The sequence below is a fragment of the Streptomyces sp. NPDC050439 genome (assembly GCF_040655335.1).
In the GTDB taxonomy this organism is placed as follows: domain Bacteria; phylum Actinomycetota; class Actinomycetes; order Streptomycetales; family Streptomycetaceae; genus Streptomyces.
Window position 1 is genome coordinate 56,289 of record NZ_JBFAJT010000006.1, and the last position, 56,924, is coordinate 113,212.

Below are 56,924 nucleotides of genomic sequence, written 5' to 3' on the forward strand. Positions count from 1 at the left end.
GGCCCTGTTCAACGCCGTCATGGCGCTCAACCCGTTCGTGCTGGTCGCGATCGCCCTGGTCGCCCTCGGCGTCGCCTTCGCGGTGGCGTGGCAGAAGTCGGAGACCTTCCGGTCCATCGTGCTGGGCGTCTTCTCGGCGATCAAGGCCGGTGCGATGTGGCTGTGGACCAACGGCCTCAAGCCCGCGGTCGACGGCTTCATGACCGGCCTGCGCGCGGTGGGTTCGGCCGCCACGTGGCTGTGGACGACCGTGCTCAGCCCGGTCTTCTCCGCCATCGACACCGGCGCCCGCATCCTCGCCACGATCCTCACGATCGTCGTATTCGGGCCGATCTACCTCGCCGTCAAGCTCCTCGGCGCCGTCTTCAGCTGGCTGTGGGCCGTCGCCATCAAGCCCGCGCTCGGCTACATCAAGGCGGGCGCGATGGTCCTGTGGGCGGGCCTGAAGATCGCCTTCGGATGGATCATGGCGGGCCTGCGTGTCCTGGGCGGCATCTTCCGCTGGCTGTGGAACAACAGCGTGAAACCCGTGTGGGCCTACATCAAGGCGGGCGGCCAGGTGCTGTGGGCCGGCCTCAAGGTGATCTTCGGATTCCTGATGGCCGGGCTGCGCACGGTCGGAGGGGTCTTCAAGTGGCTGTACAACAACGGCGTGAAGCCCGCCATGAGCGGCATCAAGTCGGTGGTCTCGACCGTCTACAACTCCGGCATCAAGCCCGTGTTCGACCGGCTGAAGGACGCCACGCGCGCCGTGGGCAGCGCCTTTGACACGGCCCGCAAGGCCATCAAGGTCGCCTGGGACAAGGTGAAGGGCATCGCCAAGGCCCCGGTGAAGTTCATCGTGGACACCGTCTACAACGGCGGCATCGTCAAGGTCTGGAACAAGGTCGCCGACGCGTTCGGCGCCCCCACGTTGGACCCGGTGAAGTTTGCCTCCGGCGGCATTCTGCCCGGCTACACCCCGGGCCGGGACCCGCACAAGTTCTTCAGCCCCACCGGCGGCGCGCTCGAAATGAGCGGTGGCGAGTCGATCATGCGGCCGGAGTTCACCCGCGCGGTCGGCGCGGGGTTCGTCGGCACGATGAACCGCATCGCGAAGAACCGTGGCGCAACCGGCGTGCAGAAGGCTCTGGCGCCCGTGATGGGCGGCCAGCCGCAGCGGTTCGCCGACGGCGGCATCTTCGGCTGGGTCGGCAAGGGCCTGAACGCCGCGGCGGGCGTGGGCTCGGCCGCCTGGGACAAGGTCAAGGAGGGGGCCTCCTGGCTGAAGGACACCCTGGCCGCGAGCGCGCGGGCGGGCGTGAAGAACGTCGTCGACCCGCTGCTCAAGTCCTTCCCCGGCATGGACACCGGCATCGGCAAGATGCTCCGCAAGATCCCCACGAAGATCATCGATTCGCTGTTCGGGTACAGCGACAAGGCCGACAAGAAGGGAGCCAGCGGTGGCCTGATGGGCGGTGCGGGCGTCAAGCGCGGTCTGAAGTGGGCGCGCTCGCAAAACGGCCTGCCCTACCAGTGGGGCGGCAACGGCAACCCGAGCTGGGACTGCAGCGGCTTCATGTCGGCGATCGAGTCGGTGATCCGCGGTCAGAAGCCCCACAGGCGCTGGGCCACCGGCGCCTTCTCCGGTGCCACGGCACCGGGCGGCTGGGTGCTCAACAAGAAGGCCCCGTTCATGATCGGCATCACGAATTCCGGCGTCGGCCACACCGCCGGAACCATCAACGGTGTGAACGTGGAAAGCCGGGGCGGCGACGGCGTGGTGGTCGGCTCCCGGGCCCGCGGTGCGAAGGACTTCCTGTTCACCCACCGCTACGGTCTTTCGGCCAAGGGCTACAGCGAGGGCGGCAAGCCGAAGGCCGGTGAGATCGCCTGGGTCGGCGAGCGCGGCCCCGAGCTGGTGAAGTTCAAGGGCGGGGAGGAGGTCTTCAACCACCGCGACAGCCTGCGGATGGCCGAGGGCCTGGGTGCCCGCGGCTTCGCCAAGGGCACCAGCCCGGCCAAGGCCCGCAAGGACCTGCCCGGCGACCTGAAGAACTTCACCAAGTCCCTGACCGGCTCGGCGGCCACCATCGCCAAGGCGTCCAAGGAACTGGCCAAGGACCTCAAGGCGACCGGCGGGAGCGGCAAGGCACTGGCCTCACAGGTCACCAAGGTGTCCGCCCGGCTGCAGACGATGGCCAAGCAGCGCGACGCGGTCGACTCCAAGCTGGCCACGGCCAAGACCGCCAGCACCGACCAGAAGAAGAGCGCCGCCGACTTCATGGGCCTGTCCAACCTGGCCGAGTCCACGTCCGTCTCCGACGTTCTGTCAGGGCTCTCCGCCCGCCAGGGCACGGTGCGGTCCTTCCAGGGGCAGATCAAGAACCTGGCCAAGAAGGGCCTCAACCAGGGCATGATCCGCGAGTTGGGCGCCATGAACCCCGACAGCACGCTGGCCGGGATCCTGTCCGGGGCGTCCGCCTCGCAGATCAAGTCCCTGAATGCGATGGCCAAGTCGGGCGCGAAGCTCTCGACCAGCTACGGCCGCACGATGGCCGACGCGATGTACGACGCGGGCGGCGCCGCCTCCAAGGGGTTCTTGACCGGGCTCATGGCCCAGGAGAAGGACATCCAAAAGGCCATGGCCAAGCTCGGCGCGGGCGCGGTCAAGGCCATCCGCTCCAAGAAGGGCATCGACGCGCACTCTCCCTCGAGGAAGGGCGAGAAGGCGGGCGCCGACCTGGGCGCGGGCGTGATCGCCGGGATGGTCGCCTCCGGGCCGTCTATCGAGTCCGCAGCCGCCCGGCTCGGCGCGGCCGCGGTGCCCGCCGGCCTGGTGCCCGTCACCTCCGGGTCCTCCGGGCAGGCCGCCGCCAGTGGTCTGGACGGACGCCCCGTCTACCTGGTCGTCGAGGACGGCGTCGTCCTGCGGGCCTACGTGGACGACCGGGTTGACGGTGCGCTGGACGACGTGCGCCGTAGCAAGCGATCCGGAAGGAAGGGATGAACCGATGCCGATGATCGTGGACCCGGCGGCTTCGCCCGTCACCCCGCCCGAGACGGTCACCAGTCCCGAGGGCTGGCTGACCGCCGTCATCGACGGGCCGTGGGCGGGTGTCTACCTGGCGGTCGACTACACCGCCGGGGACACCCCGCTGGACTCCGCGGCCGACGTGCGCAAGGTGCACCTCACCCGCCAGGACCCCGGCGCCTCTCCTGTGGGAGTGCGCTCGGGTGACCTGGCGTGGGCCGTCGAGGGCATCGGGCAGGCCTACGACCACGAGGCGCCGCTGGGCGTGGCGGTGGCCTACACCGCCCGCCCGCTGTACGCCGACGGCAGCTGGGGGCCGGCCACCTCGCTGGGGCTGGTCGTGCCCGCCCCGCCTGCGGCGCAGAGCAAAGACCTGTGGCTGAAGTCCATCGAGTCCCCAGGCCTTTCGATGCGGGTGATGCTGCTGGCCGCGCAGGGCACCACCAGCGCGGCCCGCCAGGAGAGCGCGCTGCGCACCGGCAGCCCGTATATGGCCGTCGCCTACGACACCGCGGCCGCGCCCGCCGAGTCCGTCTCCGTGGACGTCCTGGCCGCCGACATCGAGCGCTTCCGCCAGCTCATCCGCTCCGGCGTGCTGCTCGCCCAGGTGCGGCCCGGCTACCACGTGCCCGACCGGTACTTCGTGCCCGGCGAGGTGTCGGAGAAGCCCACCGGCAAGCTCGGCGCGACCGGCGGTTACACCGTCACCTTCGACATCGTGCCGGTCGAGCGGCCGGCCACCGGCGGTCAGCCCATGTGCGCGCCCGGCTGGTCCTACGACCTGCTGGCCGACGCGTTCGCCACCTACGACGCGGTCACCGCCTCCTATCCCACCTATGCAGCGCTGGCCACCAACGGGGCGGTGACGTAGGTGCTGCCCATCTCAGCGGCCGCGCTCGCCGCGCTCGGGCAGGCCACCAAGCGCCCGGTGCGCGCGCAGTGGTCCAACGACGGCGGCCAGACCTGGACGCCCGCCACCTTCGGCGAGGGATCAGTGACCCCGGACCGTACCGCGGAGGTCCGCTACTCGGCGTCCGTCGAGCTGCTGGACGCACCCCGCGGGCGCTCCGGCATCAACTCCATCTCCACCGAGATCCGCCTCTTCCAGGGCATCGGCGTGCCCCGCCTCGGCACCGAGTGGATCCCCGCCGGCCGCTACATCATCGACCGCCTGCAACGCACCCGCCTGGGGGTGTCCCTGAACCTGCTCGGCCGCGAGGACGTCGTGCGCAGCGCCGACCTGCCCACGGCCCGCACCATCGGCCCCGACTCCGCCGAGCTGTGCGCACGCACCCTGATGTCCGAGGCGCTGCCCGCGGCACCGATCGCCTGGCGCGAGGGCGTCAAAGCGGCCACCCGACTGCCCGCGTTCGTCGTGGACGAGGACCGGTGGGCCGCCCTGTCCGGCGGCACCGACACCTCCGGCACCGCCACCGGCATCGCCGCCTCGCTGGGCGCCGAGCTGTACGCCGACGCCCACGGCATCATGACGTTCGCGCCGGTGCCCACGCTGGCCGATCCGATCGTGTGGCGCATCCCGCGCACCCTGGCCACCGCCGAGCCCTCCGAGGAAGAGACCTCCGAGGGCCTGGTGAACCTGTGGGTGGTCACCGGCGACAGCGGGTCTGGCGGGGCCACGATCGGCCCGGCCTACGCCTGGGACGCCGACCCCTCCAGCCTCACCTATGCCGGGCCCGACCCGGTCGGCGACCCGCTGGCCCCACAGCGCGAGGGACTGCCCTGGGTGCGGGTGCGCACCGGCCGCTACGCCTCCGCGCTCATCACCGGTCAGACCCAGGCCGACGACGTCGCCCAGGCCCGCCTCTCCGATTCGCTGGGCGTGCAGGCCTCGCTGTCGTTCACCGCCGTCTGCAACCCGGCCATGGAGCCCGGGGACGTCGTCGAGGTCGAGGTGAGCGACGGCGTGTGGGAGCGCCACCTGATCGACGCCAACCCCTACACGCTCGGCGGGGTGGCGATGACGTGCCGCACCCGCACCAGCGCCAGGAGGCTGTAATGGCCGATATCCGCGACCAGCTCGGCAAGGACCTGGACGCCGCCGACAAAGCGGCCGGCGGACTGCAGACGGTGTCCGCCGACGTCATCGACGTCACCGACCGGGGCACCGTCAACGTGCGGATGGGCGGCGCCGAACTGTACGACGTTGCTTGCACCGACGCCTACCGCAACCGCAAGGCCGGGGACGTCGTGGCCGTGCGCCGCGGCGTCGTGCCGGTCGTGCTCTGGCGCCTGGGCGAGGACCCCGCCGACGCAGATGAGGCCAGCATCACCGAGGTCGCCAAGGACGCCGCCCAGGACCTGATCGCCATCAGCTCCTACACCTGGGGCACCGGCGCGCCGGGCGCGGGATTCCAGGAGGTGAGTGCGCTGTGGACCAAGAAGGACGGCGCGGGTAAAGGCGTGCTGTACGCGCAGCTGGCCTCTCTGCCCGACACCTCGCCAGAAGCCCCCACCACTCGCGCCCCCAAGACCGTGAAGATCAGCGCCAACAGTTCGGGGACCTGGCGGCGCGGCCGCCCCGATGATTACGCCTCCGCCCCGACCCAGGGCGACTGGACGGGGCGCGGCGACCGCCGGGGCGGCTGGTTCTACGGCACGAAGATCGCCGACGCGTGTGCGGGCAAGTCCGTGAAGGCGATGACCGTGCGCTTCACCCGCAAGCGCGGCTCCGGGGTGAACGGCAAGGTCAAGATGCGGCTCTACCTGCACGACCACAACGGCGCCCCCTCCGGTCAACTCGACCTGGACGCGGGCCCCGAGACGCTGCTGTCCCTGTCAGTAGGCGCCAAGGGCACCGCCACCTTGCCCAGCAGCTGGCGCACACAGCTGGCCTCCGGCAGCGCCCGCGGGGTGGCCATCTACGGCCACGGCCGCGGCGACTACGCGGCCTTCACCGGCGGCCAGATCACCATCACGTTCAACGCCTCGTAAGGAGCGCCTTGTGGCCACCCTCGGATACGCCGACCTGCCCGTCCCCGGCGGCGGCCAGTCCCCGATCGTCCCCGCCGACATCGCCGCCCTGGCCGAGGCCATCGACCCGCACCTGAGGCACTCCGCGGCCGACCTGGCGGACCGGACGAACCGTTTCGCCGCCGCGCCCGCGCAGACCCTGGTGACCGCCGCCAACGGCACCGTGTGGCTCAAGACGTCCAGCGACACCGACACGTGGGTGACGATCTGGGAGCCACCGCCGGTCTGGGACCGCACCCTCAGCCTCAAGGCCGGTTTCCAGGAAGGGGACGTGGACATCGCCCTGATGGTCCTCGACGGCGGCCGCCGAGTCGAGCTCAAGGGCCGCATCGAACGCACCGACGGCACCCTTATCACCGACCCGAACGCCGTCAACCTCGGCGCCGTGCCTGCCGACCTGATCCCCGCCGAGCTGCGCACCTACGTGGGCGCCTGCTCCATGGGCGGCACCACCACCGACGCCGCCGGACGCATCGAGATCCTCGGCACCGAGACGACGTCCGCCTACGGCGTCGCCGGTGACCTCCTGTGGTGGTACCAGGGCACCGACGGCACCAACTGGGTCGACATCTCCGGCTACTACTGGAAGATCTGAGGGTCCCGCATGGCGCTCTACACCTTCGGCGGGAACCCTGCCGCCGTCCTGACCACCGTCACCGGCGACGCCGTGCCCGACTACCCGCTCATCGTGCGCGCCGCGGGCACGGGCGCCATCATCACCGCTCTGTACGAGGAGGACGGCACCACCCCCATCGCGCAGCTGCGCTCCAACCCGGCCGACAGCGACACCCCCGGTGCGATCCGCACGTTCAAGGCCGAGGGCTACAAGCAGATCGAGTACGAGTACAACGGCCCCTCCGGGCAGCCGGTGCGCTGGTACGAGGGCGCCCGCGAAGGCGTCGGCGACACCGAGGCCCTGGCCGAGAAGTACGACAAGACCGGCGGCACCCTGACCGGCAAAGCCGAGGTGTCCCTGAGCGCCTCCACCTCGGCAGCCCTGGCCGCACTGGTCAACGGCGACTCCGTGGACCGCTGGCACGTGCAGGCCGGTGGCCGTCAGGAATGGGGGCCCGGCAACGCGGCCCGTGACACCTTCCTCTACCGCTCGGCCGCCGGCGTCCTGGAGACTCCCGGCACGTTCGTGGCCGGGCAGGTCTCCCTCGTCGGCATGCGCATCTACAACCCGCGGCTGTGGGGCACCGGGGGGTCCGCGCTGCAGGCCGCCTTGAACGCGTGCCGGGATGCTGGCGGCGGCTGGGTCATCGTCCCGTCGGGAACCTGGGACGCCTCCACCCTGCCCCTGCGCATCTACGGCCAGACGCGGCTGACTCTCCTCGAGGGGGCCACCATCCGGCGCGCGGGCGCGGGCACCATGCTCCTGAACGGAGATGCGGCCCAGTCCTACGGCGGCTACACCGGGCACGGCAACATCATCATCGAGGGCGGTACCTGGGACGCGAGGGCGACCGCCTACCCGACGTCCGCGATGTGCATGAGCATCGGCCACGCCGAGAACATCACCATCCGCGACACCCTGATCAAGGACGTGTGCGGCTATCACGGCATCGAGATCAACGCCGTGAAGACCTGCCGCATCGAGCGCGTGCGCGGCCTGGGCTACCTCGACCCCGGAGGCAGGGACTTCAGCGAGTTCATCCAGCCCGATTTGGCCAAGGGCAGCGCCTATTTTGGCGGCTTCGGCCCCGCGGACGACACCGCGTGCGCGGACGTTGTCATCGCGGGGTGCACCGTCGGTCCCTCCGGCACTCCCGGCACTACGGCCTGGCCGCGCGGCGTGGGCTCCCACTCTGCCTCGCCAGGTAAGCCGCACACCGGCATCGTCGTCCGGGACCTGTACTGCGAGGGCCTGGCCCAGTGGGCAGTTGGCGCCTACACCTGGCAGGACTGCACCATCACCGGCCTCACGCTGAAGGACTGCGGCGCCGGGGTCAGGATCCGCACCCTGGACTCCGGGACCGCCTCGCACCGCACCCCGGCCGGCGGCGGCGCACCGACCATCGCGGGCAGCGAGCCCCTGCGCAACGTCACCATCGACGACGTGCAGATGGTCGGCGGCGGCGCCTACGACGCGGCGGTCCGCGTCGAGGGCGAGGACACCGGATACGTACAGGGCCTGCGCGTAGCGGGCGTCATCACCCGGGACATCGCCTCGCAGGCCGTCCGCCTGATCGACGTCGAGGACTACACCGTCGATCAGGTTCTGGCCCGCGGCTGCGGCGCCACCGCCGTCAGCACCCTAGGCACCCGCCGCGGCCGGATCCGCGCCAACGTCAACGGCGCCACCGGCGCCGGCATCACCGTGGACTCCCGCTCGACCCCGGCCGCTGCCGCGACCGATGTGACGCTGGAAGGCTGCTCGGTCACCGGCACCACCGCCAACGGCATCCACATCTGGGACGGCGCCGATGTCATCGTCGACGACTGTGACACCTACGCCCTGACCGGTTACGGGGTGCAGATCAGCACCGGCACCGTGCGCCCGGTCGTCCGCCACAGCCGCAGCAGGGACACCACCCTCGCGGGCCTGAACGTCACCAACACGGTCACCGGCCTGCGCAGGTACGGCAACACCTTCGGCTCGGTCGCCGACGCCTCGAGCGGCGCCGAGACCAGCCCGTTCGACTCCGGATTCGGTGCCATCGAGGACGCCATTCGACCGGCCGGCCGCTGGGAAACCACCAGCCGCATGCGGTGCGGCGGCGAATCCCAGCCCACCTCAGGCTGGCTGTACCTGATCCCGGTGTGGCTACCCAAGGGCACCCCGCTCTCGGCCATTAGCTTCACGTCCGGCAACACCGCCGGAGCGACGCTGACTAACCAGTGGTTCACGTTGCACAACGCCTCACGCGTGGCGCTGGCCCGTACCGCGGACGCCACCACCGCGGCGTGGGGGGCGAACACGGCCAAGACGCTGGCCATCGCGCAGACGACCGCCGGGGCGGCCAGCTCGTACACCACCACCTACACCGGGCTGCACTATTACGGCTTCATGATCGCCGCGACGACCACGCCGTCCCTGATCGGCGAGGGCCGCCTCATCACGGGCGGCACCTCCGCCCCGGGCCTGGGCGCCACCAACAGCGGCCAGACCACCCCGCCCACCGTCACCGCCGGCGCCTTCACCGCGGCCAGTTTCGCGGGCTCCGCGATCCTCGCCTACGGATACGCCGCCTGACCCTCCGCTCACCCGCACGCCCCGCCAATGGCCGGGGCGTTTCTCATGTCTGGAGACCTCATGGCGCCACCCCTGGCCCCGTCCACGTTCCTGGCCGCCCTGCGTGACGAGGGCCTGACCGTCGTCGAGGTCGGCGACTGGCGGAACCACAACCGCAACCACAAGGGGCCGTGGGGTCCCGTGCACGGCGTGATGATCCACCACACCGTGACCAAGGGCAGCGCGGCCACAGTGAAGATCTGCCGCGACGGGCACGCCTCCCTGCCCGGCCCGCTGTGCCACGGCGTCATCACCAAGGACGGCCGCGTTCACGTCGTCGGCTACGGCCGCGCCAACCACGCGGGCCTGGGCGACGACGACGTGCTGCAGGCCGTCATCGCCGAGCGCGCCCTGCCACCGGACAACGAGGCGAACACCGACGGCAACCGCCACTTCTACGGCTTCGAGTGCGAGAACCTCGGCAACGGCAAGGACCCCTGGCCCGAAGCCCAGCTGCTCGCCATAGAAATGGTCGGCGCCGCGCTGTGCCGGAAGCACGGCTGGACGGTCCGCTCGGTGATCCGTCACCTCGACTGGCAGCCCGGCAAGGTCGACCCGCGCGGCGTCGACTGGACGGCGATGCAGGCCCGCATCACCACGCGCCTCAAGTCCAAGCCCGGGTCCGGCTCCACGTCGTACACCGTCCGCGAGCACGACACCCTTTCGAAGATCGCCAAGACCAGGCTCGGCAGCGCCGCGCGCTGGGGCGAGATCGCCAAGCTCAACGGCATCAAGGACCCCTACGTCATCCACGCCGGTCAGAAGCTCAAGCTCCCCAAGAAGTGAGGACCACCATGCGCATCTCCAGCTTCGCCAAGTCGCTCGTTGCGGGACTGGCGGCCGGCGCCACGGCCGCAGTCACCGCCGTGCAGGACAGCACCCTCACCACCGGCGAGGGCGTCACGATCGTGCTCGCCGTCCTCGGCGCCTGGGGCATCACCTACGCCGTGCCCAACAAGCCGTCCGCCCCGGCGCCGTCCGAGCCGGTCGTCTGATGTGCCGGGCGGCCCGCCGCCTCCGCACGAGGCTGGGCCGCCGAGGTATCGCGCTCGCGCTGCTCGGCTCCGCGAAGGTGTGCTTCGGCCTCGGCTATGCCCTGCAACCCGACCCGAGCCCGCTCGGCCTCGGGCTGCTCACTCGCTTCGCGGACATCCGCTGCTGGTCCTCCGTCTGGATCATCTGCGGTCTGGTGACGTTCACCTGCGCCTGGCTCCGCGTCGGCCGCGACGGTCTGGGTTTCTTCGCCGCCCTCGTGCCGCCGTTCGTGTGGGGGGCGGCGTTCCTGTGGGGCGGCCTGACGGGCGAGTACCTCCGAGGACTGACCGTCGCCGCCTGGTACGGCATCGGCCACGTCGGGCTGATCCTGTTCCTGGCGACCCTGCCAGAACACTCCGTCCCCCACACTGCGCGACGGGAGCGTGGTAGATGAACGGCACATGGGGGGTCGCCGCAGGCATCATCGGCTCCATCCTCGGAGCGGCCGCCCTGCTCGGCGCTGGCCTGTTCGCGGCGCGCGCCACACGAGCTGCGGCCCGCACCACGGCAGAAGCCACCCGCGCTCAGGCGCAGGTGGCGGCGGAACCAGCCCAGCGGCAAGCCGACCTGACAGCCTTCAAGGAGATCCGCGATGAGCTGAAGACGAAGGTCGAGAAGCAGAACGAACGCATCGACGGGTTGTCCGGCCTGGTCCTCGCCTACTCATGGACCGTCGACCGGCTCATCCATCGAATGCGAGACCGAGGCATCACCCCAGACCCGAGCGATATTCACGACCGAGTACGCGAGCACATGCACACCGGATCATGACCTGGCCCCCTGCGCTGCCCTTGCGGTAGCGCAGGGGGCCTTTCGCCATGTCCAGGGAGGAGCGCCAGGAGTAGCGTGGACGCAACACCTTCTGGCGGGGGTCTACATGGACAAGAGCATCGGCGACCGCATTCGTATCTTCCGCGAATTCCGGGACGCCACTCAGGAGCAGCTGGCGGAACGCTCCGGCGTATCGGTGGACACGATCCGCAAGCTGGAGCAGGGAATCAGACAGTCCGCGCGCATCACGACTCTGCGCGCCCTCGCGCGAGCCCTGGATGTGCAGCTTGAGCGCCTGCTAGGACAGCCGACTGTGACCCCGCAACTCACCGCCGACGGCGGTTTGATCGCCCTGCGCGACGCCATCCAGGACATTGACGCCCTGCCCGGCGTCCCTCTCGATGGCGACCCCGAGGCCCCACCGACCGCAGACGCCTGGGTGTCCAGCATCGTCCACGCCACCGGCCAGTACTGGGCAGGCGACTACTCCGAGCTATCCAGCACCCTGCCCACGCTCCTGCGCGACGGCCGCGCCGTCGCCCGCGAGACGCCCACCGAGCGCGTATGGCAGCAACTCGCCCTCGCCTACCAGCTCGCCGCGTCCCTGGCGACGCAGGCCGGACACCCCGACTGGGCATTCGGTGCCGTCGAGAAGCAGCTGGCCGCTGCACAGCGTGCCTCCGACCCGCTCGCCGAAGGCATGGGCGTCTCGACTCTGTCGTGGGTCCTGCTGCGTCAGGGCCGCTGGGAGCAGGCACAGGCTGTCGCTGAGAAGAAGGCCGACGACCTGGAGCCGAGCTTCCGCCGCGGTACCTCCGAGCAGCTCGCGGTGTTCGGCAACCTCTTGGTTGCCGCCGCGACGCCGGCCGCCCGACGTGACCAGCACGACGAAGCGCTGCACCTGCTCACCACCGCAGAGTCGGCGGCCATCCGTTCCGGGCCCACCCGCGCCTACGGCAGTGCCTTCTCGGTCGCGGACGTGCGCACCCAGAAGGTCAACATCTCTTTGGCAGGTACCGAGAGCCACCCGGCCGAGGCTTTGCGTATGGCCGCCGAGGTGAACCTGGCAAGCATCAGCCGCCCCGTTCACTCCGCCTCCCACCGCGTCGACGTTGCTCAGGCCAAGTATCAGACCGGCGACCAGGAAGGCGCGCTCACGGATCTCCTGCAGATCGAGCAGGACCAGCCCGAGTGGATCAAGTTCCAGACACTGGCGGCCACCACCGTCGCCGAGATGCTGGAAGCTGAGCGGCGCCGCAACTCCCGCCTGCGGGGCCTTGCTTCACGGCTGGGAGTCGACCCGACGCTGTAGGACAACACGTCCTAGTTACGGGATAATCGCCTATCGGACTGGTGCTCTTTGTCACTGGGACGCGATCACGCGGCTTCGTAGCGTGATCCGTATGACGCGGCGTCGGCTCACCCCCGCCAGGCGAAGGCCGACGCCGCGACCATGCGGCCGCGACCCGGAGACGCCGATGTCCAAAACCTCAACGCCCCACCCCGTGCCCCTGCCCGACGTCTGTAGCCTTTCCGAGCCGCAGGTGCGCGGTAGGGCATGCGTGTGGTGTGCCGTGGCCCTTTCCAATGCGACGGCCGTGAACCTCGGCGAGCGGTCCGTAGACGCGCACGGCAGCTGCACTCACTGGTTCCCCCGAGCCTGCCGCTCCTGCGCCAAGACCAACGTCTACAAGGCGCTCCTTGACCACACGCAGAGCTGCGAGCAGTGCAACGACGCCCCTGCCCTCTGCGAGGGAGGCAGCGCACTGCGGGCGACCCTGAAGGTGGCACGGCGATGAGCGAGCGCACCATGATCCCCGGCATCTGCCACATCCGTAAGCAGGGAACGAACTTCCGCTGCACCCTCCCACCTCGGCACAGCGGCGGACACCACCACGCCTATCAACGCATCGACTGGCCGCGCCGCGGAGGCGAGACGCAGGCCAGCTGAGATTCCCGTACCGCGGCTATGTCGGAGACGCGGAACGGGAAGAGGGCGGCCCGCCCGAAGGTGAGCTCATGGGGGGCGGGCCGCCCGTACAGACCCCGCGGTGGGTGCGCTTGCTCATCACACAGCGCGCGCCAGCCGCGGGTCGCGGCTCGGCCGGCACCCGGCATCCGGTTGCTGGTCGAGCCGCTCGTGTCAGAAGAGGTCGCGGACCGATACGCCGAGCGCCTCGGCGATACGAAAGAGGGTGTCCGCGCTCGGAGACTGCTTACCCGCCTCGATCTTCACGAGCGACGGCCTGTCTAGGCCAGCGTTCAGCGCAACTGTCTCCTGCGTCATCCGCGCCTCCTGCCGCACGGCGCGGATACGAGCCCCCAGAGCCAGGCGGCGAATCAGGATCCAGTCGGGCGGGGGGTAGGCGGATGGCACCTCGCCAACCGTTGTGGCTGCATGATCGAATGTCTGTAGGTATACGCCTACATTGCTGAGTGAACTCCCGCCGCCAGCTTGGAGAGGCAGCGCGGCGGAGAGGGGCGGCGCCCACCCCCGGACGCCACCCACAGGCTCCCCCGGCGCCCAGCCCCCGCGCCGGGGGAGTCACCTCCGGAAGGAAAGATCGACATCTTTCGTGAGAGCAGCGTGAGAGCGTGGGGGCCAGCAGGACCCCAAACAGCGAGAAAGCCCAGCCGGGATACCTCCCGAGCTGGGCTTTCGTCGTAGACCGTGTGGGACTCGAACCCACAACCAATGGATTAAAAGTCCACTGCTCTGCCAATTGAGCTAACGGTCCGTGCGGACGCACCCCCCGAGCATAGCCGCAGAGGCCCGCCCATCCGATCGGGTATCACCTCCCGGGCCCGTCGCACGGTAACGACCTACCGGTCAGACCGACGTCCCTCCGCCACTCAGCACCACCACTTGCCGCTCACTGAGCGCCCCCGCATACGCCTGCACGTCGTCAACGGCACCATGCAGATACTCGCTCCCGCCGTCCGCCTGGGCGGCACGCCCGACCTGCAACCCTCCGGTGGCCGGGGGGCTGTGGTGGAACGGCGCCTTGGCCGACAGATGTCCGTCGACGTACAGCAGGACCTCGTCGGCACCGTCGTCGTACACCACCGCCAAGTGATGGGGCTGGCCGCTCGACGCCCAGTCGTTGTCCGCCGTCAGCTTCGTCGTCTCCGCTCCGGCCCGGTCCTCGTGGGCCAGCGTCAGTTCCCAGCTCTGCTGCTCCGGCGTGTAGCGCAGCGCGGCAACATCCGTCTGCTCGCCCGGAAGCGACAGAACCGTCATCGTGCGGCCCTCGGCCGCGGGATCCAACTGCACATGCGCAGCCAGCGAGAAGCTGTCGCCCGTGTCCACCACCGGACCGTCCGTCGCCGCGTGGTCCCCCTCACCGTCGAGCTTCAGCTGGCCCTCCCCCACCATCGGTGTCTCGCCGGGAACGCAATCCGGGTCGAGGCCGCAGTCGCTGTCATCGCGCTGGATCCGGGCGTCCCCGCCCAGCTTCATCGACTGCCGGCCGTCGTGCTCCGGGCTGGCTCCCGCGGCCGACTCGTCGAACTGCCAGTGCCCCTCCCGCACGGTCGCGCGCTTCCCGAGCGCCGCCGCCTCCGCCGGGACGACCACCCGGTCCCACACCTGTACGTCGGCGATCCGGCCGTCCCAGGACCGGCCGATCTGCAGGGCTCCGGAACCCCCGGGTGCCGAGGCGCTCTCCGCGGTGCCGACGAGGCGGCCGTTCACGTAGAGGAGCGCCGCACGCTCCACCGGGTCGTACACACCCGTCAGGTGCGCCCACTCCCCGCTCTCGGGCAGCCCGCCCTCCGCCCGGACCGACGTGCCACCACCGAGCGAGAAGGACCAGTTCCCTTCGGCATCCGCCCCGAGCGCGAACGCGGGCCCGTCATCTCCACCCTGGCTCACCGCCGTCATGTCCCGGCCCGCCTCCCCCGGACGCACCCACGCGCTGACCGCGAACGCCTCCCCGGCATCCACCGCCGGAGCGCCCGACGTGAGATGACCGCCGCCCGAACCGTCCAGCTCCACCGCCGACTTCACGTCCGTACGGGACGGCCCCTCGGCACCGAAGGTGACGGACCCGACCGCTTCGGCGGGTCTGCCGCCCGCTGAGGCGTCGGCCCGGACCGAACCCGCGGGGTCGGCGAGCTTCCACCCGGCGACGGGCGTACGGCCACTGGCCACCCGGAACTGGTAGTTGACGGGTTCGCTCGCGTTGCCCGCCCGGTCGATCGCCTGGACCGAAAGCTGCTGCAGGCCGGACGACTTCGGCATCCAGCGCAGTTCGACCGGGCCCCCCGGCTCCTTCGGCTCTGCCGTCTGCTGCTTCTCGGCGGCGAAGCGGTAGACGTACGACACGGTGTCGTCCGACGAGGAGTCGACCGTGAACGTGCCGTACGCGCCCACTCCGTCGTGCCAGGACTCCGTGTCGTCCGGGTACTCCGGTGACGACACGGACGGCTTCGCCGGCTCCTCGATGTCGTACACGAACCCACAGGTGCCGCGGTCGCCGTCGGAACTCCACGGACCCCACGCCGTGCCGTCGAAGGCCCGCACACGCCAGTCCACGTCGGTGGCCGCCGGCACGTCCTCCGGGACGCTCCACCGCACCTCGCTGCCGCTGCGGCGTGACGTCGTGGCGGCCGTGCGCACCTGTCTCTCCCCCGCCGCGTCCCGCCACGAGACCTCGAACTCCGCGGAGACCGGCTGGGCGTCAGGGTCACGGAGCACCGCGCTCAACTGCGGCCGGGTGCGTACGTACGGTCTCTCCGTCCCGCTCGCGCACTTCTTGCCCCCGGTCATGAGCTCGGACAGCGCCGGCTGATCCGGCGGCCTGTTATCCGCCGCCGCGGCCGCCCATGGCGTGGCGACGACGGCCGATGACGCGAGCGCGACGGCAACCGCGCTGTGTACGAAGGCATGACGAATCACGGGGTCCCCTCCCTCTGGGCCCGGCTCCCCACCGGACCACCGCTTCGATCAAGCCCGAAGGTAACAGCACGTACTGACATCGACACGGCCCGCAGAACCCGCGCACGACGAAGGGCCCGCACAGCAAGCTGTGCGGGCCCTTCGGTTCAACTGTTCAGCAGGCGTCAGCCGTTGCGCTTCCAGCGCGGCTTGTCGTCGCGGCGGCCGAAGGAGCCGGTGCCCGTGCCGGTGCCGGACGTGCCCGAGTTGCGGTTGTACGACGGGCGGTCGTGGCCGCCGGAGCGGAAGCCACCCGAGCCGCCCGCGGGGCGGTCGTCGCGGCGGTCGCGGTTGAACGGACGGTCGCTGCCACGGTGGCCGCCGGAGGGGCGGTCGTCGCGGCGGAAGCCGGAGCCACCACGGTCGTTGCGGTCACGGTTGAAGCCGCCGCCACCCTCACGACGGTCGCCCCCACGGAAGCCGCCGCCCGAGGGACGGTCGTTGCGGTCGCGGTTGAAGCCGCCACCCTCACGACGGTCGCCCCCACGGAAGCCACCACGGTCGCCGCCCGAGGGACGGTCGTCGCGGCGGAAGCCGGAGCCACCACGGTCGTTGCGGTCGCGGTTGAAGCCGCCGCCACCCTCACGACGGTCGCCGCCACGGAAGCCACCGCCCGAGGGACGGTCGTTGCGGTCGCGGTTGAAGCCGCCACCCTCACGTCGGTCGCCCCCACGGAAACCGCCACGGTCGCCACCTTCACGGCGGTCGCCGCCACGGAAGCCACCCGAGGAACGGTCGTCACGGCGCTCGAAGGAACGGCCACCGCGGTCGTCGCGGCGCTCACGCTCGTAGTTGCCGCGCTCGTCACGCTGCGGACGGCGCTCCTCGCGAGGCGCGACCGCGGGCTGCTCCGGGACGGAGACAGCGGCCTCGACCTCGGCCTCGGCGGCGGCGGTGGCCTCGGCGACCGCGGTCTCCGGGTCGTCGCCACGCTCGCGGGCGGCACGCGCGGTGAGACGCGAGGCCTCCTCGCGCAGCTCCGTCGCGCGACGGGTCGCGCGCTCCAGCTCCTTGGTGAGGTCCTTGACCTCACGCTCGGCCTGGGTCGCCGCGTTGCCCGCGGAGTCGGCCTGCACCTCGGTCATCGAACGGGCGCCGGTGATCTCGGCGACCTCCGGGTCGAAGGTGCCGCCGCCGTTGATGATGTGACGCGTGGCGTCGACGCCCGCGTCCTCCATCAGGCGGAAGATCTGGCGGCGCTGGTGCGGCAGCGAGAGGGAGACGACCGTGCCGCTGCGGCCGGCGCGGGCCGTACGGCCCGAGCGGTGCAGGTAGTCCTTGTGGTCGCCGGCCGGGTCCACGTTCAGGACCAGGTCGATGCCGTCGACGTGGATGCCGCGCGCGGCGACGTCGGTGGCGACGAGCGCGTTGACGTAGCCCTTCTTGAAGTCCTCAAGAACGCGCGTACGAGCGCCCTGCGTCATGCCGCCGTGCAGCGCGTCGGCCTTCACGCCGGACTCGCAGAGCTGCTCGGCGATGCGGTCCGCGCCCAGCTGGGTGCGGACGAAGATGATCGTGCGGCCCTTGCGCGAGGCGATGGCGGCCGTGACGGGCGCCTTGTCGCGCGGCTTCACGATCAGGATGTGGTGGGTCATGGTCGTGACGTTGCCCTGGGCGCTGTCGACCTCGTGCGTGACCGGGTTGTTCAGGTAGCGCTTGACCAGCGTGGAGATCTCGTTCTCCATCGTGGCCGAGAACAGCATGCGCTGGCCGCCGGACGGAACCTGGTCGAGCAGCTCGGTGACCTCGGGCAGGAAGCCCAGGTCGGACATCTGGTCGGCCTCGTCGAGCACCGCGATCTGGGTGTTCTCGAGCGAGCAGGCGCCACGGCTGATGATGTCGCGCAGACGGCCCGGGGTGGCGACGAGGATGTCGACGCCGCGCTCGAGCGCGTAGATCTGGTTGCCCATCGACGTACCGCCGCAGACGACCTTCATCTTCAGGCCGAGCACGTCGCCGTACGGCTGGAGCGCGTCCGCGACCTGCATCGCGAGCTCACGCGTCGGCGTGAGGATGACGCCGCGGGGCTTCTTCTTCTCGGTGCGGCCCTCGGAGGCCAGCGTCGCCAGCATCGGCAGGCCGAAGGAGAGGGTCTTGCCGGAGCCGGTGCGGCCACGGCCGAGGATGTCCTTGCCGGCCAGGGCGTCCGGGATGGTCGCGGCCTGGATCGGGAAGGGGGAGGTCACGCCGTTCTGGGCGAGCTTGCGGACGATGCCCTCGGGCAGTCCGAGGTCACCGAAGGTGGGGCCGGTCTCGGCCTCTTCGGCGGCTTCTTCGACCTCGGCGGCGGCCTCGGTCTCCACGACGACCTGCTCGGCGGCCTCCACGACGTCGGCGACGTCGGTGGCCTGGACCGTCTCGACGGCCTCGGTGACGGTCTGAGCCGTCAGCTCGTCGGTCGTCTCGTTCTCGGGCAGGACGGCGTGGTCAGAGTGAGAAATGGACATGCGAAATGCGAAACCTTCCGGAGTCTCGGCACGCGCCCGTCAACTCCGTGATTTCGCAATGGACCGCCTCGATGCGGTCAGCCACGGCAAGGGAGAGTACGCGCCACGCGGCGCTCTTCTTTTTCGGCGCCGGGCAAATGGGATCAAACGATCTACCACCATACGCACCCAACCCCCCCGAAGGCAAACCGCATCCTCCGGGGCACCTTGGATTCCACCCCTTACGGCCTGTCTCACCTGCGAGGAAGCGGGTTTCGGACAGCGGGAGACCCCGGCTCAAGCCACCCGAGACCAAGCCACCCCGACCCTCTACGCCGGACCCGCCTCCGGCGACGGCTCACGAGACCTGAGCCCCTCCGACCGCTCCCCCAGCTGAGCGTCCTGCTTCGGAGGCTCGTGCGCCGACGACGAGGGCTCCGGGGTGGGCTCGGGAGTCGGCGTGGGGGTCGGCTTCGGCGGGTCGGGCGTCGGCGTGGGGCGCGGCGCGTCGGGCTTGGTCCTGGTGGGCGAGGGGCGCCCGTCGCCCGTCGGCGGGGCGGGGTCGCCGCCGCCGGACGCGGAGGCAGAGGCCTGGGCGGCGTCGGAACCGGACCCGCCGCGCGCGCCCGAGCCCCCCTTGCCCTTGCTCTTCCCCTTGCCGCCCTTGCCGCGTTTGCCGCCCTTCGCGTCATCGCGGCCCTCGCCGCCACCGCCGGCGGAATCCGCGCCCGGCGTGGCACCTCCGCCGTCCGGGGCGGCCGCCGCGCTGCGCTCGCCGACGGACCGCGCGGGTCCCGGCTCACCGCCGTCGTCGTCGCCGATGCTCATGCAGCCCGCGGTCGCCATGACGGCCACCGCCGCCGCGGCCAACCGGACAGGAACGTACAACTGGCGCACGGCCTAGCACCTCCGAGGCGCTGAGAAGCGGGGACGTCCTACCCAACTCCCTTGCCCCGCAAGAGGACACGGACCGGCGGACGGACCTGCCGCCTTCCGTCAGCCGTAGCCCAGGGCGTGCAGGCGCTCGTCGTCGATCCCGAAGTGATGTGCGACTTCGTGCACGACGGTGATCTCGGTCTCCGCGACCACGTCCTCGCGCGACTCGCACATGCGCAGCGTCGGCCCCCGGTAAATGGTGATCCGGTCCGGCAGCACTCCCGCGTACCACTCGCCCCGGTCCGTCAGCGGCGTTCCCTCGTAGAGCCCGAGCAGCTCGGGGTCCTCGGCCGGTGGTTCGTCCTCCACGAACACCGCCACGTTGTCCATCAACCGCGTCAACTCGGGAGGAATCCGGTCGAGCGCCTCGGCGACCAGTTCCTCGAACTCTTCCCGCGTCATCTCCAGCACTCCCCCATTGTCGGCCACCGCCCCGCATGGCCGCCCCTCCCCATGGGCATACGGCCCCAATGGTCCGGCTTCGCGTCTTCCGTGCGCCCGCCGCCCTCGTACGCCACTACCGATCCCGCCACCCCCGCCCGGTGGGCGAGCTCGTCCACCCTCCGCATCCCTACGGCCGCGCACTGGGCCTGGTCGCGGTCGTCCTCTTCGGCGCCTGGCTCGGCCTGCTGATCGTCGGCAGCGTGCACGCGCCCGTGGGGCCCATGGACACGCGGATGACGCTGCGCCCCTCGCTCACCGGCGGCACGAAGATCGACGTCTCCCCGCTGGGCGCCCTCGAACTGCGCTCGCACGTCGCGCCCATCCGCCTGGACGTGGACGTGGACCGCCTGGACCCGGTCCGCTCCCAGGCCCTGGTCGACCACCCCGAGCGGATCGCGGGACTCCAGGACGAGGTGGCCAAGGACGTCGGGCACGGCACGCTCGACCTGGCCGTACGCTCCTGCGCCGCCGTCGTCGCGGGCGCCACGGCGCTGGGCCTCGCGGTCTACCGGCGCCCGCGCCGGGCCCTGGCGGCGGGCGGTCTCGCGCTGGCCCTGCTCGCCGCGTCGGGCGCGGCGGCGTACGCGACGTGGAACCCGAAGTCCGTCCTGGAGCCGAAGTTCTCCGGCCTCCTCAGCAGCGCGCCCTCGGTGGTCGGCAACGCGCGCAGCATCGTGAGCGAGTTCGACGTCTACCAGCAGGAGTTGGCGCGCCTGGTCACCAACGTGACGAAGCTGTACGACGCGACGTCGACGCTCCCCGCGTACCAGCCGGACCCGTCCACGATCCGCGTCCTGCACGTCTCGGACATCCACCTCAACCCGGCGAGCTGGAAGATCATCGCCTCGCTTGTGGAGCAGTACGACATCAACGTCATCGTCGACTCCGGCGACACCATGGACCACGGGAGCGCCGCCGAGAACGCCTTCCTGGACCCGATCGAGGATCTCGGCGCCCCGTACGTCTGGGTCCGCGGCAACCACGACTCGGCCACCACCCAGCGCTACCTCCAGCGCATGAAGAACGTGCACGTACTGGACGAGGGCAGGGCCGTGTCGGTCGCGGGCCTGCGGTTCGCCGGGACAGGCGATCCCCAGTACACGCCGGACCGCTCGGTGGCGGCGGAGGGCAAGCCCGTCGAGGAGATGGCGGGCATCCGCCTCGCCTCCGCCCTGCGCGACCAGCAGACGGCGGGCACCCCCGTGGACGTGGCCGTCGCGCACAACCCCGATGCCGCGCGGGAGACGGACGGCGAGGTGCCGCTCGTCCTGGCGGGCCACGTCCACCACTCGGAGATGGAGGTCATGGACGGCGGGACCCGGCTGCGCATCGAGGGGTCCACGGGAGGCAGCGGGCTCCGGGCGGTGGAGGGCAAGTACCCCGACCCGGTCGAGACGTCCGTCCTCTACCTGGACCGGGACACCCGGCGGCTGCAGGCCTGGGACGAGATCAAACTGGGCGGCCTCGGTCTGACGAAGGCGGAGGTCAGCCGCCATCTGCCGAAGGAGAACCAGCCCGGGGCGACACCGTCGCCGGCCCCTCCGGGGCGCTCCCCGGGGAGCGGTTCCCCCGCCCCCCGATAACCGTTTTGGCGATAGCTCCCCGCATCCCATATGCTTCTCACGTCCCCGACGCGCTGCAAAGCGCCCAGGTGGGCCCTTAGCCCTCATCGTCTAGTGGCCCAGGACGCCGCCCTTTCAAGGCGGTAGCACGGGTTCGAATCCCGTTGGGGGCACGCAACACCTTGTGCGAGACTAGTGCTCGCACAACGCTTGGTCCTGTGGAGCAGTTTGGAGTGCTCGCCACCCTGTCAAGGTGGAGGCCGCGGGTTCAAATCCCGTCAGGACCGCTTGCGATTCCACGCGGATCGCGTGGCTGGGTAGCTCAGTTGGTACGAGCGATCGCCTGAAAAGCGATAGGTCGCCGGTTCGATCCCGGCCCCAGCCACCTCTTCGAAGGCCCCGTCCGATGGACGGGGCCTTTCGCGTTCCCCCGTCCGGTCAGGCCGCCGGGGCCGCCGCGTGGGCCGCGGGCCTCTCCCGTCCGCCCGGGTGCCGGTGCCGCCAGACCCAGAACACCACGGACGCGAGGACCGCCCACCCCGCGAGGACCAGGAACGGGAACGCGTGCTGGTGGCCGCCGAAGTACACCGCCGTGTGCTGCGCGTTCACCGACGCGCCCGGCGGCAGCCACTGCCCGATGTGGCCGAGCACCGAGGGGAGCAGCGGCCAGGAGACCGCGCCGCCCGACGACGGATTGCCCAGGAGCACCATCAGGCCCCACGTCGGGATCATCGCCCAGCGCCCGAACAGCGTGTTGAACATCGTGTTGACCATCCCCGACGCGAACATCGTCAGCGCCAGGATCAGCCACGACTCGACGAACGGCAGGTTCACCGCCCCCAGCCACCAGTCCACCACCGCCGCGATCACGAAGCCGCCGAGCAGCGAGTAGAGGATGGTGAAGGCGATGCGCTCGGCCGGATTCAGGCCCCGGGCGTGCACGCTCAGCTGGATCGCCCCGACGAAGCCGATGATCACCGCGGCGAGCGAGATGTAGAAGATCGCGAGCCCTCGCGGGTCGCCCTCCTGGAGGGGCTTGATGTCCTTCACCGTGACCGGCACCCCCACCTCCTTGCCCACCTTCGGCGCCGCCTCGGCGAGCAGCTGGGCGACCGACGCCCCCGAGGCGCCGGAGACGTCGAACGTCACCTTGTCCCCGCCGCCCGGAGCCACCGCGAGGATCGCGAAGACCTTCTGCTCCGCCACGGCGTTGCGCGCCGCGGCGACGCTGTCGTACTCGTGCACCTCCAGGGAGGCGTTCAGCGCCTTCTCCATGCCGTCGAGGAACGCTTTGCCGCGCGTGGCCTCCTGGGCGCCGACCACCGCGGTGGGGATGTGGTGCGGGGTCGGCTTCGCCATGGAGTACGTGTACGAGCCCGCGAAGAGCCCCGCGGCCGCCGCCAGGATGAACACGAGGACGACCGCGGGCAGGAAGGGCGAGTCCTTGAACGCCGACCACCGCTCACGCCCGGTGGGAGCCCGTCCGTGGGCGCCGTGAGCGCCGTGGGCTCCATGCCGGTGTTCTTCGTGATCAAGCTGTTCGGCCATACGAATCAGGCTAAAACACCTGAAACGGACTCACCCCCGCTCGGCCTCAACCGGCCCACTCGTCCGCGCCCGAGTCCGCGCCCGCTTCCGCCACGCCCGCACCCCGAACCAGCCGCCCACCAGCGCCACCACGCCCACGAGCAGCACCGAGTCCGGTACGGCACGGCCCACGCCCCCGGCCCAGCGCTCCACGGCGAACGAATCGTCCACGTCCAGGAGACCCGGCAGCGCGGTGGTCCCGTCGTACGCCAGGAAGAGGGCGCCGAGGGCCACGAAGAACAGCCCCGACAGGAGCGAGGTCGTGTGCAGTTCGAAGCGCCCGATGCGGAAGGCACGCCCCCGCAGCCACCGCCGCCGCCCGAGGTCGAACCGCTCCCAGAGCAGGGCGAGCACGAACAGCGGCACCGCCATCCCCAGCGCGTAGACGGCGAGGAGCAGGCCCCCGTAGACAGGGCTCCCGCTCACCGCGGCCACAGTGAGGACGCTGCCGAGGATCGGGCCCGCGCAGAACCCCGCGAGTCCGTACACCGCGCCCAGCGCGTACACGGAGACCGCGGTCGTCGGCCGGATGCGCCCCGACAGCTCGGACATCTTCCGCGAGGCGAATCCCATGCCCACGACCTGGAGCACGCCGAGCGCGATGATCAGCCACCCGGCGACGAGCACCAGCTGGTCCCGGTGCCCGAAGAAGAATCGCCCGGCCACCGAGCCCGCCGCGCCCAGCGGCACGAGGGTCGTGGCGAGACCGGCGTAGAAGATGCCGGTGCGGGCGAGCAGCCGTGAGGTCGAGTCGATCGAGTACGCGAAGAAGGCGGGGAGGAGCAGCGCGCTGCAGGGGCTGATCAGGGCGAGGAGACCGCCCAGGAACGCCGCGAAGTACCCGACGTCGGCGGTCACTTGTCCGCCGACCCGGAGCCGGCACCCGCGCTCTTCGCCGCCTGCTCGATCGCCTGGTCGAAGACCTCGTCCGGCTGTGCGCCCGAGATGGGCCGCCCGTTGACCAGGAAGGACGGGGTCGACGTGGCCCCCAGGCCGTACGCCTCCTCCTGGTCCTTCTTCACCGCCGCCTTGGCCGCGGCGCTGCCCGCGTCGTCCGTGAAGCGGCCGATGTCCTTGACCCCGGCCTCCTTCGCGAGCTCCTTCAGGCGCTCGCCACCGAAGCCCTTCTCCTTGGCGTCCTCGGCGTACGCCGCCGCGTGGAACTGCCAGAAGCGGCCCTGCTGACCGGCGGCCCACGCGCCCCGCGCCGCCGACTCGGAGTCCGCGCCGAAGATGGGGAAGTTGCGCCACTCGATGCGCAGGGTGCCGTCCTCGACGTACTTCTTCACGAGGCCGGGCTCGGTGTCGCGGGCGAACTTGCCGCAGTAGCCGCACTTGAAGTCGGCGTACTCGATGAGCACGACCGGGGCGTCCTTGCGGCCCTGGGCGAGGGCGTCCTTGCCGTCGCGCCTGGCGAGCTTCGCCAGCTCCGGGTAGACCCCGGCCTGCGGGTCGGCGGAGACGTCCGCGGCGGGCTCCTCCTTCGCGGTGACGGAGGAGGGCTCGTCGGGCTTGGTGGCGCTGTAGGAGGCGGCGCCGAGGAGCAGGGCGGCGAGGGCCACGCCGGCTCCGATGGCGATGTTCTTCTTCTTGTTGTTGCCGCTCTTGCTGTTGCCGCTCTTGTTGTCGCTCTTGGGCATCAGGGAGTTCTCTCTGTTCCTGTACGTGGTGGAAGGGGCCCGGGACGAGGGCCTCTACACGCGCAGGATCGAGAGATCGACCGGGGAGGGCGGCGTCAGCGGCGGCGGCCCGCGCTCCGGCGTCAGCAGCGGCACGGTCTGCCCGACGCCCCACGCGCCGGACGTGGCATGGGCCTGATGCAGGGCGGGCAGCAGCTCGTACGCGGAGCTGGAGCGCGGCGGGGCCGCGGGGGCCTGACCGGCGTCCTGCCGGCCGCCCTTGCCGCAGCCGGGCACTCCGGCGGACGCCTCGGCCTGCACCGACACCTCGGGCTTCGCGGGCGTCGGCTCCGCGGCCACCCCAGGGCCGCAGAACGCCCCGAGCACGACCAGCAGCACCCCGAGCAAGGGGCACCACGAGAGACGCGTACGGGACGACATGCCCGGAATCGTACGTGCCCCGGCGCCCCGCCAGAGAAATCGGTTCGCCACCTCCGAGCGGCGGGTGAGATCCTGGACGCCGTTATGTCTACGCAGCCTGCCCTCACCCTCGACGCCCTCGCCCCGCGCCTGTCCGAGCTGTCGCTGCGCGACGAGCACCGGATCGGCCGCCGGCTCGAGGGTGCGCGCCGGATCCGCAAGCCCGATGCCCGAGCCGCCGTCCTCGCCGAGATCGCCGCGGACGTCGACAAGGCCGCGGCCCGGATGGCCGAGCGGGGCAGCCGTCTGCCCAAGATCACGTATCCCGAAGAGCTGCCGGTCAGCCAGAAGAAGGACGACATCGCCGAGGCGATCCGCGACCACCAGGTCGTGATCGTCGCGGGCGAGACCGGCTCCGGCAAGACCACGCAGATCCCCAAGATCTGCATGGAGCTCGGGCGCGGCCTCCGCGGCATGATCGGCCATACGCAGCCGCGCCGTATCGCCGCCCGCACGGTCGCCGAGCGCGTGGCCGACGAGCTGAACACCCCGCTCGGCGAGGCCGTCGGCTGGAAGGTCCGCTTCACCGACCAGGTCGGCGCGGACACGTACGTGAAGCTGATGACGGACGGCATCCTGCTGGCCGAGATCCAGACGGACCGCGAGCTGCGCGCGTACGACACGATCATCATCGACGAGGCCCACGAGCGGTCCCTCAACATCGACTTCCTGCTCGGCTATCTGGCACAACTCCTCCCCAAGCGCCCGGACCTGAAAGTCGTCATCACCTCGGCGACGATCGACCCGGAGCGGTTCTCCAGACACTTCGGGGACGCCCCGATCGTCGAGGTCAGCGGCCGTACGTATCCCGTCGAGGTGCGCTATCGCCCGCTCCTGGAGGAGGACGCGGAAGACAGCGACCGCGATCAGATCACCGCGATCACGGACGCCGTCGAGGAGCTTCAGGCCGAGGGCAAGGGCGACATCCTCGTCTTCCTCTCCGGAGAGCGCGAGATCCGGGACACCGCGGACGCCCTGAACAAGAAGAACTACCGCTTCACGGAAGTCCTCCCCCTCTACGCCCGCTTGTCGCACGCCGAGCAGCACCGCGTCTTCCAGCAGCACACGGGCCGCAGGATCGTTCTCGCGACGAACGTCGCCGAGACCTCCCTGACCGTTCCGGGCATCAAGTACGTCATCGACCCCGGCACGGCCCGCATCTCCCGCTACAGCCACCGCACGAAGGTGCAGCGCCTGCCCATCGAGGCGATCAGCCAGGCCAGCGCCAACCAGCGCAAGGGCCGCTGCGGCCGTACGTCCGACGGCATCTGCATCCGCCTCTACTCGGAGGACGACTTCGTCTCACGCCCCGAGTTCACGGACGCGGAGATCCTGCGCACCAACCTCGCCTCGGTCATCCTCCAGATGACGGCGGCAGGGCTCGGCGAGATCGAGAAGTTCCCCTTCATCGACCCGCCGGACCACCGCAACATCCGCGACGGCGTCCAGCTCCTCCAGGAACTCGGCGCCCTGGACCCGACGCAGAAGGACCCCAAGAAGCGCCTGACCGAGCAGGGCCGCAAACTCAGCCAGCTCCCCGTCGACCCGCGCCTGGCCCGCATGGTCCTGGAGGCCGACAAGAACGGCTGCGTGCGCGAGGTCATGGTGATCGCCGCCGCGCTGTCCATCCAGGACCCGCGCGAACGCCCCGCGGAGAAGCAGACGCAGGCCGACCAGCAGCACGCGCGCTTCAAGGACGAGACGTCCGACTTCCTGGCCTTCCTCAACCTGTGGCGGTACGTGCGCGAGCAGCAGAAGGAGCGCGGCTCGTCCTCCTTCCGCCGGATGTGCAAGTCGGAGTACCTCAACTTCCTGCGCATCCGCGAGTGGCAGGACATCTACACGCAGCTGCGTACGGTCGCCAAGCAGATGGGCATCCATCTGAACGAGGACGACGCACCCGAGCAGCACGTCCACATCTCGCTCCTGTCCGGCCTGCTCTCCCACATCGGGATGAAGGACGTGAAGGAGTCGAAGGAGAGCAAGGAGAAGGACCCCAAGCAGCGCGGCGGCGGCCGGGGCGAGTATCTGGGCGCCCGTGGCGCCAAGTTCGCGGTCTTCCCCGGCTCGGCCCTCTTCAAGAAGCCCCCGCGTTTCATCATGTCCGCCGAGCTGGTGGAGACGTCCCGCCTGTGGGCCCGCGTCAACGCGCGGATCGAGCCCGAGTGGGTCGAGCCGCTCGCGCGGCACCTCCTGAAGCGCACGTACAGCGAGCCGCACTGGGAGAAGGACCAGGCCGCGGTCATGGCGATCGAGAAGGTGACGCTGTACGGCGTCCCGCTCGTCACCGACCGCAAGGTGAACTACGGCCGCATCGACCCCGAGGTCTCCCGCGACCTGTTCATCCGCAACGCGCTCGTCGAGGGCGACTGGCGCACGCACCACAAGTTCTTCGCCGCCAACCGCCGCCTCCTGACCGAGGTGGAGGAGCTGGAGCACCGCGCCCGTCGCCGCGACATCCTCGTGGACGACGAGACGCTCTTCGACTTCTACGACCAGCGGGTGCCCGCGGACGTCGTGTCCGGCGCGCACTTCGACTCCTGGTGGAAGAAGAAGCAGCGGGAAGAGCCCGAACTGCTCGACTTCGAGCGGTCGATGCTGATCAACGAGCGCGCGGGCGACGTCTCGAAGGACGACTACCCGGACTCGTGGCGCCAGGGGCCGCTCAAGTTCAGGGTGACGTACCAGTTCGAGCCGGGCGCGGACGCGGACGGCGTCACGGTGCACGTTCCGCTCCAGGTCCTGAACCAGGTCACGGCCGACGGCTTCGACTGGCAGATCCCGGGCCTGCGCGAGGAGGTCGTGATCGAGCTGATCCGCTCCCTGCCCAAGCCCGTCCGCCGGCATTACGTGCCCGCGCCGAACTACGCGAAGGCGTTCCTGGACCGTGCCGTGCCGCTCCAGGAGCCGCTGCACGTCACGCTGGCCCGCGAGCTCCAGCGGACGGTCGGCGTTCCCGTGTCGCCGGACGACTTCGACCTCACCCGCGTACCGGACCACCTGAAGATCACCTTCCGGATCACCGACGAGCGGCGCAAGAAGCTCGCCGAGGACAAGGACCTGGAGGCGCTGAAGCTCCAGCTCCGCCCGAAGGCCCGCAAGGCGCTCTCCCAGGCGGCTGCGGCGACGGCGGAGCGGACGGGCGGCTCGGCGGTCGAACGCGCCGGCCTCACGGACTGGAGCATCGGCTCCCTCAGCCGCGTCTTCGAGACGCGACGGGCCGGCCAGCCGGTGAAGGCCTTCCCGGCCCTGGTGGACGACGGCGACACCGTCTCCGTACGCCTCTTCGACACCGAGGCCGAGCAGCAGCAGGCCATGTGGAAGGGCACGCGGCGCCTGATCCTGCGCAACATCCCGGTCAATCCGGCCAAGTTCGCCTCCGACAAGCTGACCAACGCCCAGAAGATCGCCCTGTCCGCGAACCCGCACGGCTCCATCCAGGCGCTCTTCGCGGACTGCGCGATGGCGGCGGCGGACAAGCTGATCGGTGACTTCGGCGGTCCCGCGTGGGACGAGGAGTCGTACCGCAAGCTGTACGAGAAGGTGCGTGCCGAGATCGTCGACACGACGGTCCGCACGGTCTCCCAGGTCCAGCAGGTCCTCGCCGCCTGGCAGGCCTGCGAGCGCCGCCTGAAGTCGACGAAGAGCCCGACGCTCCTGGCCAACCTCACGGACGTGCGGGCCCAGTTGGACGCCCTCGTCGGCCCCGGCTTCGTCACGGCCACGGGGATCCGCCGCCTGCCGGACCTGATGCGCTACATGACGGCCGCCGACCGCAGGCTCCAGCAGATGCCGACGAACGTGCAGCGGGACACCTCGCGCATGGAGAAGGTCCACGAGATGCAGGACGAGTACGCCTGGCTCCTGGAGCAACTGCCGCAGGGCCGCCCCGTGCCGAGGGAGGTCCTGGACATCCGCTGGATGCTGGAGGAGCTCCGGGTCAGCTATTTCGCGCACGCGCTCGGCACGGCGTACCCCGTCTCGGACAAGCGGATCGTGAAGGCGATCGACGCGGCCGCACCGTGACCGCCCGCGCACTCCGGGTGAGTTCGACCGCCGGGCCTGCGCTGCTGTAGAGTCCTGTCTCGCAGCGCAACGCACCAATCAGCGCCGCAAAGCAAGGTCCTGTGGAGCAGTTTGGAGTGCTCGCCACCCTGTCAAGGTGGAGGCCGCGGGTTCAAATCCCGTCAGGACCGCAGTAAAAGAAGGGCCGTACCCGCCAGCCGGGTGCGGCCCTTCTTGCATGCCACCGTGTTCCGGCATCTTGACTGCGTCACATTCCGCCGGTACCCAGACAGCAGGGAACAGGGGCGGGACCGGTTCCTCATCTGGAGGTGGCGTATGACGGCTTCAGCGGCGTCCGCACGGCACGAGACTCGCGCTCTCCTGCGGGCCCATCTCTCCGCGGCGACGAGCTATCGCCACCTGACCCGGCACTGCCCGATCTGCCACCGTCTTGAGCGGCTGGCCCTGGAGACCTCCTCCGGCGCCCAGAGCGGCTGTGAGGGCGGCTGCGAGCCGGGCGAGGATGAAAGTCCCCCGAACGCGTGACCAAAGCCGACCCGCGACCCACCCCGGTGGTGGGAGGGTGAGGAGCAGGGCGATCGGCCGGGTGCCTCGGGCAGGCAGCCGTCAGCACCCGTCAACTCCCCTGCGCCGTCCGGGATCCCCTCTAGCCCAATGGTGTCGCGGGCAACAAGGTTCCCGGCATGTGACGGGTGTCACCGAAGCAGTTTTTGAAACCCCCGAACTTACACCCCTCCTACAACCGGTCAATTTAATATGTGCAATTGCACCACCCGGACAGCGTCCGCCAGGCACCTCCCACAGCGCGCCCCCAGCACTCCTCAGAGACCAACAAGCCCGCTCACAGCGGCGCTCACCAGCACCTCCTGGGCGCACAAAAAAGATCGCGCTGGACCCGGCGGAGTTCAGCGCGATCGAAACGACTCACCCATGAGGCTCAGGCGTGGGACCCGTTGGGGCGGGACCCGCGTCGTGTGTTGCTAGGGGTCGGACGGTGCGGCCGAGTTGGGGGACCCGGCAGCGGGCGTACTTTTCGTCCTGGTACTGCGGTTTTGCGGTAAATCAGGCCTCGCTGCGCTGCTGCGGGATACCCGCGAGCAGTGCGCGGACCTCGGCCTCGCGGTAACGGCGATGCCCGCCGAGCGTGCGAATCGACGTGAGCTTGCCAGCCTTGGCCCAGCGCGTCACCGTCTTCGGGTCGACGCGGAACATCGTGGCAACCTCAGCCGGGGTCAGCAGCGGCTCGGCATCAGGGGTGCGAGCGGTCATGAGCGGCCTCCTCGGAGAACCGAACCTTCTCGGTTCATTCCTCTAAATTCTGCACCTTGACCCGCGTTGCCCGAAATGGCGGACGCGAGTCGAGTCGGTTATAGGACGAACGGCTTGTCCTCGGCACTACAACTACACCATCCGTCCAGCCACGTCGGCCAAACCGATGGAATTGCCCTCCCAGGTGTCTATCAGCGACGGAAGCCGATGGACCATGCCATAGCGGACAGTCACGCCACAGTGACGATCAGTCACAGAGCGATCAGGAGTCAACAGACCCCCCATAGCGTGCAATGCTGAGCATTCCGCCCTTACACGGACGGAAGGAGCCCTCCCCGGACTCCTTGTCCTATTTTGGCACGAGGGGGGGTGATGGGCGCAAGGGCCCCGTAAGTGCGGTCCGTCACGCTTGACACAAAAGCCCGGATCGGGACCTACGTCCCGTGTAGGCGCCACGTAGGAATCACCCACCGGCGCCCGAACGACGTTCAGTTCGAGAACTGGCGGTCCCTGACCGCCCTCCATCGCTCCATGAGCCTCGCATACGCCTCGCCGGCACCCTCGCCGTCGCCGTTGCGCAGTGCCTCGATTCCCTCCGCCACGTCAGCCGCCGAGTGGTCCTCGTCGAGCTGCTCCTCGGTCAGGGCGTGCACGAGCCCGCCGTAGTCGAGCTCCACCAGTGAGCGCGGATGGAACTCCTCGAGCCACCGGCCCACGTCCGTGAGCCCGTCGACGAGCGGTCCGTCGTCCAGGGTGTCCCGCAGCGTCCTGAGCCCGCGGGCCACCCGGCGCCGCGCCTGCACCATCGGCGTGCGGTAGCGCAGGACGGGCGCCGAGTCCGCCGTCCCCTTCTCGTACTCCCGCTCCTCGTCCGCGACGAGCACGAACCAGTTCAGCGGCACCTGCCACGTCGACGTACGGATCCAGGGGCGCGCGTCAGGGTTGCGGACGAGCCACTGCTCGTAGTCCGCGGCCGTCTGGCGGCGCACCACCGGCGGCAGGACCGCGTCAAGGACCGAGGCCGGCAATTGCCCCGGCAGCTCGCCCAGGGCCTGCCAGCCGCGCAGCCGGGTGCGCCAGGGGCAGACGCAGACCACTCCGTCGGACTCGACCACGAACGCGTCGCTGCTCTCGTGCACCGGGACGGGCACCGGCGGTGTCGGCAGCAAGTCCGCCAGGGAGCGCCTCAGTTCGTCCTGGTACGAGGGGCGGTCGGTGCGACGCGCGTAGCGGGACCAGTGGCCGCGCTCGGGCTCCGGGAAAGCGGCGAGGGGCTCATAGACGCGCAAGTAGGACGCGTACGGGACGACCAACGAAGACACCTTGGGCACGGCTGCTCCCTCCCCCGCACACCGGCTGGAAAACACTGCAAATCGTGCCATGGCCGAACTCCGCCGTACCGGTCGCTGCGCCGGGAGAGGGTGATCCTCGGCACTGCGCGGCCACCGGGTTCTTCCAGGCTCTAGTCTCATGCCCATCGGGCCCCGCCACCCGCACGGGCGCCCGCCCAACCGCCGCCACTTGACCGGGAGTCACCACAGTGACCGAAGCAGACAACGGCGTCCTGCACACCCTGTTCCACTCGGACCAGGGCGGCCATGAGCAAGTAGTGCTCTGCCAGGACCGTGCCAGCGGCCTCAAGGCCGTCATCGCCATCCACTCCACCGCCCTGGGCCCGGCCCTCGGCGGCACCCGCTTCTATCCATACGCGAGCGAGGAAGCGGCCGTCGCCGACGCGCTGAACCTCGCGCGCGGGATGTCGTACAAGAACGCCATGGCCGGTCTCGACCACGGCGGCGGCAAGGCCGTGATCATCGGTGACCCGGAGCAGATCAAGAGCGAGGAGCTCCTCCTCGCCTACGGCCGCTTCGTGGCCTCCCTGGGCGGTCGCTACGTCACGGCGTGCGACGTCGGCACGTACGTCAAGGACATGGACGTCGTCGCACGTGAGTGCCGCTGGACGACCGGCCGCTCCCCCGAGAACGGCGGCGCAGGCGACTCCTCCGTGCTCACCGCCTTCGGTGTCTTCCAGGGCATGCGGGCGAGCGCCCAGCACCTGTGGGGCGACCCGTCGCTGCGCGGCCGCACGGTCGGTGTCGCGGGCGTCGGCAAGGTCGGCCACCACCTCGTGGAGCACCTCCTGGAGGACGGCGCCGAGGTCGTGATCACCGATGTGCGCGAGGAGTCCGTGAACCGGATCACCCACAAGCACCCGTCGGTGACCGCGGTCGCCGACACCGACGCGCTGATCCGGTACGAGGGCCTCGACGTGTACGCCCCCTGCGCGCTGGGCGGCGCCCTGAACGACGAGTCCGTGCCGGTGCTCACCGCGACGGTGGTCTGCGGCGCGGCCAACAACCAGCTGGAGCACCCCGGCGTGGAGAAGGACCTCGCCGACCGCGGGATCCTCTACGCGCCCGACTACGTGGTCAACGCCGGCGGCGTGATCCAGGTCGCCGACGAGCTGCACGGCTTCGACTTCGACCGGTGCAAGGCGAAGGCGTCAAAGATCTTCGACACCACTCTTGCCATATTCGCTCGTGCGAAGGAAGACGGCATTCCGCCGGCCGCGGCGGCCGACAGGATCGCCGAACAGCGGATGGCGGAGGCCCGCGTCCGCTGACCTTTCGGGTGCCGTGAAAGGGCCCCGCCGACGTGCGCGAGAGACAAGACTCACCCCCGTCGGCGGGTCGCCCGGCAAGAAGAGGTTAAAATCGCAGTTGACCAGCGAGGACGGGGCTCCTCGTGGGTTGTGCGCCGAGGCGCGTCCTGCGGGCGACGTACCGTATGGCCGCAGGAGCAGGTACCGTGGAAGCCCTACGGACCGGCCTCTCCACGGAGAGCCCGTTCCTGATCATGAACGCGTGTCAAGACTCTGGGGTCACCAAGCCCCATATCCGAGGGGGTCGAGCCATGGGGCGCGGCCGGGCAAAGGCCAAGCAGACGAAGGTCGCCCGCCAGCTGAAGTACAGCAGCGGCGGGACTGACCTCTCGCGTCTGGCCAATGAGCTGGGCGCTTCGACTTCGCAACAGCCGCCGAATGGCGAGCCGTTCGAAGACGACGACGAGGAAGACGACCCGTACGCCCAGTACGCGGATCTGTATAACGACGACGAGGACGAGGACTCTTCCGACGAGTCAGGTCCTTCGTCGCAGCGCCGCGGCGCTTGACCTCGTTGCATTCGCAGCACCTGAAGTATTCGCAGTTCTCGTAGCAACTGCACCTCACCCGGTCCGGGGTGGTCACCACACCGGACCGGGTTTTGTGCTGCCCTCTCAGAACTTCTACTTCGCGTAGTCACCGATGAGCTCGGCGCCCGTGGTGTGCGCGCCGCGCTCGGTGATCTCACCGGCGATCCAGGCGTCCACGCCGCGGTCCGCGAGGGTCGTGAGGGCCGCGTCCGCGGACTCCTCGGGGACGATCGCCATCATGCCGACGCCCATGTTCAGCGTCTTCTCCAGCTCAAGGCGCTCGACCTGACCGGCCTTGCCGACGAGGTCGAAGACCGCGCCGGGCGTCCAGGTCTCACGGTCGACGATCGCGTGCAGACCGTCCGGGATGACCCGGCCCAGGTTGGCCGCGAGGCCGCCGCCCGTGATGTGGCTGAAGGCGTGGACGTCCGTGGTGCGGGTGAGCGCCAGGCAGTCCAGGGAGTAGATCTTGGTGGGCTCCAGGAGCTCCTCGCCGAGCGTGCGGCCGAACTCCTCGACCTGGCGGTCCAGGGACCAGCCGGCGCGGTCGAAGACCACATGCCGGACGAGCGAGTACCCGTTCGAGTGAAGGCCGGAGGACGCCATGGCGATGACGGCGTCACCCTTACGGATGCGATCGGGGCCGAGCACGCGGTCCGCCTCGACCGCGCCCGTGCCGGCGCCCGCGACATCGAAGTCGTCGGGGCCGAGCAGGCCCGGGTGCTCGGCGGTCTCGCCGCCGATGAGGGCGCAGCCCGCGAGCACACAGCCCTCGGCGATGCCCTTCACGATGGCCGCGACACGCTCGGGGTGGACCTTGCCGACGCAGATGTAGTCGGTCATGAAGAGCGGCTCGGCGCCGCACACCACGATGTCGTCCATGACCATGGCGACGAGGTCGTGCCCGATGGTGTCGTACACGCCGAGCTGGCGGGCCAGGTCGACCTTCGTGCCGACGCCGTCGGTGGCGGAGGCGAGCAGGGGGCGCTCGAAGCGCTTGAGGGCGGAGGCGTCGAAGAGTCCGGCGAAGCCGCCGATGCCGCCGAGGACCTCGGGGCGCTTCGTCTTCTTCACCCACTCCTTCATCAGCTCGACGGCGCGGTCGCCCGCTTCAATGTCGACGCCTGCGGAGGCGTAGCTGGCACCGGTGGTCTCAGGCATGGGGGATGAGAGCTTTCGTGTCGTTACTACGGGTGGCTTACGGGCGACGGATCGCGTCGGCCGCTGCCGTGGACGCCGGACCGGCGGCCAGCTCCGTCTCCAGGAGCTGCTTGCCGAGCAGCTCGGGGTCGGGGAGGTCCATCGGGTACACGCCGTCGAAGCAGGCGCGGCACAGGTTCGGCTTGTCGATGGTCGTGGCCTCGATCATGCCGTCGATGGAGATGTACGAGAGCGAGTCGGCGCCCATGGACTTGGCGATCTCGTCGATCGTCATGCCGTTGGCGATGAGCTCGGCGCGGGTCGCGAAGTCGATGCCGAAGAAGCAGGGCCACTTCACGGGCGGGGACGAGATCCGGATGTGGATCTCGGCGGCCCCGGCCTCGCGGAGCATCTTGACCAGGGCGCGCTGGGTGTTGCCGCGCACGATCGAGTCGTCGACGACGACCAGACGCTTGCCCTTGATGACTTCCTTGAGGGGGTTCAGCTTCAGACGGATGCCGAGCTGGCGGATCGTCTGCGAGGGCTGGATGAAGGTCCGGCCCACGTAGGCGTTCTTCACCAGGCCGACGCCGAAGGGGATGCCGGAGGCTTCCGCGTAACCGACCGCGGCGGGCGTTCCGGACTCCGGGGTCGCTATGACGAGGTCGGCCTCGACGGGAGCTTCCTCGGCGAGTTTCCGGCCCATCTCGACGCGCGAGAGGTAGACGTTCCGGCCGGCGATGTCGGTGTCGGGGCGCGCCAGATAGACGTACTCGAAGACACAGCCCTTGGGCTTCGCTTCCGCGAATCGGGACGTTCGCAGGCCGTTCTCGTCGATCGCGATGAACTCGCCCGGCTCGACCTCGCGGACGAAGCTGGCACCGCAGATGTCGAGCGCCGCGGACTCCGACGCCACGACCCAGCCGCGCTCCAGGCGGCCGAGGACCAGCGGGCGGATGCCCTGCGGGTCACGGGCCGCGTACAGCGTGTGCTCGTTCATGAAGACGAGGGAGAAGGCGCCCTGCACGTCCGGGAGGACCTTGGTGGCGGCTTCCTCGATGGTCATCGGCTTGCCGTCGTCGTCCACCTGGCCCGCGAGGAGAGCCGTCACCAGGTCGGTGTCGTTGGTCGCCGCGACCTGGGTCGCGCGGCCGTTCTCCTTGGGCAGGGCGGCCACGAGCTCGGCGAGCTGGGCCGTGTTGACGAGGTTGCCGTTGTGCCCGAGCGCGATGGAGCCGTGCGCGGTGGCACGGAACGTCGGCTGGGCGTTCTCCCATACGGAGGCTCCAGTGGTCGAGTAGCGGGCGTGACCGACCGCGATATGACCCTGGAGCGAACTGAGAGACGTTTCGTCGAAGACCTGGGAGACAAGGCCCATGTCCTTGAAGACAAGGATCTGGGAGCCGTTGCTGACCGCGATTCCCGCGGATTCCTGGCCTCGATGCTGGAGGGCGTACAGCCCGAAGTAAGTGAGCTTGGCGACCTCTTCACCCGGAGCCCAGACACCGAAGACGCCGCAAGCGTCCTGGGGGCCTTTCTCGCCGGGGAGCAGATCATGATTGAGTCGACCGTCACCACGTGGCACGACATCGAGTGTAGGCGAGATCGACCACTGGTCCGAATTGGGGATACGGGACCTGTACGGAGCGTGATTGCGGCCCAGGCGCACCCCCTGTGCGTACGGGGAGTACGAAGCCCGTGTGAACAGATGAGCCGGAGCGTTGACGGGGGTGGCCGGAGCCCGTGAAGCTCCTGGTCCATGCCCCCGCAGCCCCTCGGTGACCCGTCGGTCACCCTTGTGGAGCGCCGCCACGTCGACCTGGTCCGTGTCGCGAGCGCCATCTGTCGCTGCGCTGTCTGAACTCACCCTCCGTTTTCCGTGCCTGTTCAGGAGCGCAGCCATGCCCTCGTACGAAAAGTCCCCGCTGTCCCGACGTGCCTTCACCGGCGCCGTGGGAGCCGGTGCCGCCGCCGCGGTGGGGCTGCCCGCCGCCGCCGAGGCCCGGGAACGGCCCTTCCGTGCCGCCCCGCGCCCGAGCGGCCGGCGGCCGAACATCCTGTTCATCCTGGGCGACGACCTGGGCTGGGCCGACCTCTCGTCCTACGGGTCGCCACACATCGAGACGCCGAACCTGGACCGCCTGGCGCGCCAGGGCGTGCGGTTCACCGATGCCTACGCCGGGTCCGCGACCTGCTCGCCGACCCGCTTCAGCCTCTACACCGGGCGCTTCCCCGGCCGTACGGAGGGCGGGCTCGCGGAGCCGATCGCGGACAAGTCCGTGGGCCTGGAGCCGACGCATCCCACGCTGGCCTCGCTGCTGCGGGACGCCGGGTACGCGACCGCTCTCATCGGCAAGTGGCACGCGGGCTACCTGCCGGACTACTCGCCGACCAGGTCGGGCTGGGACGAGTTCTTCGGGAACTTCGGCGGCGCCCTGGAGTACTACTCGAAGCTCGGGCTCGGCGGTGAGTACGACCTCTACGAGGGCGACGCCGAGTACAAGGACCTGCGTTATTACACGCGCATCCTGACCGAGCGGGCGAGTGAGTACGTGCGGCGGGACCACGGCGACAAGCCCTGGCTGCTCAACCTGAACTTCACCACCCCGCACTGGCCCTGGATAACCGACGGCGACACCGAGACGAGCGCCGAGATCGTACGGAGGATCAAGGCGGGCGAGAAGGGCGCCCTCTGGCATCAGGACGGCGGGTCCGTCGAGAAGTACACGGAGATGGTGCAGGACCTGGACCGGTCGGTCGGCGAGGTCCTGAAGGCCCTGAAGAAGTCCGGTCGGGAGCGGGACACCCTGGTCTTCTTCGCCTCCGACAACGGCGGCGAGCGCTTCTCGTACAACTGGCCCCTGTCGGGCAACAAGGCCTCGCTTCAGGAGGGCGGCATCCGGGTGCCGAGCATCGTGCGGTGGCCCGCGCGGATCGACGGCGGTCAGGTCAGCCACGAGCCCGTGTTCACCCCGGACTGGACGGCGACGCTCCTGGAGATCGGCGGGGCCAGGCCGGACCGGGCGTACCCGCTGGACGGGACCAGCCTCGCGCCCTACCTCCTGAAGGGCGAGGAGCTCGCGGAGCGGGACCTGTTCTGGCGCGTGCGCGGGGAGCGGGCCCTGCGGCGCGGGGACTGGAAGTACTACCGGGGCAAGGGCGGCAAGGACCAGCTCTTCGACCTCGCGTCGGACCAGCGCGAGCAGGCCGACCTGGCGGCGCGCGAGCCGCGTCTCCTTGCCGAGCTGAAGGCGGCCTGGGAGAAGACGGACAAGGGGCTGCTGCCGTACCCGTCCGCCTGACACCGCTGCCCGGTCGCCTGAGACCGCAGTCCCGTCGCCTGACACCGCTGCCCGGGACGACCGCCGCCTGAACTGAGCCTTAAGCGCAGCTCAAGAAGCCTTCCCGGGGGTTCGCGGGGGCCCGAGTGATCGCTAGCGTGCCTGGCACGCACCCGAGTTGATCTTCGGCCCGCGCGCACCCCCACTCGGAAGGTCCCCATGAAACCGTCCCCGCGCCTCTGCCTCATGCCGGCCGCCGTGGCCGCCGCCCTCACCGCCGCGGCGGCCACGCCCGCGTCCGCCGCCGAGGAGCCGGAGCGGCGCGTCCAGGTCGCCATGGTGAACTTCACCGACAGCCGGATCCCGGACGCGGGCAAGCTGGAGACCGCCCTGAAGGACAACTACTTCGGCGCCGAAGGCTCCCTCACCTCGTACTACAACGAGGTCACCGGAGGCGCGACCACCTTCAAGGCCGCCGAGGGCGACGGCATCACCGGCCCGGTCGACATCGACCTCGCGGCCACCGGCTGCGACACCGGGAAGATCAACGACCTGACGCGGACGGCCCTGGCCGCGAAGGGAGTTCCCGAGGAGAGCTACGACCATCTCTCGCTCGTCTTCCCCTCTGAGAAGGCCGGCTGCGACTGGCTCGCCCTCGGGACCGTCGGCGGCGGCACCACCTGGATGCCGGTCGCCGCCGACGGCAAGATGTCGATGACGGCCCTGGTCCACGAGTTCGGCCACAACTTCGGCTACAGCCACCACATGCGCCTGCGCTGCCCCGACGGCGACCTCGGCGAGGCTTGCGAGGAGGACGGCACCAGCCACAAGACCCCGATGGGCGGCGGCGGTTGGGAGGCCGGGCTCACCTCGCCCGAGCTGCTGCACAACAAGTGGCTGACGGGCGGCGAGGTCGCGAAGGTCGGCAAGTCGGCGACTTACACGCTGCGTCCGCTGTACGGGGAGGGCAGCGGCGTCCGTGCGCTCGACATTCCGCTGGGCGAGGACCGTCTCGTCGTGGAGCTGCGGCACGAGTCCGGCACCGTCGACGGCGGCATCCAGGGGGTGCACGCCTACCGGGTACCGGCCAAGGACTACGCGAAGTCGGCGCTCGTCGACCCGACGCCGGACGCCGACGGCTCCGACAGCGGCGCCCCGGCCGACGCGGACGCGCTCAAGGCGGGCGCGACGCTGACAGACAAGGCCCGCGAGGTCGAGGTCGAAGTCGTGAAGGCGGGGGCCGAGACGGCGACGGTGCGGGTGAGCCTGGACGGCGTGGCCGCGCCGGAGGAGGCCGCCGCCACCCCCCGGCCCGTGGAGGCCGGCCCGGCCAACACCCCCAACGCGGCCCGCCCCGCCGGTGCTTCCACCGAACTCGCGGAGACCGGCGGAGACGCGGACACCACGCTCGCCTACTCGGTCGGCGGCGGCCTCATGCTCGCCCTCGGCGGCGCGTTCCTGCTGAAGTCCCGCGCCCGCCGCGTCGCCGTCACTTCTCCTTCGGGTCGGCGGCGTTCGCGCTGACGACCGTGCCGTCGGCGGCGGTGAGGGAGAGGCCGCCGTGGGTCAGCTCGTAGCTCACCTTGCCGTCGAACAGCTTGAGTAGCTTCTTCTCGGTGTCCCCGGCTGCTCCCTCGCACATCATCCGGGTGGTCCGGGGCGCGCCGAGCGTGATCTGGCCGTCCTTCACCTCGGCCTTGGCGGTCACGCTGTTGCAGCCGAGGTTGCCGCGGACCGTGCCGTCCTTGCCGAAGGTCAGATGGGCCTTGCCGTCCACTTCCTTCGGCAGGGACGCCGAGACCTTGCCGTCGCCGATGGCGTTCACGTTCCACTTCGTGCCCGTGAGCGGGGCGTCCGCCGCCGGCTTCGAGGTGAGGGCCACGCGGTCTCCCTTGTCGGTGGTGAGCGTCAGCTTGTCGCCGTCGACGGCGGCCTTCAGCTCCCCCTTGGCGAGGGCGGCCTTGAAGGCGTTCTCGAAGTCCTGCTTCTCGCAGCCCCGCTTGGTGGAGAGGGCATTGTCGAAGCCGACGGTGTCGCCGTCCGTCTTCACGTCCGCGGTGAAGCCGTTGCAGCCGTAGTTGCCCTCGGCCTTGCCCTTGTCGCCGATCTTGACGTACGCATCGCCCGGGGCCTGCTGTTTCTTGCCGTCCACCGTGACGCTCTCGACACTCCAGTGGACGCCGGAGAGCCTCGGCTGAGACCCGACGGACCCGCTGCCTGAGCCGGTCTCGGTGCCGCACGCGGTGAGCATGCCCGCGGCGGCCAGGGCCATGACGGTCGGAGTCAGTCGTTGCTTCTGCATGCCGGTGTGACGGAACAAGTGGTTGATCCGGTTCCCTTCCCGCCGTCCGGGGGCGCCCGGCAGAAGGGCCCTAGCTCATGACCGGCAGCAGCCCCGAAAGATCCGCCCGCTCCCCGCTCGCCCCGACCTTCGCCGCGTCCAGGGCTGTCTTCCAGTCCGTGCGCCCGGTCGCGAGGCGGATCCAGGTGAGCGGGTCGGTCTCGACGACGTTCGGCGGGGTTCCGCGGGTGTGCCGGGGCCCCTGGACGCACTGGACCACGGCGAACGGCGGCACCCTGACCTCGACGGCACCGCCGGGTGCCTTCACCGCGAGGGCGTCGGCGAGCAGCCGGGTGCAGGCCGCCAGGGCCTGCCGGTCGTACGGGACGTCCAGGCCCGGCACCGCGTCGTTCAGGTCGTCGGTGTGCACGACGAGTTCGACGGTACGGGTGACCAGAAAGTCGTCGAGGGTCATCGCGCCGAACCGCGTCGGCATGAGCCGGCCCGCCGTGACCTCGGGCAGCGCGTCCTCGAAGTCGGCGAGGGTGCGCGCGTAAAGACCGGTCAGATCCTCCTGCGCGGCGAAGGCCCGCGCGGCCTCGTCGACCTGCGCGGCGGCCGAAGCGGTCGCGAACGGCCAGTCCAGCAGGGCCACTTCGCGTGCCGGGGGCTCCGGCATGGCGAGGAAGCGGGTGGCGCCGCCGAGCGCCATCGTGAGGTGGGCGGCGAGCTCGCGGACGGTCCAACCGCCGAGCCGGGTCGGCAGGGCGAGCTGCTCGGGCTCCAGGGTGCCGACTGCTTCCCGTACGTTCCCGAACTGGGCGAGGACGGCGGTGCGGATCTTTGCGGAGTCGTACGAACGCGTGCGCTTCTTGGCCGGTGGCATGGGCCGAGCCTAATTCTTCCCGGGGTAGCCCCGAAGACCCTTTTCCACCTGGCCGAAGACGCGCTCGGCGGACTCGGCGCAGCCCTTGGCGATCTCGTCGAGGGGGTCACCGGCGAGGGTGCGCTCGTGGTTCTCGACGATGAGCGCGTTCCGGGCACCGATCAGCTGGGCGGCGGCGACCCGCGCGAGGAGCAGGTCGTCCGTCTCCTCGGCGAGGGCGTCCGCGAGGAGCTGGACACTGCGCATGTGGAAGCTGACCATGCGCAGCGAGAGGGTCGGTGTCTCGCTGATGAGCTGGCGCACCTTGAGGGCGCGCGGGTCGCCGCTGAGGCCGATCGCCGGGTCACGTCCGGCGACCTGGCCCAGGAACTGGCCGCGCATCGCGGCGACCGCGGACTCCCCTGGCTGCCGCTCGCGCACCGCGCGGGCCGGGTCGCCGACGTGCTCCTCCATGGGGCCGACGATCGCGCCTTCCTTGGTGCCGAAGTAGTTGAAGACGGTCATCTTGGACACGTCGGCGGCCTCGGCGATCTCCGCCACGGAGACATGGTCGAAGCCCCGCTCGGAGCAGAGGTCCACGGCGACCCGCCAGATCCGCGACGCGGTCTGCTTCTTCTTGCGCGCGCGCAGCCCCAGCTCCTCAGTCATGCAGGTCACGGTACCGGGGCGGCCTCCGCACGACCCGCGAGCGTGACGAAGCCCCCGCCCGGATCAGCAGGCCCGGACGGGGGCTTCGACGGTGGATCGGGAGGCGGATCAGGCGAAGAGCCCCGGCAGGGTCCCCTCGTGCGCCTCGCGGATCTCGGCCAGCGGGAGCGTGAACTCGCCCTGGAGTTCCACCGCGTCGCCGTCGACCACACCGATGCGCGTCGCGGGCAGGCCCCGCGCCCCGCACATGTCGGTGAAGCGCAACTCCTCGGAGCGGGGGACGGAGACGACCGCGCGCCCCGCCGACTCGCTGAACAGGAGGGTGAACGCGTCGAGACCGTCCGGGACGACCAGGCGCGCGCCCTTCCCGCCGCGCAGGCACGACTCGGCGACGGCCTGCGCGAGGCCACCGTCGGAGAGGTCGTGCGCCGCGTCGACCATGCCGTCGCGCGAGCCCGAGATGAGGATCTCGGCGAGCAGCCGCTCGCGCTCCAGGTCGACCTTCGGGGGAAGCCCGCCGAGGTGGTCGTGGACGACCTGCGACCAGGCCGAACCGCCGAACTCCTCGGTGGTGTCACCGAGCAGGTAGAGCAGCTGGCCCTCTTCGGCGAACGCCATCGGCGTACGCCGCGCCACGTCGTCGATCACACCGAGGACGGAGACGACCGGCGTCGGGTGGATCGCCGCCTCGCCCGTCTGGTTGTAGAGCGAGACATTGCCGCCGGTCACCGGGGTGCCCAGGATCTGGCAGGCGTCGGCGAGGCCACGGGTGGTCTCGGCGAACTGCCACATGACGTCCGGGTCCTCGGGCGAACCGAAGTTCAGGCAGTCCGAGACGGCGAGCGGCCGTGCGCCCGTCGCGGCGACGTTGCGGTACGCCTCCGACAGGGCGAGCTGCGCGCCCGCGTACGGGTCGAGCTTCGAGTAGCGGCCGTTGCCGTCGTTGGCGAGGGCGACGCCGAGGCCGGTCTCCTCGTCGATGCGGACCATGCCGGAGTCCTCGGGCTGCGCGAGCACCGTGTTGCCCTGCACGAAGCGGTCGTACTGATCCGTCACCCACGCCTTGGATGCCTGGTTCGGCGACGCGACGACCGCGAGGACCTGCTCGCGCAGTTCCTTCGAACTCGCCGGACGCGCCAGCTTGTTGGCGTCGTCGGCCTGGAGGGCGTCCTGCCACTTCGGCCGGGCGTAGGGGCGCTCGTAGACCGGGCCGTCGTGGGCGACGGTGCGCGGGTCGAGGTCGACGATCTTCTCGCCGTGCCAGAAGATCTCCAGCCGGTCGCCGTCGGTCACCTCACCGACGACGGTGGCGATGACGTCCCACTTCTCGCAGATCGCGAGGAAGCGCTCGACCTTCTCGGGCTCGACGACCGCGCACATGCGCTCCTGCGACTCACTCATGAGGATTTCCTCGGGAGTGAGCGTGGAGTCGCGCAGCGGTACGTCGTCGAGCTCGACGCGCATGCCGCCGGAGCCGTTGGACGCCAGCTCGGAGGTCGCGCAGGAGAGGCCCGCGGCACCGAGGTCCTGGATGCCGACGACGAGCTTCTCGGCGAAGGCCTCCAGGGTGCACTCGATGAGGAGCTTCTCCTGGAAGGGGTCACCGACCTGCACGGCCGGACGCTTCGACGGCTTGGTGTCGTCGAAGGTCTCGGAGGCCAGGATCGAGGCGCCGCCGATGCCGTCGCCGCCCGTGCGGGCCCCGTAGAGGATGACCTTGTTGCCGGGACCGGAGGCCTTCGCGAGGTGGATGTCCTCGTGCCGCATGACGCCGATGGCACCGGCGTTGACCAGCGGGTTGCCCTGGTAGCAGGCGTCGAAGACGAGCTCGCCGCCGATGTTCGGCAGGCCCAGGCAGTTGCCGTAGCCGCCGATGCCCGCGACGACACCCGGCAGGACACGCTTCGTGTCGGGGTGGTCGGCGGCGCCCATCCGCAGCGGGTCCACGACCGCGACCGGGCGCGCGCCCATCGCGATGATGTCGCGGACGATGCCGCCGACACCGGTGGCCGCGCCCTGGTAGGGCTCGACGTACGAGGGGTGGTTGTGCGACTCGACCTTGAAGGTGACCGCGTAGCCGTTGCCGACGTCCACGACACCGGCGTTCTCGCCGATGCCGACCAGCATGGCGCCCCCACCCGGTGTATCAGCCTCGGGGGCCTTCTCGCCGAACTGGCGCAGGTGGACCTTGCTGCTCTTGTACGAGCAGTGCTCGGACCACATGACGGAGTACATGGCGAGCTCGGCGCCGGTGGGACGGCGGCCCAGGATCTCGCGTACGCGCGCGTACTCGTCTTCCTTCAGGCCCAGTTCGGCCCAGGGCAGCTTGACGTCGGGAGTCTCGGCTGCGTGCTTGACGGTGTCCAGAGTCATGCGTTGACCAGCTTCTTCAGGATCGAGGTGAAGAATCCGAGGCCGTCGGTGCGGCCGGTCCCGACCAGCGGCTCCACGGCGTGCTCGGGGTGCGGCATGAGGCCGACGACATTGCCCGCCTCGTTGGTGATGCCGGCGATGTCACGGAGCGAGCCGTTGGGGTTGCCGTCCAGATACCGGAAGGCGACGCGGCCCTCGGCCTCCAGCATGTCCAGGGTCCGCTCGTCGGCCGTGTACTGGCCGTCGATGTTCTTGAGCGGGATCTGGATCTCCTGGCCGGCCGTGTAGTCGGCGGTCCAGGCGGTCCGGTCCGTCTCCACGCGCAGCTTCTGCTCGCGGCAGATGAAGTGCAGGTGGTTGTTCCTCAGCATCGCGCCCGGCAGCAGGTGCGACTCGGTGAGCACCTGGAAGCCGTTGCAGATACCGAGAACCGGCATCCCCGCCTTCGCCTGCTCGATGACCGACTCCATGACGGGCGAAAACCGTGAAATGGCCCCGGCCCGGAGATAGTCGCCGTACGAGAATCCGCCGGGAAGCACCACGGCGTCGACCTGCTTCAGGTCCTTGTCCCGGTGCCAGAGCGGCACTGCTTCGGCGCCGGCGACGCGGACGGCGCGCTGGGTGTCGCGGTCGTCGAGCGTTCCGGGGAAAGTGACGACTCCGATTCGAGCAGTCACTTCTCTTCCTCCACCTTTACGAAGAAGTCTTCGATCACGGTGTTGGCGAGGAAGGTTTCCGCCATCTCGTGGATACGGGCGAGGGCCGCGTCATCGACGGGCCCGTCCACCTCGAGTTCGAAGCGCTTTCCCTGACGTACGTCGGCGATCCCCTTGAATCCGAGGCGCGGCAGTGCACGCTGCACCGCCTGGCCCTGGGGGTCGAGGATCTCCGGCTTGAGCATGACGTCGACTACGACGCGTGCCACTGGCACTCCCGGTGTGTGGTGCTGGCTGAGCGGTCCCTTCAGACTACCCGCACAAAAATTCTACTCGCGTAGATTCGTAGATTCCTACGTGAGGACGGTCACGTTCCTGCTCATACTCACGTATCGAACGGGGCACCTTCGCGAAAAATCCTGGAAAAGATCACGCATCGCCATTGCACCCGGACACGCGGGCGGATTTAGTCGGACTTCACAATGCAATGCCGGGCACTGTACAAAGGAAAAGGCATTGGCCGATCCTTTGCAGATAACAGTGCCCCATAACAGCCGGACAGCCGGCATCGCCGCACGTCAACGTCGGTGGAGCCGCACGAAGGGACCGATATTCGTGGCGCAGCGTGTCGTAGTCACTCTCTTTGACGACATCGACGGCGGGGAAGCGGCGGAGACGATCGCCTTCGGTCTTGACGGCAAGTCGTACGAGATCGACCTCAATCAAACCAATGCCAAGAAACTGCGCAAGGTACTTGCCCCGTACCTGGACGCGGCCCGCAAGCAGTCGAAGTCCGGCAAGGCCTACCGGCACACCACGGTGGCGGCGAACCCCGCGGCCGTCCGCGCCTGGGCCCGCTCGCACCAGATGGACGTCCCGCCGCGCGGCCGCATCCCGAAGAAGGTCTACGAGGCCTTCGAGGCGGCCAACTGACGTTCCGGCCCACCCCGGCCGACCTCGGCCCGATGGCCTGCCAGGAGGGCCCCTCGGCAACCGACTTGACCTGCACCCCCGCCGGTCGGCTAAAGTCTGGAGCACGCCGAGGGGCAAGGCCGAAAGGCCCGAACCTCACGGAGTCTTGCGGGTGTAGTTCAGTAGTAGAACATCCCCCTTCCAGGGGGAAGGCGCAGTGTGCAATTCCTGTCACCCGCTCTGCATCGCTCACCGAGCACTCTTTCGAGTGCGGTAGGCTGGTGCTCGCGCCGATCAGTGAGAGCTGGTCGGAGGCAATGCGAACGTAGCTCAGTTGGTAGAGCGCAACCTTGCCAAGGTTGAGGTCGCGAGTTCGAACCTCGTCGTTCGCTCCAGAGAAGAAGGCCCCGGTCATCGCGACCGGGGTCTTCTTCGTGTTCCGTTGCCGCTCGGCTTCTGACATTTGTCATGCGAGCCGGTGACAGCGCGCACTGCTCCGGTGCCCGGGGCCGGGGGACGCTCTACTCATGACTGACCAAGTGATCGACGTGACCGATCTGCGGCGCGTGTACGGGGGAGGTTTCGAGGCGGTCCGGGGAGTGTCCTTCTCCGTGGGCCGCGGCGAGCTCTTCGCGCTGCTCGGGACCAACGGCGCCGGCAAGACCTCCACGGTCGAACTCCTCGAAGGGCTCGCCCCACCCGCCGGGGGGCGGGTGCGGGTGCTCGGCCACGATCCGTACGCCGAGCGGGGCGCCGTGCGCCACCGGATCGGGGTGATGCTCCAGGAAGGCGGCTTCCCCTCCGAGCTGACGGTCGCGGAGACCGTACGGATGTGGGCGGCGTGCACCAGCGGCGCGCGCCCCACCGCGGAAGCCCTCGACATGGTGGGCCTCGGCAAGCGGGCCGGCGTACGCGTGAAGATGCTCTCCGGCGGCGAGAAGCGGCGGCTCGACCTGGCCACCGCCCTCATCGGGCGGCCCGAGGTGCTCTTCCTCGACGAACCCACCACCGGCCTCGACGCCGAAGGGCGCCGCGAGACCTGGGAGTTGGTGCGTGCCCTGCGCGACGGTGGGACGACCGTACTGCTCACCACGCACTACCTCGAAGAGGCCGAGAACCTCGCCGAACGGCTCGCGATCCTGCACGAGGGGCGGATCGCCGCCTCGGGCCGGGTCGCCGACGTGGTGGCCGAGCAGCCCTCGCACGTCTCCTTCGAACTGCCCACCGGGTACTTCGTCGGGGATCTGCCGCCGCTCGGCGAGCTCGGGGTGAGCGAGCACGAGATCGTCGGCGGACGGGTCAGGCTCCGTACGCACGAGTTGCAGCGGGCGGCCACGGGGCTGCTGCTGTGGGCACGGGACGCGAATGTCGAGCTCGGCAGGCTCGACGTACGGGCCGCGTCGCTGGAGGAGGCGTTCCTGCGCATCGCGCGGGACGCCGAGAGCGCGGCCGGTGTCGCGGAGAAGGAGAAGGTGGCATGAGCGCGCTGACGACGGCCCCGCAGGCGATGACGACCCCCGCCCAGCGGATGGCCGCCCTCGCCCGGGCCGAACTGACGCTGCTCGGACGCAGCAAGGGAACCTTGGTCGCGGCGCTGTTCGTGCCGCTCGTGATGCCGTTCAGCCTGAGTCAGGTCGCGGACGGCATGGACCTCAAGGGCACCGGGCTCTCGGTCGGGTCCGTGGTGGTGCCCGGCGCCATCGGCTTCTCCCTGCTCTTCGCCGTCTACTCCACGCTGACCGCCGTCTACGCCGCGCGCCGCGAGGAACTGGTGCTCAAGCGGCTGCGCACCGGTGAGCTGCGCGACCCGGAGATCCTCGCCGGAGCCGCACTGCCCTCGGTCGCCATCGGCGTGATCCAGATCGTGGTGCTCGCGGTCGGCTGCGTCGTCCTGCTCGACGCGGGGGCGCCGAGTGCGCCACACCTCGCCGTCATCGGCGTACTGCTCGGCCTGGTGATGTTCGGCGCCCTCGGCGCGGTGACCGCCAGCTTCAGCAGGTCCGTGGAGTCCGCGCAGGTCATGGCCATGCCGCTGGCCTTCGGCTCGATGTTCGGGTCCGGCCTCTTCATCCCCTTCGAGGTCATGCCCGACAAGCTGGCCGCGGTCTGCGAGCTGCTTCCGCTCTCGCCGGTGATCGAGCTGGTGCGCGGCGGCTGGACGGGGAATCTCGCGGCGACGGACGCCCTCGGCGCCACCGTCACCGCTGTGGCCTGGACCGTGGTCTCGGTGTTTGCTGTACGACGGTGGTTCCGCTGGGAACCCCGACGCTGAGGAAGGGATCAAGACGTGGTCGGCCGAATCAGGGGGCTGAAGCGCGGCTGGCATGAGCGGAGCAAGATCGAGAAGGTCGAGTTCCAGAGCATGATCATGTGGCACGTCGTGCCGTGGTTCTTCTTCCTCAGCTGGGCGTCGCTGCCCCTGGGCGTCGGGATGAAGCACCAGACGCTGCCGCTGCTCCTGGGCTGGACGCTGATCGCGGTGGCCGCCCTGCAGTGCGTGCACGTCAACCGCTCGCTGCGCCGCTCCGTCGACCACTATCTGAAGCGTGCGGAGCTGCCGCGCCATGACCTCGCCGTGGCAGCCGCTCTCATGGCCGTCGGCCTCGGGCTCGCTCTCGCCCTCACCGCGCTCGACGGCATCAAGGACGAAATGCTGGGCTTCCCGCTGCTGTTCCTCACCGTTCCGTACGGCCAGGCGCTCGCTTTCGCCGTTCCGGTCCGCCGCTTCCTCGAGCAGTTCGCCGCGATCGCCGTCCTGCTCGTGGGGGCGTTCGCCGTGGCCGGGGTACGCGGCGGGCGGCTCTTCGCGATCGCCCTGATCATCGTCTGCGCCGCTCTCCTCACCCTGCTCACCTCGCGTTGCGGCGCCTGGACGCTCGCCGTGATGTGGGAGGGCGACCGGGCCAGGGAGATCGAGGCGCGGCTCGCGGTGGCCGAGGAGCGGCTGCGGTTCGGGCGGGACCTGCACGACGTGATGGGACGCAATCTCGCGGTCATCGCGCTGAAGAGCGAGCTGGCGGTGCAGCTGGCCCGGCGGGGACGGCCCGAGGCGGTCGACCAGATGGTCGAGGTGCAGCGCATCGCACAGGAATCCCAGCGAGAGGTGCGGGAAGTGGTACGGGGTTACCGGGAGGCCGACCTCGCCGTCGAACTCGCCGGTGCGCAAGGGGTACTTGAGGCGGCGGGAATCGACTGCCGGGTGAGCGGGTCGTCCGCGGGGCTGCCGGTGTCCGTGCAGTCGGCGCTGGGATGGGTCGTACGGGAGGCCACCACCAATGTGCTGCGGCACGGGGACGCGCAGCGGTGCGACATCGCGCTGACGGTCACCGGGGAGCGTACGACCTTGACGATCGAGAACGACGGGGCACCCGAAGCGGTCCCCGAAAGCACGGGGACCGGTCTTGCCGGGCTCCGGGAGCGGTTGGCCATGGTGGACGGATCGCTGGAGGTCACGTCCGGCGGCGGCAGGTTCCGCCTGGCCGCGGAGGTTCCGCTGCCCCGCCCGCAGAAGTCGGCGGCGGGGGCACGGGAGCCGGAAGAGGTGGGGCTGTGAGCCTGCGCGTGCTGCTCGCCGATGACGAGCACCTCATCCGCGGCGCCCTCGCCGCGCTCCTCGCACTTGAGGACGATCTCGTCGTGGTCGCCGAGGCCGCGTCGGGGCCCGAGGCACTCGCCATGGCCCTCGCCCACCGGCCCGATGTGGCCGTGCTCGACCTGGAGATGCCGGGCGCCGACGGTGTGAGGGTCGCCACATCGCTACGGGACGAACTGCCGCACTGCCGCACCATGATCGTGACGAGCCATGGCAGACCGGGGCATCTCAAGCGGGCACTCGCGGTGGGCGTACGGGGCTTCGTGCCGAAGACGGTCAGCGCGCAGCGCCTCGCGGAGATCATCCGCACCGTTCATGCCGGTAACCGCTATGTGGACCCGGAGTTGGCCGCCGACGCGATCTCCGCCGGGGACTCCCCGCTGACCGTCCGCGAGGCCGAGGTGCTCGAACTCGCCGCCGATGGCGCGCCCGTCGCGGAGATCGCCGAGCGGGCCGCGCTGTCGCAGGGAACGGTCCGCAACTACCTCTCCTCCGCCGCCACCAAGATCGGCGCCGAGAATCGTCATGCCGCGGTGCGTCTCGCACGCGAGCGAGGTTGGGTATAGTTGGCATCGCGCTTCGGCGCAGCGCGGACGTAGCTCAGTTGGTAGAGCGCAACCTTGCCAAGGTTGAGGTCGCCAGTTCGAACCTGGTCGTCCGCTCCACAGAGAAAACCCCCGGTGCCTCTCGGCGCCGGGGGTTTCTTCGTATGCGCCATTGCGCCACTGCGCTACCAGGACATGCCCGTCAGACGCTCGTACGCCTCGATGTACTTGGCGCGCGTGGCGTCCACCACGTCCTGCGGGAGCGGGGGCGGCGGCTGCTCGCTCTTGCGGTCCCAGCCGGAGACCGGCGAGGTCAGCCAGTCGCGGACGAACTGCTTGTCGAACGACGGCTGGGCGCGGCCCGGCTGCCAGCTGTCCGCGGGCCAGAAGCGGGACGAGTCCGGGGTGAGGACCTCGTCGGCGATGACGAGGTCCTCTCCCTCGAAGCCGAACTCGAACTTCGTGTCGGCGAGGATCACGCCGCGGTCGCGGGCGATGTCACGGGCCCGGCCGTACACCGCGAGGGTCGCCTGGCGGAGTTGGGCCGCCGTCTCGGCGCCCACCTGGCGGGCCACTTCCTCGTAGCTCACGTTCTCGTCGTGCTCGCCGACCGCCGCCTTCGTGGCGGGCGTGAAGATCGGTGCGGGAAGTTCCGAGCCGTCGCTCAGGCCGTCGGGCAGCGCGAGGCCGCAGACGGTGCGCGTTTCGTTGTACTCGACCAGGCCCGAGCCCGTGAGGTAGCCGCGGGCGACGCACTCGACCGGGACCATCGCCAGGGACTTGCAGACCGTGGTGCGGCCCTCCCACTCGGCGGGGGCGCCGGGCGGGACGTCGGTGGAGATGACGTGGTTCGGCACGAGGTCGGCGAGCTGGTCGAACCACCACAGGGAGAGCTGCGTGAGGACCCTGCCCTTGTCAGGGATCTCCGTGGGCAGCACCCAGTCGTAGGCGGACATACGGTCGCTCGCGACCATCACGAGGTCGCCCGCCTCGTTCCGGTACAGGTCGCGCACCTTGCCGGTGTGCACATGCACCAGGCCCGGCACCTGAAGCGGCTCGGGCTTTTCTACGAATCCGGACACGGTTCCTCCCCGTGGTTCTGACTGAATGCTGCTGATTCTCCCGCATGGGGAGAGGGCTCGCGGCCAGGGGGATGCCGGCGAGCGTCAGTCCCGTTTGCAGATGCGGTCCAGGAGGTTGGCGGTGGCGCGCTGGACACGCGTGTCCACATGGCCGGGACGGTCGAGCGCCGGGGACCAGGCGAAGGTGCCCGAGGCGAAGACCAGGGCGCCCGAGGGGGCGCGGTAGAGGGACGACTCCTGGTGGCGCGTGGCGCCCTCGGAGTCCTCGTACGGCGAGTGGGCGAGAAGGATGCGGCCCTGGTGTTCCGGCAGCGCGGTGCGCGGGAAATAGCGGTCGGCCTCGCCCGCGACCAGGCCCTCGATCTCGTCGCCCTCGTGCGCGCCCGTCGCCTCCCACAGCCAGTGGTCGGCGTTGCGCACGACGAGGGGGGCGGGTTCGGGGACGCGGCCCGCGTACTGGATGCCGAGGAGCTGCTGTTCGGCCCCCTTGCCGCCGTCCCGCTCCCGCCAGAGGGCCGGTCTGCCGGGGCCGTGACGCTTGCGGCAGGTCAGCAGGCGGTCTTCAACGCCGGACGGGGAAGGGCTCAACTCCACCTGCCAGTACATGGTGTTGGCGGAGAGGAAGACGAGGGACGTGCCGTGCTCGCGGGCCTGTTCCGTGGCCCGGCGCATGTTCGCCGACCAGTACTCGTCGTGGCCCGGGAAGACCAGGCCCCGGTACCGGGTCGGATCGATGCGGCCCGCGTGCAGGTCGCGGGTGTCGGCGTACGCGAGGTCGTAGCCGTACCGCTCGGCCCAGCGGATGAAGTCGTAGGCGTGGCCCACGTGCAGGGGCAGGCCCGCGCCCGCGTACGGGCGGTCGAAGGAGACGGTGTGGGCGGCCTCGCTCTCGCCGAGCAGGCGCCCCTTCTCGTCCCACGCGTGATAGAGGCTCGCGCCCGTGCGGCCGTCCTCGGGGTAGAGGTTGTACGCCTGCCAGGTGATGTCCGGCAGGAGCAGGAGCAGATCGGCGCGGTGGTCGTCGCGGACCGTGAACGGGACGTGCGAGCGGTAGCCGCCGACCGTCGTGAGGACCGCCACATACGCCCCGACGCTCCAGTAACTCGGGATCTGCAGACGCCAGGAGAGCCACCAGTGGTGGCAGGAGACCGTGCGGTCGGCGGCGAGCGGGGGCGGCTGGACGATGCCGGAGAGGCGCGGGCTGGTGGTGATCTTGCTCGCGCCGTCGCCGCCGTAGTGCCCGATGCGGTAGATGTCGACGAAGAACTGCTGGGGCGGGTCCACCGTGACGTGGAAGTCGATCGCCCCGCCGGGGGCCGCGGCGCCGGTGGAGGCGAAGCCCTTGATCTGGCCGTGCACGTCGTCCGCGGTGCGGGGGCCGTTCGTACGGGTGCGGGTGCGGGGTGCGGGGATGTTCTGCGCGCCGGGGGCCGGGGCGTGGTCCACGTACCAGGGGACGACCTGGCCCGTGTCGTCGAAGTAGTGCTCTGCGCCTCGGAGCCAGGGCAGGGGCCCTTGGCCGAAGGGGTCGGTCACGGCGTGCGCCAGCGCGCCCGATTCCCACCTGCGGATCTGCTCCGACCCCATGTGTGTGCCCCTCCCTCGCTGCTCCCCCGAGATTGCTCCGCGGTGCGGTGCGGTGCGGTGTGCTCGACCCCTGCGTGGTGCCGCCGTTGCCTGCTGCTTGCCGCTGCTTGCCCGACAGTTCGCATGCCATACCAACGGCCGATCCCAGCACATCACATTACGCACGCACTCCGTCACCGTTCGTCGCGAATCGACGAGAACGGAAGGGAGCGTTCCGGGGAGTGGGGAGGGGGACGGGCGCGGGGTGGGGGGAGATGTGGGGCTGGAGCGAGGCGGTCGGGGAGGTTCAGACCAGGCGAATTGGTTTTTCCGGGCGGACGCCCAGGCGGGCCAGCCAGCCGCGCAGGGGGATGGGGTCGCCCTCCTCCACGAGACTCCGGACGACCGGCGTGAGATCAGCCGCGCGCTCCCCGTCGACCAGGAGTGACGGGCCGTCCAGCCAGTCGAGACCGGGGGCGGCACCCGCCGTGTCCACGGCCGCGCAGCAGACCAGCGCCGTGACGTGATCGGCCAGCAACTCCCTTCCCGTACGCGGCGGCTGGAGCGGGAACAGCGGCAGCGTTCCGTCGTCCCAGAGCGCGTCGTCCGGGCCCTGTCCCGTCGGCGCGGGGCGGGGCGGTGCGGCGGCTTCCTCGCGGGCCATCTCCGCGGTGAGGCCCGCGGCCAGGAGACCGCCGGGGCCGTCGGTGGACTCTTCGCCGTCCTCCGACTCCTCGCCGAACAGGGGCTTTTCGACGGTCAGGGCTTCTTCGTCGCGGGCCGCGGTTGCTCCCTGTGCGGCCTCCGTGGCCTCCGCCGTCAAGTGGTCCAGCACGCGGCCCAGCGTCGGGCCCTTGGAGTCGGCTGTCGTCGGGTCGGCGCAGTGGCTGACGCCCAGGGAGTCCAGAACGCGGTGCAGGCGCGCGGCGTCCATGCGCCACTTGCGGTCGACGACCTCGTCCGGATACTCCTGCCACGCCACCGGCGCCCAGTCCGGGCCCTGCTCGGCGGGGCCGCCGTGGAAGAGGCGGGCGGCCAGCAGCGAAGCCGCCTCGTCCACCGAGCCCGGCTCCTCCAGAAGGTCACAGGCGGGGCGCTCGCCCAGGCGGGAGGTGAAGCCCTCCGCAAGGCGGTCCCTGCGGGAGAGTTCGGTGAGGGCGGAGACCACACCCGCGTCCAGGCGCGAGGGCCAGCGGCCCATCCGCCAGGCGGGCAGCGCGACCTTGGTCAGGAGCCGGTCCCACCCGGCGTACGCCAGGCCCACCTGCTCCTGGGCGACGATCCGCACCCCGTAGTCCACGGCCTGGGCGCGCTCGGCGGCGGCCGCCGCGACCCCGCGCTCCATCTCGCCCGCATGCCCCCGGACACTGCGCAGGAGCAGCCGCGTCACCCAGCCGGCACCCCCGAGCACCGTACGCACGAGCGGACCGCGTCCCGGCGCGGAAGTGACCGCGACCGCGGCGTCCAGGCCGCGGATGAAGCGCCGGGCCGCGGCTATGTCGGGGTGCGCCGAGGGTCCCGTACCGGCCACCACAGGGGCGAGCACCGCCCGCAGCTCGCCGACCCGCATCCACCACAGGAACGGTGAGCCGATGACGAGCACCGGAGCGACGGGGGCCGGACGGCGCGGGGCGGGGCGACCGTCCCGCACGCCATTGCCCTCTTCCTTCGGGGGCTGCGGGGCGGAGCCCTCCGCGGGCGGGCCGTGCGCGGGATGCGTGCGGTCCTCGAGCCAGCTGTCGCAGTCAGGGGTGAGCGCTATCGCCGAGGGAGCCGGCACATCGAGGCGGTCGGCGAGGTCCCGCACCAGGCGGTACAGATCGGGGGCCGAGCCCTCGGTGATCGGGACGGTCGGGCTGACGGCGGGCCTGGACCGCGCGACCACCAGTGCGATGCCCGCGGCGGCGATCAGGACGAGCACGGCGAAGGCCGTCACGACGCCGCGCGCGACGTCCCAACTCCCGCCGGTCATATGGCCCGTGACGCCGCCCGCGATGAGCACGACGGCGACGGCGGCGGGCAGCAGCGCGACGGCCAGCGCCCTGCTGCGGATGCGCAGCACGGCGAGCGCCTGGGACCGCGCGGACTGCACGCCCACCTCCACACCCGTACCTGACACGACCGATGTCACCCCCTGCTGCCTGCGCCGCCTGTCTCCCGGCCGGGGGCCGGGACGACGGGCGGACGGCAGCCGCCGATGGATTTGCTCACTCCCCCACTGTGGCACCCGCCACTGACATCGCAATGCCGGTGGTCTGTTTGGCTCTGGGCACCTGAACCGCTTGCGCCGCACCCTAGTTGGGGTGCCGGGCATCGTCAGCCGGATGGGCCAGCGGTCACTCGATGGAATGGCTTTGGGTAAAGGTGGATGACGGTCAGGCCCCGGATCCAGTGTCAGATCCGGGGCCTGTGAGCCGTTCGCGGGTGGCGCGCGAGTGACGTTCGTTACGCCTGCGCCGCCTCCGAGGCCGCCTTCGCCGACGCGTCCGAGGCCGCGTCCGAGGCCGCCTTCGCCGCGATGTCCGTACGGTGCTGGGAGCCGTCGAGGCGGATGCGGGACAGCGCCTTGTACGCGCGCTCGCGAGCCTCGTGCAGATCCGTGCCGGTGGCCGTCACGGAGAGCACACGGCCGCCCGCGCTGACCACCGCGTCGCCGTCGCGCCTCGTCCCCGCGTGCAGGACGTACGCGTCCGGGGCATCCTGTGCCGCGACATCGCCGAGGCCCTCGATGGGGTCACCGGTGCGCGGGGTCTCCGGGTAGTTGTGCGAGGCGATGACCACGGTCACCGCGGCATCGTCGCTCCAGCGCAGCGGGGGCAGGTCCACGAGGGTGCCGTTCGCGGCGGCGAGCAGGACTCCGGCGAGCGGGGTCTTCAGGCGGGCGAGGACGACCTGCGTCTCGGGGTCGCCGAAGCGGGCGTTGAACTCGATGACCCGTACGCCGCGGCTGGTGATCGCCAGGCCCGCGTACAGGAGCCCCGCGAACGGGGTGCCCCGGCGGCGCAGCTCGTCGACGGTCAGCTGGAGCACGCTCTGCATGACCTCGTCGACCAGCTTCGGGTCGGCCCACGGGAGGGGCGAGTACGCGCCCATGCCGCCGGTGTTCGGCCCTTCGTCCCCGTCGAGCGCGCGCTTGAAGTCCTGCGCGGGCTGCAGCGGTACGACGGTGACGCCGTCCGTGACGGCGAAGAGGGAGACCTCGGGGCCGTCGAGGAACTCCTCGATGACGACGCGGTCGCAGGCCAGGGCGTGGGCACGGGCCGCCTCGATGTCGTCGGTGACGACGACGCCCTTGCCGGCGGCGAGGCCGTCGTCCTTGACGACGTACGGCGCCCCGAAGGCGTCGAGCGCCTCATCGATCTCTTCGGGGGTCGTGCAGACGTAGGACCGCGCGGTGGGCACCTGGGCGCCCGCCATCACGTCCTTGGCGAAGGCCTTGGAGCCCTCCAGCTGCGCGGCCTCCTCGGAGGGGCCGAAGCAGGGGATTCCGGCGTCGCGCACGGCGTCGGCGACTCCGGCGACCAGGGGCGCCTCCGGGCCCACGATCACCAGACCGGCACCGAGCCGGGTGGCAAGGGCGGCCACCGCGCTGCCGTCGAGGGCGTCGACCGGGTGCAGCTCGGCCACGTCCGCGATGCCGGCGTTGCCGGGCGCGCAGTACAGGGCGGAGACGTCGGGGTCGAGGGACAGAGAGCGGCACAGGGCGTGTTCGCGGGCACCACTGCCGATGACGAGGACCTTCACGGGCGCCAGCCTAGCTTGGCGCGGCCCGTGCCTTCGTACGGCCGCCCCAGTCCTGGGGGCTGCCGCTTTTGTGCGTTCCTCCAGAGTCGGGGCGCGGTCCCGGGCCCCCGAGGGCGGTGGCTCAGGGTTCGTTGTTGTATTCCTCGACGATCGTCGCGCCCAGCTCGCGGACGATCAGGTCATGGCCGGAGAGTGCCGACTCCACCAGGTCGGGGTCGTCGTCCGCCCATGTGTCGTCCTCCGGCGAGACATGGTCCACGACCCGCCGCTCCGGGGCCGGGGCGGGAGTCGGGGCAGGCGCGGGAGCAGCCGGTGCCGGACCGGCGGCGGACTGCGAGGGCGACGGCGACTGCCGCTGCTGCTGGGGCTGGTGCTGCTGGTACTGGGGAGCCGACGGCGCACCGCCCCCGTAGCCCCCCGCGGGCGACGGCGCGCTTCCCCCGAAGTTGCCCGCGGCGGGCGGCGGCGCCGAGCCCCCCGTGGGGTCGACGATCGCCTCGACCTTCCACTGCACCCCGAACTGCTCGGACAGCGCCTGCCGCAGTACGTCCTCACTGCCGCTGCTCGCGAAGTTGTCCCGCGCCCCCGCGTTCACGAAGCCGATCTGCAGTGTCGTCCCGTCGAAGCCCGCCACCTGGGCGTTCTGGCTCAGCAGGATCCAGGTGAAGCGGCGGCGGCCCTTGACCGCCTCAA

General features: G+C 70.4%; 50 protein-coding genes, 8 tRNA genes and 1 pseudogene (2 of these 59 cut by a window edge). 34 read left to right on the forward strand and 25 right to left on the reverse strand.

Annotated elements, in window-relative coordinates; all coding sequences use genetic code 11:
* The 14 genes and pseudogenes from AB0I66_RS24670 to AB0I66_RS24735 form a co-directional block, all read left to right on the forward strand.
* Positions 1 to 2,989, forward strand: the 3' portion of a protein-coding gene (locus tag AB0I66_RS24670) for a phage tail tape measure protein (protein ID WP_363210123.1). Its footprint begins 1,427 nt before the window's first position; only the last 2,989 of its 4,416 coding nucleotides appear in the window; its start codon lies beyond the left edge, outside the window; its stop codon occupies positions 2,987 to 2,989.
* A gap of 4 nt (positions 2,990 to 2,993) precedes the next feature.
* Complete coding sequence (locus tag AB0I66_RS24675) at positions 2,994 to 3,884, forward strand: hypothetical protein (RefSeq protein ID WP_363210124.1); 891 nt, start codon at positions 2,994 to 2,996, stop codon at positions 3,882 to 3,884.
* Positions 3,885 to 5,030, forward strand: coding sequence for a phage tail protein (locus tag AB0I66_RS24680; RefSeq protein WP_363210125.1), 1,146 nt, complete (start codon positions 3,885 to 3,887; stop codon positions 5,028 to 5,030).
* The gene (locus tag AB0I66_RS24685; protein ID WP_363210126.1) at positions 5,030 to 5,965 is read left to right on the forward strand and encodes a hypothetical protein; all 936 of its coding nucleotides are present in this window, start codon (positions 5,030 to 5,032) and stop codon (positions 5,963 to 5,965) included. Before AB0I66_RS24680 ends, AB0I66_RS24685 begins: the two co-directional genes overlap by 1 nt.
* Positions 5,966 to 5,975: 10 nt before the next feature.
* The gene (locus AB0I66_RS24690; protein WP_363210127.1) at positions 5,976 to 6,599 is read left to right on the forward strand and encodes a hypothetical protein; all 624 of its coding nucleotides are present in this window, start codon (positions 5,976 to 5,978) and stop codon (positions 6,597 to 6,599) included.
* A gap of 9 nt (positions 6,600 to 6,608) precedes the next feature.
* Entirely contained in the window at positions 6,609 to 9,200 is a 2,592-nt protein-coding gene (locus AB0I66_RS24695) for a right-handed parallel beta-helix repeat-containing protein (protein WP_363210128.1), read from the forward strand.
* Positions 9,201 to 9,260: 60 nt separating this feature from the next.
* Positions 9,261 to 9,848 (forward strand): annotated as a pseudogene (locus AB0I66_RS24700) (N-acetylmuramoyl-L-alanine amidase); the annotation flags it as partial.
* Positions 9,831 to 10,025 carry a LysM domain-containing protein gene (locus AB0I66_RS24705; RefSeq protein ID WP_363210660.1) on the forward strand — a complete coding sequence of 65 codons (195 nt, stop codon included), beginning with the start codon at positions 9,831 to 9,833 and terminating at the stop codon, positions 10,023 to 10,025. The pseudogene AB0I66_RS24700 and the gene AB0I66_RS24705, both read left to right, overlap by 18 nt.
* Positions 10,026 to 10,033: 8 nt before the next feature.
* On the forward strand, positions 10,034 to 10,234 hold the full coding sequence (locus AB0I66_RS24710; RefSeq protein ID WP_363210129.1) for a hypothetical protein: 201 nt from the start codon (positions 10,034 to 10,036) through the stop codon (positions 10,232 to 10,234).
* Positions 10,234 to 10,668 carry a hypothetical protein gene (locus AB0I66_RS24715; RefSeq protein ID WP_363210130.1) on the forward strand — a complete coding sequence of 145 codons (435 nt, stop codon included), beginning with the start codon at positions 10,234 to 10,236 and terminating at the stop codon, positions 10,666 to 10,668. Before AB0I66_RS24710 ends, AB0I66_RS24715 begins: the two co-directional genes overlap by 1 nt.
* Positions 10,665 to 11,045 carry a hypothetical protein gene (locus AB0I66_RS24720; RefSeq protein ID WP_363210131.1) on the forward strand — a complete coding sequence of 127 codons (381 nt, stop codon included), beginning with the start codon at positions 10,665 to 10,667 and terminating at the stop codon, positions 11,043 to 11,045. The genes AB0I66_RS24715 and AB0I66_RS24720 overlap by 4 nt, the downstream gene beginning before the upstream one ends.
* A gap of 106 nt (positions 11,046 to 11,151) precedes the next feature.
* A complete protein-coding gene (locus AB0I66_RS24725) occupies positions 11,152 to 12,357 on the forward strand; it encodes a helix-turn-helix transcriptional regulator (RefSeq protein ID WP_363210132.1) in 1,206 nt (401 codons plus the stop codon).
* A 262-nt stretch (positions 12,358 to 12,619) separates the two neighbouring features.
* Positions 12,620 to 12,844, forward strand: a complete 225-nt coding sequence (locus AB0I66_RS24730) for a hypothetical protein (protein WP_363210133.1) — start codon at positions 12,620 to 12,622, stop codon at positions 12,842 to 12,844.
* Positions 12,841 to 12,996, forward strand: coding sequence for a hypothetical protein (locus tag AB0I66_RS24735; protein ID WP_363210134.1), 156 nt, complete (start codon positions 12,841 to 12,843; stop codon positions 12,994 to 12,996). Before AB0I66_RS24730 ends, AB0I66_RS24735 begins: the two co-directional genes overlap by 4 nt.
* A gap of 192 nt (positions 12,997 to 13,188) precedes the next feature.
* Here AB0I66_RS24735 and AB0I66_RS24740 read toward each other — a convergent pair whose 3' ends face one another.
* From AB0I66_RS24740 to AB0I66_RS24765, 6 genes are all read right to left on the reverse strand, one after another.
* Complete coding sequence (locus tag AB0I66_RS24740; protein ID WP_363210135.1) at positions 13,189 to 13,422, reverse strand: helix-turn-helix transcriptional regulator; 234 nt, start codon at positions 13,420 to 13,422, stop codon at positions 13,189 to 13,191.
* Positions 13,423 to 13,710: 288 nt separating this feature from the next.
* Positions 13,711 to 13,783: transfer RNA gene (locus tag AB0I66_RS24745), tRNA-Lys, on the reverse strand.
* 92 nt (positions 13,784 to 13,875) lie between these two features.
* Positions 13,876 to 15,945: a LamG-like jellyroll fold domain-containing protein gene (locus tag AB0I66_RS24750; protein ID WP_363210136.1), complete on the reverse strand. Its 2,070-nt coding sequence runs from the start codon at positions 15,943 to 15,945 to the stop codon at positions 13,876 to 13,878.
* 164 nt (positions 15,946 to 16,109) lie between these two features.
* Positions 16,110 to 18,431 (reverse strand): DEAD/DEAH box helicase, encoded by a 2,322-nt coding sequence (locus AB0I66_RS24755; protein WP_363210137.1) that lies wholly within the window; start codon positions 18,429 to 18,431, stop codon positions 16,110 to 16,112.
* Positions 18,432 to 18,740: 309 nt separating this feature from the next.
* Positions 18,741 to 19,307: a hypothetical protein gene (locus AB0I66_RS24760; protein WP_363210138.1), complete on the reverse strand. Its 567-nt coding sequence runs from the start codon at positions 19,305 to 19,307 to the stop codon at positions 18,741 to 18,743.
* 99 nt (positions 19,308 to 19,406) lie between these two features.
* Positions 19,407 to 19,757 carry a metallopeptidase family protein gene (locus AB0I66_RS24765; RefSeq protein WP_190082831.1) on the reverse strand — a complete coding sequence of 117 codons (351 nt, stop codon included), beginning with the start codon at positions 19,755 to 19,757 and terminating at the stop codon, positions 19,407 to 19,409.
* A gap of 59 nt (positions 19,758 to 19,816) precedes the next feature.
* On the opposite strand from AB0I66_RS24765, the gene AB0I66_RS24770 reads away from it, so the two are divergent.
* The 4 genes from AB0I66_RS24770 to AB0I66_RS24785 all read left to right on the forward strand — a co-directional run bounded on the left by AB0I66_RS24770 (position 19,817) and on the right by AB0I66_RS24785 (position 21,737).
* A complete protein-coding gene (locus tag AB0I66_RS24770) occupies positions 19,817 to 21,373 on the forward strand; it encodes a metallophosphoesterase (RefSeq protein ID WP_363210139.1) in 1,557 nt (518 codons plus the stop codon).
* Between the two features lie 79 nt (positions 21,374 to 21,452).
* Positions 21,453 to 21,525 (forward strand) — tRNA-Glu (locus AB0I66_RS24775).
* Between the two features lie 39 nt (positions 21,526 to 21,564).
* Positions 21,565 to 21,639, forward strand: a tRNA-Asp gene (locus AB0I66_RS24780).
* A gap of 24 nt (positions 21,640 to 21,663) precedes the next feature.
* Positions 21,664 to 21,737 (forward strand) — tRNA-Phe (locus AB0I66_RS24785).
* 53 nt (positions 21,738 to 21,790) lie between these two features.
* Here the strand turns inward: AB0I66_RS24785 and AB0I66_RS24790 are convergent.
* Genes AB0I66_RS24790 through AB0I66_RS24805 form a run of 4 tightly spaced genes read right to left on the reverse strand, consistent with a single transcriptional unit; the run spans position 21,791 to position 24,999 of the window.
* Entirely contained in the window at positions 21,791 to 22,900 is a 1,110-nt protein-coding gene (locus AB0I66_RS24790) for an ABC transporter permease (protein ID WP_363210140.1), read from the reverse strand.
* Between the two features lie 30 nt (positions 22,901 to 22,930).
* The gene (locus AB0I66_RS24795; protein ID WP_363210141.1) at positions 22,931 to 23,797 is read right to left on the reverse strand and encodes a cytochrome c biogenesis CcdA family protein; all 867 of its coding nucleotides are present in this window, start codon (positions 23,795 to 23,797) and stop codon (positions 22,931 to 22,933) included.
* The gene (locus tag AB0I66_RS24800; protein WP_363210142.1) at positions 23,794 to 24,579 is read right to left on the reverse strand and encodes a DsbA family protein; all 786 of its coding nucleotides are present in this window, start codon (positions 24,577 to 24,579) and stop codon (positions 23,794 to 23,796) included. Before AB0I66_RS24800 ends, AB0I66_RS24795 begins: the two co-directional genes overlap by 4 nt.
* 54 nt (positions 24,580 to 24,633) lie before the next feature.
* A complete protein-coding gene (locus AB0I66_RS24805) occupies positions 24,634 to 24,999 on the reverse strand; it encodes a hypothetical protein (RefSeq protein ID WP_363210143.1) in 366 nt (121 codons plus the stop codon).
* An 84-nt stretch (positions 25,000 to 25,083) separates the two neighbouring features.
* Between AB0I66_RS24805 and hrpA the strand changes: the two genes are divergently transcribed.
* The 3 genes from hrpA (at position 25,084) to AB0I66_RS24820 (ending at position 29,589) form a co-directional block, all read left to right on the forward strand.
* Entirely contained in the window at positions 25,084 to 29,064 is a 3,981-nt protein-coding gene (gene hrpA / locus AB0I66_RS24810; RefSeq protein ID WP_363210144.1) for an ATP-dependent RNA helicase HrpA, read from the forward strand.
* 95 nt (positions 29,065 to 29,159) lie between these two features.
* Positions 29,160 to 29,234, forward strand: a tRNA-Asp gene (locus tag AB0I66_RS24815).
* Positions 29,235 to 29,379: 145 nt separating this feature from the next.
* A complete protein-coding gene (locus AB0I66_RS24820; protein ID WP_363210145.1) occupies positions 29,380 to 29,589 on the forward strand; it encodes a DUF6274 family protein in 210 nt (69 codons plus the stop codon).
* A 537-nt stretch (positions 29,590 to 30,126) separates the two neighbouring features.
* Here the strand turns inward: AB0I66_RS24820 and bldC are convergent.
* Both bldC and AB0I66_RS24830 read right to left on the reverse strand, forming a co-directional pair.
* A complete protein-coding gene (gene bldC, locus AB0I66_RS24825) occupies positions 30,127 to 30,333 on the reverse strand; it encodes a developmental transcriptional regulator BldC (protein ID WP_003949541.1) in 207 nt (68 codons plus the stop codon).
* 488 nt (positions 30,334 to 30,821) lie between these two features.
* Positions 30,822 to 31,664, reverse strand: a complete 843-nt coding sequence (locus AB0I66_RS24830) for a hypothetical protein (RefSeq protein ID WP_363210146.1) — start codon at positions 31,662 to 31,664, stop codon at positions 30,822 to 30,824.
* A 209-nt stretch (positions 31,665 to 31,873) separates the two neighbouring features.
* Here AB0I66_RS24830 and AB0I66_RS24835 point away from each other — a divergent pair, with 209 nt between their 5' ends.
* Together AB0I66_RS24835 and AB0I66_RS24840 are read left to right on the forward strand one after the other, a co-directional pair.
* Positions 31,874 to 32,956, forward strand: a complete 1,083-nt coding sequence (locus AB0I66_RS24835) for a Glu/Leu/Phe/Val dehydrogenase dimerization domain-containing protein (protein ID WP_363210147.1) — start codon at positions 31,874 to 31,876, stop codon at positions 32,954 to 32,956.
* Positions 32,957 to 33,246: 290 nt separating this feature from the next.
* Positions 33,247 to 33,504 (forward strand): DUF3073 domain-containing protein, encoded by a 258-nt coding sequence (locus AB0I66_RS24840; RefSeq protein WP_363210148.1) that lies wholly within the window; start codon positions 33,247 to 33,249, stop codon positions 33,502 to 33,504.
* Between the two features lie 114 nt (positions 33,505 to 33,618).
* Here AB0I66_RS24840 and purM read toward each other — a convergent pair whose 3' ends face one another.
* Complete coding sequence (gene purM, locus AB0I66_RS24845; RefSeq protein WP_363210149.1) at positions 33,619 to 34,686, reverse strand: phosphoribosylformylglycinamidine cyclo-ligase; 1,068 nt, start codon at positions 34,684 to 34,686, stop codon at positions 33,619 to 33,621.
* 37 nt (positions 34,687 to 34,723) lie between these two features.
* Positions 34,724 to 36,250, reverse strand: a complete 1,527-nt coding sequence (gene purF, locus AB0I66_RS24850) for an amidophosphoribosyltransferase (protein ID WP_363210150.1) — start codon at positions 36,248 to 36,250, stop codon at positions 34,724 to 34,726.
* Positions 36,251 to 36,424: 174 nt separating this feature from the next.
* Here purF and AB0I66_RS24855 point away from each other — a divergent pair, with 174 nt between their 5' ends.
* From AB0I66_RS24855 to AB0I66_RS24865, 3 genes are all read left to right on the forward strand, one after another.
* The gene (locus AB0I66_RS24855; protein ID WP_363210151.1) at positions 36,425 to 36,526 is read left to right on the forward strand and encodes a putative leader peptide; all 102 of its coding nucleotides are present in this window, start codon (positions 36,425 to 36,427) and stop codon (positions 36,524 to 36,526) included.
* A 40-nt stretch (positions 36,527 to 36,566) separates the two neighbouring features.
* Positions 36,567 to 37,967 (forward strand): sulfatase-like hydrolase/transferase, encoded by a 1,401-nt coding sequence (locus AB0I66_RS24860; RefSeq protein ID WP_363210152.1) that lies wholly within the window; start codon positions 36,567 to 36,569, stop codon positions 37,965 to 37,967.
* 198 nt (positions 37,968 to 38,165) lie between these two features.
* Positions 38,166 to 39,470, forward strand: a complete 1,305-nt coding sequence (locus AB0I66_RS24865; protein WP_363210153.1) for a hypothetical protein — start codon at positions 38,166 to 38,168, stop codon at positions 39,468 to 39,470.
* Here the strand turns inward: AB0I66_RS24865 and AB0I66_RS24870 are convergent.
* The 6 genes from AB0I66_RS24870 to purS form a co-directional block, all read right to left on the reverse strand.
* Complete coding sequence (locus tag AB0I66_RS24870) at positions 39,436 to 40,248, reverse strand: META domain-containing protein (protein ID WP_363210154.1); 813 nt, start codon at positions 40,246 to 40,248, stop codon at positions 39,436 to 39,438. The two genes, AB0I66_RS24865 and AB0I66_RS24870, sit on opposite strands and share 35 nt — an antisense overlap.
* A gap of 70 nt (positions 40,249 to 40,318) precedes the next feature.
* A complete protein-coding gene (locus tag AB0I66_RS24875) occupies positions 40,319 to 41,113 on the reverse strand; it encodes a sterol carrier family protein (RefSeq protein ID WP_363210155.1) in 795 nt (264 codons plus the stop codon).
* Positions 41,114 to 41,122: 9 nt separating this feature from the next.
* Positions 41,123 to 41,761 carry a TetR/AcrR family transcriptional regulator gene (locus AB0I66_RS24880; protein ID WP_363210156.1) on the reverse strand — a complete coding sequence of 213 codons (639 nt, stop codon included), beginning with the start codon at positions 41,759 to 41,761 and terminating at the stop codon, positions 41,123 to 41,125.
* 108 nt (positions 41,762 to 41,869) lie between these two features.
* Positions 41,870 to 44,134 (reverse strand): phosphoribosylformylglycinamidine synthase subunit PurL, encoded by a 2,265-nt coding sequence (gene purL, locus AB0I66_RS24885; RefSeq protein ID WP_363210157.1) that lies wholly within the window; start codon positions 44,132 to 44,134, stop codon positions 41,870 to 41,872.
* Positions 44,131 to 44,811, reverse strand: coding sequence for a phosphoribosylformylglycinamidine synthase subunit PurQ (gene purQ, locus AB0I66_RS24890; RefSeq protein WP_344522188.1), 681 nt, complete (start codon positions 44,809 to 44,811; stop codon positions 44,131 to 44,133). Before purQ ends, purL begins: the two co-directional genes overlap by 4 nt.
* On the reverse strand, positions 44,808 to 45,059 hold the full coding sequence (gene purS, locus AB0I66_RS24895) for a phosphoribosylformylglycinamidine synthase subunit PurS (protein ID WP_135332092.1): 252 nt from the start codon (positions 45,057 to 45,059) through the stop codon (positions 44,808 to 44,810). Before purS ends, purQ begins: the two co-directional genes overlap by 4 nt.
* A 346-nt stretch (positions 45,060 to 45,405) precedes the next feature.
* Between purS and AB0I66_RS24900 the strand changes: the two genes are divergently transcribed.
* From AB0I66_RS24900 to AB0I66_RS24935, 8 genes are all read left to right on the forward strand, one after another.
* Positions 45,406 to 45,723 (forward strand): Lsr2 family protein, encoded by a 318-nt coding sequence (locus tag AB0I66_RS24900; protein ID WP_363210158.1) that lies wholly within the window; start codon positions 45,406 to 45,408, stop codon positions 45,721 to 45,723.
* Positions 45,724 to 45,870: 147 nt separating this feature from the next.
* Positions 45,871 to 45,942, forward strand: a tRNA-Gly gene (locus AB0I66_RS24905).
* A 79-nt stretch (positions 45,943 to 46,021) separates the two neighbouring features.
* Positions 46,022 to 46,097, forward strand: a tRNA-Gly gene (locus AB0I66_RS24910).
* Positions 46,098 to 46,229: 132 nt separating this feature from the next.
* Positions 46,230 to 47,183, forward strand: a complete 954-nt coding sequence (locus AB0I66_RS24915; protein ID WP_363210159.1) for an ABC transporter ATP-binding protein — start codon at positions 46,230 to 46,232, stop codon at positions 47,181 to 47,183.
* Positions 47,180 to 47,974 (forward strand): ABC transporter permease, encoded by a 795-nt coding sequence (locus tag AB0I66_RS24920; RefSeq protein WP_363210160.1) that lies wholly within the window; start codon positions 47,180 to 47,182, stop codon positions 47,972 to 47,974. Before AB0I66_RS24915 ends, AB0I66_RS24920 begins: the two co-directional genes overlap by 4 nt.
* 15 nt (positions 47,975 to 47,989) lie before the next feature.
* Positions 47,990 to 49,255: a histidine kinase gene (locus tag AB0I66_RS24925; RefSeq protein ID WP_363210161.1), complete on the forward strand. Its 1,266-nt coding sequence runs from the start codon at positions 47,990 to 47,992 to the stop codon at positions 49,253 to 49,255.
* Positions 49,252 to 49,860 carry a response regulator transcription factor gene (locus AB0I66_RS24930; protein ID WP_363210162.1) on the forward strand — a complete coding sequence of 203 codons (609 nt, stop codon included), beginning with the start codon at positions 49,252 to 49,254 and terminating at the stop codon, positions 49,858 to 49,860. The genes AB0I66_RS24925 and AB0I66_RS24930 overlap by 4 nt, the downstream gene beginning before the upstream one ends.
* Positions 49,861 to 49,883: 23 nt before the next feature.
* A tRNA-Gly gene (locus AB0I66_RS24935) sits at positions 49,884 to 49,959 on the forward strand.
* A gap of 65 nt (positions 49,960 to 50,024) precedes the next feature.
* Here the strand turns inward: AB0I66_RS24935 and AB0I66_RS24940 are convergent.
* From AB0I66_RS24940 to AB0I66_RS24960, 5 genes are all read right to left on the reverse strand, one after another.
* Positions 50,025 to 50,921 carry a phosphoribosylaminoimidazolesuccinocarboxamide synthase gene (locus AB0I66_RS24940; protein WP_363210163.1) on the reverse strand — a complete coding sequence of 299 codons (897 nt, stop codon included), beginning with the start codon at positions 50,919 to 50,921 and terminating at the stop codon, positions 50,025 to 50,027.
* A gap of 84 nt (positions 50,922 to 51,005) precedes the next feature.
* Positions 51,006 to 52,508 carry a N,N-dimethylformamidase beta subunit family domain-containing protein gene (locus tag AB0I66_RS24945; RefSeq protein WP_363210164.1) on the reverse strand — a complete coding sequence of 501 codons (1,503 nt, stop codon included), beginning with the start codon at positions 52,506 to 52,508 and terminating at the stop codon, positions 51,006 to 51,008.
* A 286-nt stretch (positions 52,509 to 52,794) separates the two neighbouring features.
* The gene (locus AB0I66_RS24950; protein WP_363210165.1) at positions 52,795 to 54,606 is read right to left on the reverse strand and encodes a hypothetical protein; all 1,812 of its coding nucleotides are present in this window, start codon (positions 54,604 to 54,606) and stop codon (positions 52,795 to 52,797) included.
* 326 nt (positions 54,607 to 54,932) lie between these two features.
* Positions 54,933 to 56,231, reverse strand: a complete 1,299-nt coding sequence (purD, locus tag AB0I66_RS24955; protein ID WP_363210166.1) for a phosphoribosylamine--glycine ligase — start codon at positions 56,229 to 56,231, stop codon at positions 54,933 to 54,935.
* Between the two features lie 121 nt (positions 56,232 to 56,352).
* Positions 56,353 to 56,924: the 3' end of a DNA polymerase III subunit gamma and tau gene (locus tag AB0I66_RS24960; protein ID WP_363210167.1), read on the reverse strand. Its footprint extends 1,765 nt past the window's final position; 572 of the gene's 2,337 nt are visible here — the last part of the coding sequence; its start codon lies beyond the right edge, outside the window; its stop codon occupies positions 56,353 to 56,355.

Bases quoted from the DNA above. Each gene is read 5' to 3' on its own strand.
- AB0I66_RS24675 (WP_363210124.1), top strand. From the start codon at position 2,994: ATGCCGATGATCGTGGACCCGGCGGCTTCGCCCGTCACCCCGCCCGAG.
- AB0I66_RS24685 (WP_363210126.1), top strand. From the start codon at position 5,030: ATGGCCGATATCCGCGACCAGCTCGGCAAGGACCTGGACGCCGCCGAC.
- AB0I66_RS24695 (WP_363210128.1), top strand. From the start codon at position 6,609: ATGGCGCTCTACACCTTCGGCGGGAACCCTGCCGCCGTCCTGACCACC.
- AB0I66_RS24710 (WP_363210129.1), top strand. From the start codon at position 10,034: ATGCGCATCTCCAGCTTCGCCAAGTCGCTCGTTGCGGGACTGGCGGCC.
- AB0I66_RS24715 (WP_363210130.1), top strand. From the start codon at position 10,234: ATGTGCCGGGCGGCCCGCCGCCTCCGCACGAGGCTGGGCCGCCGAGGT.
- AB0I66_RS24720 (WP_363210131.1), top strand. From the start codon at position 10,665: ATGAACGGCACATGGGGGGTCGCCGCAGGCATCATCGGCTCCATCCTC.
- AB0I66_RS24725 (WP_363210132.1), top strand. From the start codon at position 11,152: ATGGACAAGAGCATCGGCGACCGCATTCGTATCTTCCGCGAATTCCGG.
- AB0I66_RS24735 (WP_363210134.1), top strand. From the start codon at position 12,841: ATGAGCGAGCGCACCATGATCCCCGGCATCTGCCACATCCGTAAGCAG.
- AB0I66_RS24755 (WP_363210137.1), bottom strand. From the start codon at position 18,431: ATGTCCATTTCTCACTCTGACCACGCCGTCCTGCCCGAGAACGAGACG.
- AB0I66_RS24770 (WP_363210139.1), top strand. From the start codon at position 19,817: ATGGTCCGGCTTCGCGTCTTCCGTGCGCCCGCCGCCCTCGTACGCCAC.
- AB0I66_RS24790 (WP_363210140.1), bottom strand. From the start codon at position 22,900: ATGGCCGAACAGCTTGATCACGAAGAACACCGGCATGGAGCCCACGGC.
- AB0I66_RS24800 (WP_363210142.1), bottom strand. From the start codon at position 24,579: ATGCCCAAGAGCGACAACAAGAGCGGCAACAGCAAGAGCGGCAACAAC.
- AB0I66_RS24805 (WP_363210143.1), bottom strand. From the start codon at position 24,999: ATGTCGTCCCGTACGCGTCTCTCGTGGTGCCCCTTGCTCGGGGTGCTG.
- hrpA (WP_363210144.1), top strand. From the start codon at position 25,084: ATGTCTACGCAGCCTGCCCTCACCCTCGACGCCCTCGCCCCGCGCCTG.
- AB0I66_RS24820 (WP_363210145.1), top strand. From the start codon at position 29,380: ATGACGGCTTCAGCGGCGTCCGCACGGCACGAGACTCGCGCTCTCCTG.
- bldC (WP_003949541.1), bottom strand. From the start codon at position 30,333: ATGACCGCTCGCACCCCTGATGCCGAGCCGCTGCTGACCCCGGCTGAG.
- AB0I66_RS24840 (WP_363210148.1), top strand. From the start codon at position 33,247: ATGGGGCGCGGCCGGGCAAAGGCCAAGCAGACGAAGGTCGCCCGCCAG.
- purM (WP_363210149.1), bottom strand. From the start codon at position 34,686: ATGCCTGAGACCACCGGTGCCAGCTACGCCTCCGCAGGCGTCGACATT.
- AB0I66_RS24855 (WP_363210151.1), top strand. From the start codon at position 36,425: ATGCCCCCGCAGCCCCTCGGTGACCCGTCGGTCACCCTTGTGGAGCGC.
- AB0I66_RS24860 (WP_363210152.1), top strand. From the start codon at position 36,567: ATGCCCTCGTACGAAAAGTCCCCGCTGTCCCGACGTGCCTTCACCGGC.
- AB0I66_RS24865 (WP_363210153.1), top strand. From the start codon at position 38,166: ATGAAACCGTCCCCGCGCCTCTGCCTCATGCCGGCCGCCGTGGCCGCC.
- AB0I66_RS24870 (WP_363210154.1), bottom strand. From the start codon at position 40,248: ATGCAGAAGCAACGACTGACTCCGACCGTCATGGCCCTGGCCGCCGCG.
- AB0I66_RS24875 (WP_363210155.1), bottom strand. From the start codon at position 41,113: ATGCCACCGGCCAAGAAGCGCACGCGTTCGTACGACTCCGCAAAGATC.
- AB0I66_RS24880 (WP_363210156.1), bottom strand. From the start codon at position 41,761: ATGACTGAGGAGCTGGGGCTGCGCGCGCGCAAGAAGAAGCAGACCGCG.
- purL (WP_363210157.1), bottom strand. From the start codon at position 44,134: ATGACTCTGGACACCGTCAAGCACGCAGCCGAGACTCCCGACGTCAAG.
- AB0I66_RS24915 (WP_363210159.1), top strand. From the start codon at position 46,230: ATGACTGACCAAGTGATCGACGTGACCGATCTGCGGCGCGTGTACGGG.
- AB0I66_RS24920 (WP_363210160.1), top strand. From the start codon at position 47,180: ATGAGCGCGCTGACGACGGCCCCGCAGGCGATGACGACCCCCGCCCAG.
- AB0I66_RS24945 (WP_363210164.1), bottom strand. From the start codon at position 52,508: ATGGGGTCGGAGCAGATCCGCAGGTGGGAATCGGGCGCGCTGGCGCAC.